This window comes from Streptomyces sp. NPDC050988, assembly GCF_044456225.1.
Classification (GTDB): Bacteria; Actinomycetota; Actinomycetes; order Streptomycetales; family Streptomycetaceae; genus Streptomyces.
The window spans coordinates 389,770-445,934 of sequence record NZ_JBITFQ010000001.1; the positions used below are offsets into that span (position 1 = coordinate 389,770).

The window sequence follows — 56,165 nt, forward strand, 5'->3', positions numbered from 1 at the left end:
TTGTGCTCTCCTCCGTCGCTGTTGCCGTTCCCGGACATCTCCCGCACATTCGCCACGCGCTCCGTCGTGCGACCCGTTCATCACGTGGCACGCCCGATCGCTCGGGCGTGCCACTCCCCTCCTGAGGTCACCCGCCGGGCGCGCGGCCGGTGACTGTCAGCAGTTCATGGCCCAGGTGTGCGAGTCGCCGCGGTCGTTGGCCACGCCGTTGTAGCCGACCTCCTGTCCCGGTGACAGGCAGATCGTCATGTCGCCGCCCCGATAGGCGTCCTCGTACACCCGGACGTGGTCCTTGATGCCGGGTCCGGAGATGCCGTGGTTGGCCCAGGAGGAGTCGGTGTCGGCGATCCAGCTCTCCCACCAGCCGTCGTCGCCCGACCAGTTGGCTCGCTGACCGCCGAAGTTCGCGTTCTCCCAGACGCAGAACTCTCCGCTCGGGCAGCTGGCGGCGCCGGCGGGCGAGGCCAGGGCCAGACCGCCGCTCAGGGCGAGGACGGCCGCGGCTGCGGAGACGGCGAAGCGCTTGATGATCACGAAGGGGTACTGCCTTTCTCTCGGTTCTTCCGAACGGTCCGCTCGGCGTACAGATCCGCCGCGCGGTGCAGTGCGCGGGTGCGCAGCTGCCGGTAGGTGGTCAACTGGTCGCGCCGCTCGGCGCGGACCTGGTCCAGCAGGGCCGGTTCCAGCCGGGCGCGCACCCCGCCGAGGCCGCTCTCGCGGTCGCAGCGCGCGGCGACCGCCGGGTCGGGCCGCTCGGGTCTGGGTCCGTGGTCCGGTGTGACGCACCGGACCCAACGGCCGTGCGCTGCCCGGTGGTCGGGGTCGTCCTTCAGTCGCAGCCCGGCCTCGGCGCGGAGGTTGTTCACGACGACCTGGGCTCGGAACCAGCGCCGCTCGTCCCCGTACAGCTCGCGCTGCGCGGCGGCGAGGCAGCCGTCGGTGTGCGCCCTGACGGTGTATCCGGTGGCGAGGGTGACGGACAGTTCGGTACGGCCACGGCCGAAGAGGGCGCCCTGCAGTCGCCGGTCCGCGGCGTCGTCCGTTCCGCCCTCCCGCCGTTCGCCGGCGGCCGGTTTCGAGGACAGCCCCCGCCCGGCCAGGCACCGTTCGACGAGAACCTGCTGAGCGGCCTTGATGAGGTCGTCCCGCTCCCGCTCGGTCCTGGGCAGCGCAGGCGCGTCCGGTCCCGCGCCGGTCGGCGTGACGCATCCGCCCAATGCCAACAACGCCAGCAGCGCCAATACGACGGAGACGGCAGCGCCGAGCGCACGCGGCAGTCGCACGGCTCAGCCGACCTCGCAGCCCATCGTGGTGTCGGACACCCCGTCGAGCCGGGCACCCCAGGGCCAGTTGTCCGCCAGGTCGTGCGCCCGGATCAGCCGGTAGTAGCAGGTGTCCCGGGCCCAGTCGATGGCGTACACGGCGGTGTTCGCGTCCGAGCGGAACGACGCCGCCTTGTCGTGCAGGGATTCCGGTACGTCCGTATAGCCCGGTGGTGTGTAGCACCAGGACGTGCCGTGCTGTCCGGCTCCGGTCCAGAAGCACACGGAACCCGCGGCGGGTGCCGTCGGCGCGGCCGTCGCGAGGGGAGCGGCGCCCAGGACGGCGACGGCGGCGAGCAGGGCCGCGGGCAGGGCGGGGCGACGGAACATGACGACTCCAGTCGTACGAGGGAGGGATACGCGCGGGGCAACCTGGCCGGATCGTGATCACGGTGACCGCCAAGATCAAAGTGCCCTCGTGGGAGCGGGCCCATGCGCGGCCGCGCCCGCCTCCCGATGCACGGAGCAGCCCAGTCCACGACGGCTCACCACGGCGCAAAAACCCAGGTCCGCGCGCCCCCAACCACATTCACCCGAACAGCGGGCGAGAACCATGACGCGCCCCCATAGGGGCGCGGGGAACTGCGCGATCAACCCCCACCGGCCCGCGGTGTACCCACTCCCCTCGGCGGAGCCCAACCGCGGAGCCCTACCGCCGAGCCCTACCGCGGAGCCCTACCGAAGATGCCAGGTGAGCTTGTCTCCACCGACCCACCGCACCACAGCCGGGTCATCGGCGTCATGCACCGGAATCCCGTACGCGGCAGCGGCCATCAGGACGTCCGTGAAGCTCCTGGCCTCGCCGATGACAGCGCCGTCGATCTCCACGATGCGGAAGGGCGGATCGCCGGGCTGGACGCCCAGGACCGTGATCCGCGGGTGCGAGATGTGGGGGCTTGCGATTTCAGTCATGATCCCACCGGTTCCACACGCGTGCCGCCGATAAGCCTGCCCGGGCGGCGCTGTCGGTCGTCGTGGCACTCGGCGGCGCCGGCGTGACCGGCGTCCGTACGAGGTCGCAGTTCATGGTGGCACAAGGCGGCCATGTCGGCTGCCGTGCGGGCGGCGGCGGGCTGCGCCACGCTGGAACCATGGACCCGGCCGAGGCCCTGGACCGGATCGCGTTCCTGCTGGAGCGGTCCCTGGCCCCCACCTACCGCGTACAGGCGTTCCGCACGGCGGAGGGCGTGGTCACGGGGCTGCCCGCCGACGAGGTGGCCCGGCGGTCCGCCGAGGGATCGCTGGAGTCGCTGAAGGGCATCGGGCCGAAGACCGCGCAGGTGGTGCGCGAGGCGCTGGCCGGACAGACGCCGGGCTACCTGGAGAAGCTGGAACAGGAACAGGAGGCCGCGGGCCCTCTCGTCCAGGGTGGTGAGGAGCTGCGGGCGCTGCTGCGCGGCGACTGCCATCTGCACTCGGACTGGTCGGACGGCGGCAGCCCCGTCGAGGAGATGGGCCGTACGGCGGCACGGCTCGGGCACGAGTGGGCGGTGCTCACCGATCACTCTCCGCGGCTCACGGTGGCGCGCGGGCTGTCCCCCGAGCGGCTGCGGGAACAGCTCGCCCTCGTCGCGGAACTCAACGAGCGCTGGGCTCCCTTCCGGCTGCTCACCGGAATCGAGTGCGACATCCTTGACGACGGGTCCCTCGACCAGGAGCCCGAGCTGCTGGACCGGCTCGATCTCGTGGTCGTGTCCGTCCACTCCAAACTGCGGATGAACGCGGCCGCGATGACGCGCCGGATGGTCGCCGCCGTACGCGATCCGCACTCCGACGTGCTGGGTCACTGCACGGGACGGCTGGTCACCGGGCGCGGGCGGCCCGAGTCGGAGTTCGACGCGGACGAGGTCTTCGCCGCCTGCGCCGAGACGGGCACGGCGGTCGAGATCAACAGCCGTCCGGAGCGGCTGGACCCACCGCGCCGGCTGCTCCGCCGGGCGGTCGAGGCGGGTGTGCTGTTCTCCGTGGACACCGACGCCCACGCGCCCGGGCAGCTCGACTGGCAGCCGTACGGGTGCGCGCGGGCCGAGGAGTGCGGGGTGCCTCCGGAGCGCGTGGTCAATACCTGGACCGCGGAGGAGCTGCTGGCGTGGACGGGACGTCGTGAAACCCCTTCGTGACACACGTCACGGGAAACGCCGTGCGGACCTGGGAACACCCGCCGGTAGTTTCCCGTTAAATCAGCTGTGGGTGCGGATGGGACAGTGTCCCCGGGCCTCACCTTCCGCCCACAGGGAAGATCGTTCGGCTGAAGCCCTGTGGAGCATCCCGCCGAGAGGCGACCGCCATCCGTGGCCACCCACAGACGGCCCCGACCGTGATTCCCCCGTCCGGTCGGGGCCTTTCCCTTGTCTCCGCTGTCTGTCTCCTCCCTTGTCTCCGCTGTCCGTCTCCGCACTTCCCTCGCGCCACGCCGGGCCGCGCTTGACTTCGAGAGCGCTTCAATTCGTAGCGTCGGCCGTATGACCACTGCACAGCACAAGATCGGTTCGGGATTCGGCCCCAGGAGCACCGCTGACGACGTGCTCGACGGCATCGACCTCACGGGGAAGCTGGCGATCGTCACCGGCGGCTACTCGGGGCTCGGCCTGGAGACGACCCGCGCGCTCACCAAGGCCGGTGCCCGGGTCGTCGTCCCGGCGCGGCGCAGGTCGGTCGCCGAGGAGGCGGTCGCCGCCCTCGACGGTGTCGAGGTGGACGAGCTCGACCTCGGCGACCTGGACAGCGTCCGCGCCTTCGCCGAGAGGTTCCTCGCCTCGGACCGCACCGTCGACATCCTCATCGACAACGCCGGGATCATGGCCTGCCCGGAGACCCGCGTCGGCCCGGGCTGGGAGGCCCAGTTCGCGACCAACCACCTGGGCCACTTCGCTCTCGTCAACCGGCTCTGGCCGGCGATCGCCCCGGGCGGTGCCCGCGTCGTCTCCGTCTCCTCGGCCGGCCACCACAACTCCGACATCCGCTGGGACGACCCGCACTGGCGGCAGGGCTACGACAAGTGGGAGGCGTACGGGCAGGCGAAGACCGCCAACGTCCTGTTCGCCGTACAGCTCGACGCCCTCGGCAAGGACTCCGGTGTACGGGCCTTCTCGCTGCACCCGGGCGGCATCCTCACCCCGCTCCAGCGGCACCTCGCCAAAGAAGAGATGGTCGAGCGCGGCTGGATCGACGAGAACGGCACTCCGCTGAACCCGGAGGGCTTCAAGACTCCCGAGCAGGGCGCGGCCACCCAGGTGTGGGCGGCGACCTCGCCCCAGCTGTCCGGCATGGGCGGCGTCTACTGCGAGGACTGCGACATCTCCGACCCCGCCCCGGCCGACGGCGAGCGCATCGGCGTACGCGCCTACGCCGTCGACCCGGCGTCGGCGGCCCGCCTGTGGGCCCTCTCCGCGAAGCTCACCGGAGTGAACGCCTTCGCCTGAGCACCTGACCGCGACCGCGCGGGCGGGCCGGTGAAATCCCGGTCGCCGCGGCCCTCGTGAGGGCGCGAGGCTGCGAACGTCGTGCGGCTCCTCCGCGCGGGCGGCACCGGCCACGAACGACCCGCGGACATCAGCGGCCGGGTCGAGGCATCGGCCCAGGCCGCAGACGTCGAACGGCCCGGCCGGAGATCGGCTCAGGCCGCCGATATCAACGGCCCGGCCGCCATGCCGGCTCAGGCCGGGGACTCCTCCGGCCCCGGGTGTTCGGGGTGCACGGTGCTGCTGGAGTGCTCGTCACCTCGCCGCCGTGTGCCCGCCTCGTCGGTGTCGGGGACGTCGGTGTCCGACTCCGGCGTGTCGTCGTCGGAGCCCTCGTGCCGCGTGGGGTCGGCGGGCGTGATGTCCCAGCGGTCCCCACCCTCCTGGGCCTGCTGGTCGGGCAGGTCCCGGGGGACGGGGCCCGCGTCCTCCCCGGCCCTCTTCGTCCGGTCGTCGCTCACGGCGCGCTCCCCTCCTCGTCGGTGTGGTTCCCGGCCGGGCGGAACTCCTTGTCGTACGGAATTCGTCGTCGTACAGAACGTCGGACAGAACTCCGTCGGACCTCCGCGTCGGCCCTGGTGCGGGTACCTGCCGACGCGACCGGTGAAACCCCCGGAAGGCGTTAATGCGGAGCGCGTTCCTCCATGGCCGCGCGCCACGCCGGGAGCTGGTTGTCGCCCGCTTCGGGGCCCGGGCGTCGTCCGCCGTGTGCGAAGAAGTCGGCGAGCGGGAGGATCGCCGCGCCGACCGTGACGGCGTCGGGGCCGAGGGCGCCGAGCTCGATGGTGACCCGCTCGGCCGGATGGCGCAGCGCGTACGAGACGGCGTGTTCGCGAACGGCGGGCAGGAAGCGGGAGCCGAGCTGGAGTCCGGCCCAGCCGCCGATGAGGATGCGCTCGGGCTGGAACAGGTTGATCAGGTCCGAGAGGCCCGCGCCCAGGTACTCGGCCGTCTCCTCCAGCACGGCGAGCGCCATCGGGTCGGCTTTCGAGTCGTCGGCCGGATAGGCGGCGGCGAGCATCGCGGTGAGGGCGGTCTCCTCGTCGACCCGCTTCGGCGGGTGTCCGCCCGCCTCCTCCCAGCGCTCCAGGAGGGCTTCGGCTCCGGCGTAGGCCTCCAGGCAGCCGAGCGCACCGCACCGGCAGCGGCGCCCCCTGACCCGTACGGTCAGATGCCCCCACTCCACGGCCCGGCCCCGCTCCACGTCGTCCGTGACGAGGCTGGCGCCGACGCCTGAGCCGAAGAGGACCACGACCGCGTTGTCCGCGCCGCGTCCGGCGCCGAACCACATCTCGGCCTGGCCGAGCGTCTTGGCGCCGTTGTCGGTGAAGTACGGGACGGAGTCCGGGAGTCCGCAGGCCGTGCGGAGCAGGGACTCCAGCGGGACGGCCGGCCAGCCGATGGTCTGGCCGTGCACCACGGCGCCCTCGGCCGGAGTGCGCTCCACTATGCCGGGCACTCCGATGCCGACGCCCAGCAGCCGCTCGGGGGCGATGCCGGCGGCGGCGAGGACCTCCGTGATGCCGTCGCGGATGTGGCCGACGATGACGTCGACGTCGTAGCCCTGATGCTCCAAGGGCCGTTCCGTGCGGGCGAGTTCGGTGAGGGTGAGATCGAAGAGCTCGACGCGTACGCGGGTCTCGCCGACGTCCACGCCGATCATGTGGCCGCTGGCGGGCGCGACCCGCAGCAGGGTGCGTGGGCGGCCGCCGTCGGAGTCGACGCTGCCCGCCTCCTCCACCAGACCGTCGGCGACGAGTTCGGCGACGACGTTGCTGATGGAACCGGAACTCAGTCCGGTGGCCGGGCCGAGTTCGAAACGGCTCATCGGTCCGTCGAAGTAGAGCCGACGCAGCACGGCCGTGCGATTGCCCCGCCGCAGGTCACGCACCGTGCGGCCGTTCCGCCCAGCCATGTGGCTCCTTCCCGCCGTCCCCCGACCTGCAAGATACCCCTGCGCTATCCCTTGACGCGACTTTCTTCCAGGTCTTAACTCACGTCCTAAATTAAGACGTGAGGGCGTTCGGGAAGTGAACGCGGCGCCCTCACGCATCTCCCTCCGGGAAGGGACGCCAGACGTCATGCGCAGAACCCGAGCCGCGGCCGCGAGCGCGGTCACCGTCTCACTGCTGGCCGCCGTGACCGCCTGCGGCGGTGGCTCGTCGACGGACGGCGGGTCGAACGACTCGCCGAAGACGCTCACCTACTGGGCCTCCAACCAGGGCCCGAGCATCGAGGCCGACAAGAAGATCCTCACGCCCGAGCTGAAGAAGTTCGAGAAGGACACCGGCATCAAGGTCAAGCTGGAGGTCATCCCCTGGTCCGACCTCCTCAACCGCATTCTCGCCGCGGCCACTTCGGGCCAGGGCCCGGACGTTCTCAACATCGGCAACACCTGGTCGGCCTCGCTCCAGGCGACGGGGGCCCTGCTGCCCTGGGACGCCAAGAACTTCGACAAGATCGGCGGCAAGGACCGGTTCGTCGAGTCGGCGCTCGGTTCGGCCGGGGCGACCGGCTCGGATCCGGCGGCGGTGCCGCTGTACTCGATGGCGTACGCGCTCTACTACAACAAGAAGATGTTCGCGGACGCGGGGATATCCGGGCCGCCCGCCACCTGGGACGACCTGGTCGCCGACGGGAAGAAGATCTCCAAGGACGGCAAGTGGGCGCTGGCCGCCGAGGGTTCGAACCCGTCGGAGAACATCCACCACGTCTTCGTCCTCGGCAAGCAGCACGGCGCCGACTTCTTCGACGCCGACGGGAAGCCCGACTTCACCTCCGACGGGGCCGTCGCGGCGGTCAAGCAGTACGTCGACCTGATGGGCAAGGACAAGGTCATCGCGCCCGGCAACGCCGAGTACGCGCAGAACCAGTCGCTGCAGGACTTCGCCAAGGACAAGACGGCGATGGTGCTGTGGCAGACCGCCGCCACCACGCTAGAGGCGCACGGCATGAGCGACGACGACTGGGGTGTCGCGCCGGTGCCGGTCCAGTCCGGCAGCCCGGGCTCGGGCACCGCCGTCAACTCGATGGTGGCGGGCATCAACCTGGCCGTCTTCAAGAACACCGACAACATCGACGGCGCCCTGAAATTCGTGAAGTTCATGACGAGCGACGCCGAACAGAAGACGCTCAACAAGACGTACGGGTCCATCCCCCCGGTCAAGGCGGCCCAGGACGATCCCGCGTTCAACACGCCCGCGCTGAAGGTGATCAGGGACACGCTCGCCAAGAGCGCGGCCCCACTGCCCCAGGTGCCCAACGAGTCGCAGTTCGAGACGGCGGTGGGCACGGCCGTGAAGGAGCTGTTCGCGGACGCGGCGGCCGGCCGGGCGGTGACGACCGCTTCGGTCAAGGAGAAGCTCTCCGAGGCTCAGCAGCAGATGCCGAAGAAGTGAGCGTTCGATGACCGTGACCGCTGAACCCGCGGTCGGGGAGGAGGCGTTGCCCGGTGCGACGGGGCCCACCCCGCGCCGCCGCACCGGGCGAGTACGCCGTATCGCCCTGCCGTATCTGCTCCTCCTGCCCGCCCTGCTGCTCGAACTCCTCGTCCATCTGGTGCCGATGGTCATCGGCATCGTGATGAGCTTCAAGGAACTCACGCAGTTCTACATCCGCGACTGGGGCGCCGCGCCCTGGGCGGGGTTCGACAACTACAGCCTGTCCGTGGACTTCGACGCGCCCGTCGGCGAAGCGCTGCTCCACTCCTTCTTCGTGACCTGCGCCTTCACCGTGCTGTCCGTCGGCCTGTGCTGGCTGCTCGGCACGGTGGCCGCGGTCTACATGCAGGAGACGTTCCGCGGCCGCGGCTTCCTCCGCGCGGTCTTCCTCATCCCGTACGCGCTTCCGGTGTACGCGGCCGTCATCACCTGGGCGTTCATGTTCCAGCGCGACAACGGCCTGGTGAACCACGTGCTGCACGACCAGCTGGGCCTCACCGACAGCCCGTCCTTCTGGCTGATCGGCGACAACAGCTTCGTCGCCCTGCTCGTCGTGTCGGTGTGGAAGGGCTGGCCGTTCGCCTTCCTCATCGTGATGGCGGGCCTGCAGAACATCCCCAAGGAGCTGTACGAGGCGGCGGCGATCGACGGGGCCGGCATGCTCCAGCAGATCCGCCGCATCACGCTGCCCTCGCTGCGCCCGGTCAACCAGGTGCTCGTCCTGGTCCTCTTCCTGTGGACGTTCAACGACTTCAACACGCCGTACGTGCTGTTCGGCCAGGCGGCACCGGAGGCGGCGGACCTGATCTCGATCCACATCTACCAGTCGTCGTTCGTGACATGGAACTTCGGGACGGGATCGGCGATGTCCGTGATGCTGTTGCTGTTCCTGCTGCTCGTGACCGGCGTCTACCTCGTCCTGACCTCACGCGGACGGAGGGCGGCCGATGTCTAGCCAGGCGCTGTCCAAGGAGTCACTGCCCAAGCAGTCACCGTCCAAGCGGTCGCCGTCGGCGTCGCGGTCCCCGATGGCCGCGCCCCGGTCCTTCCTCTGGTCGCGCCGCATCTTCCTCACCCTGCTGACGGGCTTCGTCCTGCTGCCGGTGTACGTGATGCTGTCCAGCTCGCTGAAACCGCTGCAGGACGTGTCGGGCAAGTTCCGCTGGGTGCCCAGCGGGCTGACGATCCGCCCGTACATCGACATCTGGTCGACCGTTCCGCTGGCGAAGTACTTCGTCAACTCGCTGATCGTGGCGGGCGCGGCGACGGTCTTCTCGGTGGTGATCGCGATCTTCGCCGCGTACGGGGTGAGCCGCTACCGCTTCCGCGGGAAGCGTCTGTTCACCGTGACCGTGCTGTCCACCCAGATGTTCCCCGGGATCCTCTTCCTGCTCCCGCTGTTCCTGATCTACGTGAACATCGGCAACGCCACCGGCATCGCGCTCTTCGGCTCGCGGATCGGCCTGATCCTCACGTATCTGACGTTCTCGCTGCCGTTCTCGATCTGGATGCTGATCGGCTACTTCGAGTCTGTACCACGGGACTTGGACGAGGCGGCGATGGTGGACGGCTGCGGGCCGCTCGGCGCGCTCTTCCGGGTCGTCGTGCCCGCCGCGGTCCCCGGGATCGTCGCGGTCGCGGTGTACGCGTTCATGACCGCGTGGGGCGAGGTGCTGTTCGCGTCGGTGATGACCAACGACACCACCCGTACGCTCGCCGTCGGTCTCAAGGGCTATGCCACGCAGAACGACGTGTACTGGAACCAGGTCATGGCCGCCTCGCTCGTCGTGAGCGTCCCCGTGGTCGCCGGGTTCCTGCTGCTCCAGCGCTATCTGGTCGCCGGGCTCACCGCCGGAGCCGTGAAGTGACCGACTCCTCCCCGCGCTCCAACTCCCCTTCCTCCGAAAGGACTTCTGTGACCATCGACCTCGCCGCGCTCCCCCAGGACTTCGTGTGGGGGACGGCCACGTCGGCGTACCAGATCGAGGGTGCCGTCACCGAGGACGGCCGCTCGCCCTCCATCTGGGACACCTTCTCGCACACACCGGGGAAGGTCGACGGCGACGACCACGGGGACATCGCCTGCGACCACTACCACCGGTGGCGCGAGGACATCGCCCTGATGAAGGAGCTGGGCACCAACGCGTACCGGCTGTCGGTGGCCTGGCCGCGCGTCGTGCCGGGCGGCGACGGCCCGGTGAACGCCAAGGGCCTCGACTTCTACGACTCGCTGGTCGACGGCCTGCTGGAGGCGGGGATCACGCCGTCGGTGACCCTCTACCACTGGGACCTGCCGCAGGCGCTCCAGGACCGGGGCGGCTGGCCCGAGCGCGACACGGCGTACCACCTGGCGTCGTACGCGACGGCCGTCGCCGAGCGCCTCGGTGACCGGGTCAAGCACTGGACGACCCTCAACGAGCCGCTGTGCTCGGCGTGGATCGGCCATCTGGAGGGGAAGATGGCTCCGGGCTTCACGGACCTCACGGCGGCCGTCCGAGCCTCCTACCATCTGCTTCTCGGCCACGGCCTCGCCACGCAGGCGATCCGGGCCGCGGCACCGGCCGCCGAGGTCGGCATCGTCAACAACCTCTCCAGCATCGAGCCCGCCACCGACCGCCCCGAGGACGTCGCGGCGGCCCGGCGCATGGACGGCCACACCAACCGCTGGTGGCTCGACCCGGTGCACGGCCGCGGCTTCCCGGCGGACATGCGCGAGGTGTACGGAGTCGAACTCCCCGAGCGGGCGGGCGACTTGGCGACCATCGCCCAGCCCCTGGACTGGCTGGGCCTCAACTACTACTTCCCGTCGGCCGTCACCGACGACCCCGACGGGCCGGCTCCCTTCGCCCAGTCGGTCCGCCGGCCGGGTGTGCCGCGCACGGGCATGGACTGGGAGGTCGACGCGTCCGGCATCGAGAGCCTGCTGCTGCGCCTCACCGACGACTACGGCGCCCGGCGGCTGTACGTCACCGAGAACGGCTCCGCCTACCCGGACGTCGTCCGCGCCGACGGCACGGTCGACGACCCCGAGCGCACCCTCTACCTGGAACAGCATCTGGCGGCCTGTGCGTCGGCCGTCCGCAAGGGGGCTCCCCTGGCGGGCTACTTCGCCTGGTCGCTGCTGGACAACTTCGAGTGGGCGTACGGCTACGACAAGCGTTTCGGGCTCGTGCACGTCGACTACCGGACGCAGCGGCGCACGGTGAAGGGCAGCGGGCGACGGTACGCGGAGATCATCCAGGAGCACGGCGGGAGGGCACGGAAGGCGGCCTGAGGCTCACTCCGCCGAGCCGGCCCCAACCTCGCTGACCGAGACCGAGGCCAACTGGCCGGGTTCGAGGGCTACTGGCCAAGTGCGGGGCCTACTGGCCGAGTTCGTCCAGCGCCGCGGTGAGTTCCGGGGCGACGCGTTTCCTGACCCAGGCGACCTGCTCGTCACCGGCGCCACGCGGGACGGTCTCGATGAGCATGATCAGGTAGAGATAGCTGCGGTAGAGGGCGAGGCGCGGACGGGCCGAGTGGGTGAACTCGGCCCGTCCGCCCGCTTCTTGATAACCCGTCAGGAAGGCGTGGTCCTTCCTGATGTCACCGAGGAGCTCCAGGGAGACGAAGTCCGCGAGGGGGTCTCCCCAGAACATGCGCTCGCCGTCGATCAGTCCGCCGATCCGGGGCTCGCCGCCGCCTTCCGGGCGGTCGATCAGGATGTTCCCCTGCCACAGGTCGAAGTGCACCAGGCGCGGGTCCGTGACCTCGTCCAGGGCGTCGTACGCCGACTTGGCCGCGCGGGCCACCTCGTCCACCGGGCGCGGCAGCCAGGCCTCGTACCGGCGGGCGTCGTCCAGGACGGCTTCGTAGATGGCGGTGAAGGCCGAACGCCAGTCGGTGGACAGGGGCCCGAGAGCCCCGGACGGGTACCCGAAGCCGGGGCCGGTCACCTCATGGAGGCGGGCCACATGCCGCCCCAACTCCCGGCGCAACAGCGCCTGTTCGGCGTCCGAGCAGGTGTCGTCCCAAGCGTCACCCGGGCAGGCCGTCATCAGGAGATGGCAGCCCTCGGACGCGTCCAGGCAGACGTGCACGACCCTCGGCGCGGGCACGTCGACCGTGGCGGCGGCGCGGTAGAACTCCGCCTCCGAGACGAGGAGTTCACGCTCGTGGCTCATGCCGGGCACGGTCGGCGGTGGCGGGATCTTCAGCACGTACCGGCTTCCGTCGGTGAGGCGGAGTTCCTCGACGGTGTTGTACGTCCCGCCGCTCATCGGACGGCGGCCGGCGAGGCCGCCGGGCGGAAACCCGGCCGCCTCCAGGATCCGTCCGGCCCGCTCCTCCGACATCCCGCCCACCCCGTTCCCGTCGTTGCACCGCTTGTCGTTGCACCGCTCGGTGTTGCGCCCGCCCGGTCGGCGATCCGTCGCCACGCGGCTCACCCGGCCGCGTAGACGTCCTCCACATAGCGGCCCGCCGCGACCAGCTCGTCGAGCCACCGCTCGCAGGCCGCGTCGTCGGCGTCCTGCGTACGGTCCCGGTACAGGGTACGGAAGGCGTCACGCACCCCGGGTGCCATTCGTGAACCGTCGCCGCAGACGTAGACACGGGCACCGGAGTTGAGCAGTTCCCACACCTCGTCCGCCTCGGCGGCGATCCGGTGCTGGACGAAGGTCATGCCGTCGACGGGGGCCGCGCTGAAGGCAGGGCGGAGGGAGACGGCTCCGGCTGCCTCGGCGGCGCGGAGTTCCTCGGCGTGCAGGAAGTCGGCGTCCGGGGCGTCACAGCCGAAGTAGCAGAGGGCAGGGGCCAGTTGGGTGTCCGCCGCAGTGCGGTCCGCGATGGCCCCGCGGAAAGGGGCGAGGCCCGTTCCCGCGGCCACCATGACGACCGGTGCCGAGTGGTCGATACGAAAGGCCTCCCGGCACGGCTGGACCCGGGCCAGTACGGTGTCGCCCGGCTTGACCGCGCTCAGATGGCCGGAGCCGGTCCCCGTGTAGACGCCGTTCCCCGAGCGGGCCGGGGCCTCCAGCAGCGAGACCATCAGGTCGGCGTGAGAGGGGTCGGTGGCGGGCGAGGACGAGATCGAGTAGGTACGAGGGCGCAGTGGCGTGAGGATCTCTTCGAGGAGCAGCGGCCAGCCCAGTGCGCCGCGCAGCGCGGGGTACGCCTCGACCAGCTCGATCAGAGTCCGCTGATCGGAGGCCTGGAGGTTGGCGAGGGCGGCCCGCTCGGGCGGGCACGGGTTGGCGGCGGCGAGTACCGCCAACCGGTCCGCGGTGGGACGCTCCTGCAACTCCACGTGATGCGTGAGCAGTTGACGTACTGTCAACGGCCGGTCCACGGCGATTCCGTCGCGGCGCGGGCGGCTCGCCCGGATGTCGAGCACGGCGTCGAGGTCCACGCCAAGAGCGGCCGCGGCCCTCTCGACGAGTTCCGGAGCATTGACGGGCAGCACGGTGAGGTGGTCGCCCGTGCGGTAGGTCGTACCGTCGGGCAGGGCGAGCCGCACGAAGCGCTTCGTGCGCGGGTGGCCGGGAGCGGTGAGGTCATAGGCATCGGTGACCGTCAGCGGGACGACATCGTGCCGGGCGGCGAGCGCGTCGAGGGGGCCGCCGGTCAGCGTACGGACCTCGTAGGCCGCCGCCGTGTCGTCCGGTGCGGTGGCGTCCGGGGCCTCCGGGTCGCCGTACTTCTCCAGCAGGGCCGTGCGCAGCTCGGCGGTGAAGCCACGGACGGTGCCGCCGAGATCGCCCGAGGCATCGGCGGCCGCGCGGTCCAGGAGCCGGGTACCGCCCAGCTCCGCCAGCCGGTCGTCGATGCGGGTCGGGAAGTGCTGGTAGGTGGCGGCCCAGTTGCGGTCGCCGACACCCAGGACGGCGTACGTCAGGTCGGCGGCGGCCGGGGCCTCATCCAGCCAGGCGGCGAAGGCGGTGGCGTCGTCGGTGGGCCGGCCGTTGTAGGAGGCCGCGGTGATGACGACGGGGCGGTCGGCAGGCAGCCCGTCGGCGTACGCGTCCAGCGCCGCCACCTCGGTCTGGCACCCCAATGCGGCTGCCTGGTCGGCCAGTTGGGCGGCGAACTCGCGGCAGGTCCCGTAGTTGCTGCCGTGCAGGAAGAGCGCCCGGGTGCCGGGGCGTACCCGGGCGGGCAGCGTCTTCTCGTCGGCCACGGCGGCCTGTTCCCGTGCGGTGCCCGGGAGTTGGGCGTGCTCCCGGTCGGCCGTCGTGCGCGGGGTGAGCGTGAGCGTGAAGCCGTCGGGCTTCAGCGTCAGCGTCTCCTTGACCGTGAGCCGGTAGTCGGCGTGGTCGTGCAGCCGGTAGCGGTGGACGATCATCGCCAGCAGCATGGTCGCCTCGTGGAGCGCGAACTGCCGCCCGATACAGGCGCGTTCACCGGTGCCGAACGGTTTGAACGCGTGCGGGGAGCGCGCGGCCTCCGCCTCCGGGGTGAAGCGCGAGGGGTCGAACAGCTCGGTGTTGTCGCCCCACACCGGCTGCCGGTGCAGCATCGGAGCAAGCACCATGGCGCCCTGCCCGGCACTCACCGGGATCCGCCCGCCGAGCAGCGTGTCCTCCCGTGCGTGCCGGCCGAACACGGCGGCCGTCGGCCACAGCCGCAGCGCCTCGTTGAGCACCTGCCGGGTGTACGCGAGCTGCCCGACCTCGTCGAACGTCGGCTCGGGGCCGGCCGTGTCGCCCCACAGCGCGTCCACCTCGCGCTGTACGAGCTGGAGCACGGCGGGGTGCTTGGCGAGGTAGTAGAGGGCGAACGACATGGCGCCGGACGTGGTCTCGTGGCCCGCGATCAGGAAGGTGATCACCTGGTTGCGGATATTGGCGGTGTCGAGCTTGGTGCCGTCGACGGGGTGCTCGGCCGAGAGCATGAGTCCGAGCAGGTCCTCCGCAGTGCCCTCTCCTTCGGAGACCCGGGCCTCGATCACGTCGTCGACCACCTGTGCCAGGTAGTCGGCGTCGCCCCGGAAGGCGGCGTCCGCCGCGGAGTGGTCCTGGCCGGGGAGGCGGCCCAGCCTGGTCATGCTCCACTCCAGGCATCTGACCATGGCCTCGACGAACGGATGCGGCTCGTCCCGCTCGAACGACCCGAAGTCGTAGCCGAACCCGGCAAGGCCGATGGTGTCGAGCGTCATCCGCGTCATGTCGTCGGGAACGTTCACCGGAGCCCCGTCACGGGCCCCGCGGTCCCACGAGTCGATCAGCCTGCGCGCCACCTTCAGCATCACCGGGTGATACGTCCGCATCGACCCGAGCGCGAAGGCCGGCATCAGGATGTCGTGCGCCCTGGCCCAGTTCGGCTCGTCGTTGTACGCCGTGAAGAGCCCGTCCGCGGCGAACTCCCGCACGTTCTCCAGAGCGGGCCCGACATGCTTGGCGAACCTCGTCTCGTCGGCGAGATCGGTCACCAGTTCAAGGTCGCTCACGAACAGGGTGTCCCGCCCGTGCAGCCGCCGCACGAGCACCGGCCCGTGGGCCCGGCTCAACTCCATGACCTGCTGCAGTGGGGTGCGGCCAGGCCCGACGGCGGAAATGTCAACAACAGGAACCCCATCAAGGGTCCCGACAACATGCGGATGCGACACGGTGGGGGTCATGACGCGACAACTGCCTTTCGTGGTACGGAAGTCACGGCCGTCCCAGCTTCAACCAGCCCGCGCAGCCGTTCGCGCCACGGGGCTACATGATCGTGCAGTACTTTCCCGCGGACAGGGCTTGCGGCTGCGCGGCTTTTAGGGGCGCGGGGAACTGCGCGATCAGCCACAGCCAACCCGCACCCGAATCACAACGCCCAGCACGCTTCCCCCGCCGAACAAGCGGAGCGCATAGGCTCCGCCACATGGAACAGAGCGAGATCATCCTGCGAGCCATCGGCGTCCTGACCGAGACCCAGGAGATGGTGCGCAGGCTCAACGAGGACGTCGAGGTCGACATAGACGCCGGAGAGGCACAGCTCGGCAGGCTGGTGACCGAGGTGTTCCCGGCGGTGGAGGTCCCCGGCGACGCAACCCCGGCCGAGGCGGGTCAGGCCGTCATCGACGCCCTGATGCCCGCGGCGATCTCCCTGGTCGGCGCCTTCGCCTTCCTGTTCTCGGAACTCGCCGAGGTCCACGACACGGGCCGGACCGACATCAAGAGCACCGAACTCCTGCGCACCCTCGCGCTGCGCCTGTCCAACTCGGCCACGCACACGGACGACGACGGCGACGACAGCGACGACGACGCCTGACCATGCCCGACGTACCTCCCGAGTCCGCGGTGGTCTGGCGCAACCGGGCCATGACCCTTTTCGACCGCACCCCCATGCCCATCGCGGTGTGCGACGTCTACGGGACGATCGTCCTGGCCAACCCGGCGATGGCGGCGGAATGGGGCGCGACTCCGGGCGGCCTCCGCGGCCGGGACGTACTGGATCTCTTCCAGCCCCAGCAGGCGACGCAGGTGGACCGCATCGCCGAGGCGCTGCGGCTTCGTCACCGCTCGCGCTACCAGATCGCGGTCCGCTGGCGGGCTACCGGCGGCATCGAGCGGTACGGCGAGCTGACGGCAGACCCGGTCAGTGACACCGTCGACGCGACCACCAATCTGCTCGTCCTGCTACGGGTGCTCGGCGAACACGAACCGCGGACGCCGACGCCGGCTCCCGCCGGGCCGCCGGCCACTGAGGCCGAGGCCCGCATCCTGGCCCTGCTCGCCGGCGGTGCGACCACCGCGCACGCCGCCCGCGAGACCGGCCTCACCGTGGACGGCGTCAACTACCATCTGCGCCGCCTGACCCGCCGCTGGAAGGCGGCCAACCGCACGGAACTCGTCGCCCGCGCCTACGCCCTGGGCGTACTCGCCCCCGGCACCTGGCCGCCGTCCGCCGCTCCCCCCGACTAGCGGGACGACCGGCCCGCCGACTCGCTCGTCGAGGCGGTTCGTCCGGCGGGCGCCCCGAACCTGGCCAGGCAGTGCCACACCTTCTTCAGGTCCTGCGGGTCGTGACGCCCGGTGCGGGCGGCGTCGCCGATGACCCGCGGGTCCAGGTGCCCGTCCTCGGCGATCCGCGCCCCCAGCTCGACGTACCGCGGACCGCGGAAGTCCGGGTGGCGGCGCAACTCCTCGACGGAGAGCCGGTACCCGGGGTGCCATTCGACCGGGCAGGGCAGCCGCCGGGCCGCGGCCTCGACAGGGGTGCCGCGGTAGCAGGCGTCCAGGACCAGCGTCTCCGTGTCCCGGTCCAGGGCGACCCGTCCGTGCACCTGCGCCTCGATGTAGTCGTCGAGGGCGTCCCGGTCGTCCGCCTCGGCCAGACCGATGAGGGACATCCCGTCGGCGACCCCGAACGCCGTCGGGTCGACGGAGCTGTCCGGGTAGCAGAACGTGGCGCGCCACAGCGCGTCCGGGGCCAGCCGGAAGTGCGCGGAGCCGAATCTCGGTGCGGCGCCGACCACTTGGTGCCGGAAGTTCAGCGCGCCGTACACCGGCCGCTCGTGCGGGGCCGCCGCGTCGTATGCCCCGCCGAACATCCGGCTCTCCCAGCGCCATCGGTCGCCGCCCGGATGCGCCGTCAGCCCACCGTTGCTGGTGCCCGTGACGTACTGCGAGTGGTACGTGCCGTCCTCGGCCAGCGCCTCCAGGATCGGGCGCCCTCCCACCAGGCGGTCCGGGTGCAGATTCAGGGTCAGCCGGAGCGCCGGGTCGAGGGCGGGTCCGGACGACAGCGCCGCGACATGACGCAGAGCCCGCGCCCGCGGTGAGCGAATGCCCCCGAAATTCACTGGATCTCCCTCGACACGACTACCTAATCTAGGCCAGAACCTAGGAGCCCTAGGTTTCCCCAAGTCGACCACCGACGCGCCAGGAGAACCCTTCACGATGAGACCACTCTCCGAGCAGGACATCCGCAACTCATTTGTCAACTGCTCCAAGGGCGAGGCCAAACGGCTGGCGGTACCGCGCGATCTGGCAGAACGACCGTGGGACGACCTGGACTTCCTGGGCTGGCGAGACCCCGGAGCACCCGACCGCAGCTACCTGGTGACCGAGCGGGCGGGCCGGCCCACCGGTGTGACCCTGCAACTGTCGGCCTTCCTGGACCGGCTGTACGCCTGAGGGGTCGGCGCGCTGGAGGGCCTGTACGACCTCCCTGTCCGTGGGTGGGGCCGACGCCGGTGTCGTGCCGGACGCCACGACGCCGGGGCGGACGAGCAGGGTCGAGACGGACACGAACGGCCCTGGTCAACGCGTTCCCGGCCATGTCAGACTGACCGCTCGGCCTGTGCCTCCTTGCCGTCGTCTCGGGTGAGCTGCGCCGTCTGGACGAGTTCGGTGCGGCTGTGGAACGGGAAGTGCCCAAGGATGCGAGATGTACGTGAGGCGTGGGCCGCGGGCAGCGCCCGGGTGACGAAGTGGCGCCAGGAGCCAGTGATCGTCCAGACGGTCCGCTCTGCGGCCGCCGCGACGATCGCGTACGTGGTGGCGCTGCGGTTCAGTCCCGAGGCCGCCCCTCTCACCGCTCCCCTGACCGCGCTCCTCGTCGTCCAGGTGACGCTCTACGCCACCCTCACGACCGGCATACGGCGGGTCAACTCCGTGGTGGCGGGCGTTCTCGTCGCCATCGCCTTCAGCGCGCTCGTGGGGCTGACCTGGTGGAGTCTGGGGCTGCTCATCCTCGCCTCGCTGGCCGTCGGGCACCTGGTGCGGGTCAGCGAGTTCGTGCCCGAGGTGGCGATCAGCGCCATGCTGGTCCTCGGCGTCACCCGGGTCGGCGACACGGCCTGGGCACGGATCCTGGAGACGCTGATCGGCGCTCTGGTGGGATTCGGCTGCAATCTGCTGTTCGCTCCCCCGGTATGGGTCGGCGCGGCCGGCCAGTCCATCGAGGATCTGGCCCGCCGGATGCGGCAGTTGCTGCTGCGCGTCGGCGAGGAGGCCGCCGGCCGCACTCCCGTGGCGGTCGCGGCGGCGCGGCTCCACGAGGCACGGGAGCTCGACCACGACATCGTCGAGGTGGACGCGGCCCTCAAACAGGCCGAGGACAGCCTGCGGCTCAATCCGCGTGTACGGGAGGGACTGCTGCACCGGGTCGTGCTGCGCACCGGCCTCGACACGCTGGAGATCTGCACGGTGGTGCTGCGGGTCCTCGCGCGCACCCTGACGGACCTCGCCAAGGAGCGGGCGCCCGAGCCGTTGTTCGAGGCGGAGATCGGGGCGACCCTGGAGCAGTTGCTGGCGGAGGTCGGTGACGCCGTGGTCAGTTTCGCCGTTCTGGTCACCACCGATGTCAGTCACAGCGCGGAGTCGGCGGAGTCCCGGCTCGCCTCCGAGCTCGTCGCCGCGACCGCCACCCGCGACAAGCTGAGCCAGCTCCTCCTGGAGGAGGTCCAGCGGGACGCCCGGCAGTGGCAGTTGCACGGGGCCGCCCTCACCGAGGTCACCCGGATACTCGACGAACTCGACATGGAGCACCGCTCGCGCCGGCTCCTGGAGGAGCTGGACCGCTGCACGCGGGAACAGCGCGAGCGCATGCCCCGCCTGGACCGCCTCCGCCGACGGCTGCGCTCCGCCCGGCGGAACCGTACCGCCCCCTCACGTCGTACTACGTGACGTGCCGATCGCCGTACGACATCCCCACCATGGACGTACACACACGGCGATCGCAGAACGACATGTCCACATGACGACAAAGGGAGTTACGGATGGCCGACGGCACCGTGCGGATCGACGGGAACTCACTGCGACTGGCGGGCGGTGTGCAGGTCCGGTTCATCCGCACCCTGCGTCTGCCCGAGACGGGCACGCATCCCCTGCCCCCGGGGCTCGGCGAGTTCCCGCTGCGGCGCGTGGAGGACTACCCGGAGACGGTGCCCGCCGAGTGGCTGGCGCGCGGCGGGGTGATGCTGCCGGTGTATCTGCGCGAGGCGATGTGGCTGAGCTTCGGCGGAACGTCCGAACCGGCCGCTCTCCAGGTGGGCGTCGGCAAGGTGTGCGCGGTCTCCGGCAAGCCCTGGAGCCCCCGGCCGGCACGGAAGCCGCAGAACTACGTGGTCCTGCCCCGTCAGCCGTGGCTCGACGGGATCAACTCCGGGAAAGGCACGGTCCGTCAGTTCGTGGCGGTCCCGCTGGGTCTCGGTGCCACGGTCGAGGGCCAGGTCACCGGCGAGGAGGTGTGGGGCGGCGTACAACTGCAGTCGTTCCCGCTGAACGACACCGCGCTGCACGCCTGGCGTGAGGAGCAGCGCCGGCTGGCGGAGGCGGCGGAGAGCCGCCGCAGGAGCGCCGCGGCGGGTGGCTACGGCGGTGCGATGCCCATGGCGCCCGGTTCCGCGCCCCAGTGGGGTGCTCCGGCGCCGGCGCCTGCCGCCGCGCCGCGTGCCGCGGCGGCGATGGGTCTCGGTGTCGGCGGTTCGATGCGCCAGGAGGTCTACAAGGACGACCGTCCGTTGTCGGACTGGTCGACCACGGCGGCCGGCCGTGTCTTCGTCCACCTCGTGACGCCGCCCGAGTGGCGCCGCATCACGGGTGAGGCTCCCCCGCCGTCGCCCGTCGACCGCGCGGCCTACACCCGGGCCGGACTGCCCTGGTTCGACTACTACGACCAGGACGCCGCGGACCTCGATCCCACGGACACGCTCGGCGAGGTCAAGCCGGTCGGCGACTGGCTCGGCGACGACCACACGCCGTGGCAACCGCCGTCGCCCCAGCAGGTCAAGCCGCTGGGAGACGCGCCGGGCAAGCCCGTCGTGGACGGCGAGTGGTGAAGCCGGCTCCGGCCCGCGGCCGGAGTGTTCACCTCACCCGTCGCCCTCCGTCACCTCACCCGTCGCCCTCCGTGCGCTGCCGCTGCAGCGCGCGCGGGCAGCTCGCGCTGCTCGCCTGTGTGAGCAGGACGTGCATGCGCTCGGTGAGCTGCCCGACGTCGTCGGCAGGCCGGTGGAAGGGCAGCCGTACGTCGCCGTGGCCGCGCGCACGCTCGATGCGCAGCGTCAGTCCGTGCCGGTCGACGGCGAGCGGCTGTACGCGCACGGCGCCGTGCAGGCTGTCCGGTTCGACGAGGCGGGTCAGCCGCTCGACCGCGTCCGGGTGGGCGTCGGCGAGGTGCGTCAGCAGCTGCGCCTCCGCGAGGGCCAGAGGGTCGGGTTCGGCGACGGCGAACTCATCGAGGTCGACGACGACCGCCCCGCCGGGCTCGCGGAGCACGGCGCGCGTGGTGTGGAACGCCAAGTGCCCTTCCTCGGGCGCGAACCAGCCGGCCATCCAGAGCCTGGCGCGGATCCGGTTCCGTACGGGGACGGGCGCCACATCGGCGAACTCGAGGACGGCGGACGGCTCTCCGCGCGGCGCACAGATCGCGGCCGCGGCGAGCGTACTGTCGTCCGGCAGGTGCAGCAGTACCCGGCCGTCCTCGGCGACGGTGTGCACGCCGATGAACTCCTCCCGACCGCCTTCCGCGGTCACCGCGCAGGACCATGCCGCGGCGAGCACCGAGCGGGCACGCTGTGCCGTGGCCGGCGCGGCCGTCCAGCTGTGACGGTCACCCATCCCAAACCTCCCTTAGGTAAGCCTTGCCTAACCTATCGAAGATCGGGGTGTACGCCAACCACGCGGCACCGGTCGTCACACCTTGGTGACGGGGAATTCACGGAGTGATGGCACCCAACAGCGCCCGTGCGCACAGGTCGCGCACCTGATCCCGGGACAGTCCGGGCTCCTTGAGCCACTCCAGACAGGCCGCCGCCATGAAGGCGAGCCAGCCCCGCACGGCGATCCGCAGCGCCGGCAGGTCCTCCTCGGTCCAGGCGGTCTCCGGGTCCGCCGCGAGCGCCTCCAGGATCTGCCGCTGCTGCGCGGCGAGCGTCTCGCGGTACACCCTGCGCACCGCCTGATCCCCCGCCGCCTCGGCACGATGGAAGGCGCGGAAGCCGTGGGCGTGCTCCTGGACGTACTCCAGGAAGGTGTCGAGTCCGGCGTCGATCTGCTCACGGACCGGCACACCGGGCACGGCGGCGGTGACCCGCAACATCCGCCTGCTCTCGCGCTCCACCACGGCCGCGAAGAAGTCCCGCTTGGTCGGGAAGTAGTGGTACAGCAAACCCCGTGAGACGCCCGCGAGTTCGGCGACCTGCTCGATCCAGACGTCCTCGTACGGGCTCTCCGAGAACAGCCGCGCCCCGACGGAGAGCAACTGCTCACGGCGCTCCTCGGTGCTGAGCCGACGGCGTGTGCGCTCCCCCTCGTTGGCGGCCATGTCCGCACCTTACTTGACGTCGGTTCAACAGCGGGATCACACTGACGGTCGCTGTTGAATCCGTGTACAACAAGCCCAACCGGTAGTCGGCACAAGGGAGATGGCGTGATGGCGGGGACGACGAGGGGCACGCTGCCGAAGGGGTTCCGCAGTGCCGAGCTGGGCTGGCCCGAGCTGCACCGCATCCCGCGTCCGCCGCACCGCGTGCCGTTGGCCGGTGACGTCGTCGGCGTCAACCTCCGCACCCCGTTGCAGGATTCGCTTCGCGTGGGACGGCAGCTCGGGCCGATCTTCCGGCGCAAGGGGTTCGGCAAGGAGATCGTCTTCGTGTGGGGCGCGAAGCTCTCGGGCGAGCTGGCGGACGAATCGCGGTTCGCCAAGCACGTGGGGCTGGGGGTCGCCAACCTGCGGCCGGTCGCCGGGGACGGCCTGTTCACCGCGTACAACCACGAGCCCAACTGGCAGTTGGCGCACGACGTGCTGGCACCCGGCTTCAGCCGCGAGGCGATGGAGAGCTACCACGCGATGATGCTGGAGGTGACAGGCCGGCTGACGGACCGCTGGGACGGCGATCAGGCGGCGGGCCGGGCCGTCGACGTGCCCGGCGACATGACCAAGCTGACGCTGGAGACGATCGCCCGCACCGGCTTCGGCCACGACTTCGGCTCGTTCGAGCGCACCAGGCCGCACCCCTTCGTCACGGCCATGGTGGGCGCCCTGACGTACGCGCAGCGGCTCAACGTCGTGCCCGTACCGCTGGCCCCGGTGCTGATGCGCTCCGCCACCCGCCGCAACGACGCCGACGTGGCGTACCTCAACCGCACGGTCGACGACGTGGTCGAGGCCCGCATCAACGGGCCCGCCGGGGAAGGCGACCTGCTGGACCGGATGCTGGACACGGCCCATCCGGAGACAGGCGAACGCCTCACGCCGGAGAACATCCGCCGCCAGGTCATCACCTTCCTGATCGCGGGCCACGAGACGACGTCCGGCGCGCTCTCCTTCGCCCTGCACTACCTCGCGCAGCACCCCGACATCGCCGCCCGCGCCCGCGCGGAGGTCGACCGCGTGTGGGGCGACACACCCCTGCCCGCCTACGAGCAGGTCGCCAGGCTCCGGTACGTACGGCGGGTGCTCGACGAGTCGCTGCGCCTGTGGCCGACGGCGCCGGCGTACGCCCGCGAGGCCAAGGAGGACACGGTTCTCGGCGGTGTCCATCCGATGCGCCGGGGCGCGTGGGCCCTGGTCCTGATCCCGCTGCTGCACCGCGACCCCGAGGTGTGGGGCGCGGACGCGGAGGGGTTCGATCCCGACCGCTTCGAGCCGGGTGCCGTACGGGCCCGGCCCGCGCACACGTTCAAGCCGTTCGGCACCGGTGCGCGGGCGTGCATCGGGCGGCAGTTCGCGCTGCACGAGGCGACGCTGGTGCTGGGGCTGCTGCTGCGCCGCTACGAGCTGCGGCCGGATCCGGCGTACCGGCTGCGGGTGGCCGAGCGGCTCACGCTGATGCCGGAGGGGCTGACGCTGCACCTCGACCGCCGCTCCTCCGCGGCTCCCGCGCGGCCGGAGGTCCCGGCGGTGTCGGAGACGTCCTCGGCCTCACGGTGTCCAGTGACCGGGGCGGGTGACTGACGCCGGAAGCCTGGTGCCGGGGCTGCCCTTCGCGGCGTTGACCTGCGGCTGGGTGAGGAAGAGCGCGCCGGTCAGGTCGGCGTCCGTGAGATCCGTGTCGCGCAGGTCGGCGCCGATCAGGTCCGCGCTCCGCAGATCGGCGCCCGTCAGGTCGGCGGCGATGAGGAAGGCGCCGCGGAGATTGGCGCCCCTCAGGTCGGCGCCCTTGAGCCGGGCGCCCATGAGGTCGGCGCCCCGGCGCTCCTTCTTCCTGCCCCGGCCGAGACCGGCACGTGCCAGCTCACTGGCGCGCAGCAACAGGACGTTGACGTCCTGGCGGACCGACGACACGTCCAGCACGGCGAGCTCTTCCGGGGCCCGGCGGGTGAGCGCCTCGGTCCTGTCGCACTCACGGCGCAGTTCGGGGTGGATCGGGCGGGCCGCGGACAGTTCCAACGCCTCGGTGAGGTACCGGAGAAGCTCGTGGAGCTGTCGTACGACCGGGAACACGTCGAACATGAGCCGGGCCCGCTCCCCGGAGCCCGAGCGCCAGTCCGCGCCTTGGAAGGTGACCTGCGAGACCTTCTGGCCCGCGCCGAAGCAGTCGTAGACCGTGCAGCCGTTGAAGCCGCGCTGCCGCAACTCCGTGTGGATGCCGCAGCGGTTGTCCGTCCGGAGGTTCCGGCAGGGGCTTCCGGCGGCCTTGTCGATCGCGAAGTCCGCCGAGGCGGAGAAGGGCAGCGCCACACAGCACAGCCCGAAGCACTGGGCGCAGTCCGCCTTCAGTTCGGTGGGGGCAGGTACCGCGGTGCCGGTTTCGTCTTGCATGTCCCCCACCCTACGCAGCGCGCGCCCGTACCGATCACCGGTGTGCGAGACGCCGTTGGACCTCCCGGACATCCAACTCCCTTGCTGGCGACGAACTCACCGATGAGTTTTCGGCGCCGGAGGTGTCTCTAATACAGCTGAAAACAAACTCCGCTACCACGGAGGAAAGAGCCCCTTCACAGACCCCGGAGAGACGTCATGTGCACCCACTGGCCCACGTGCCCCACCGCCGACAGCCCCGACCACCACGACGCGGTCATCGTGTCCGCCCACCCGGAACAGGGCTGGAACCTGCTGTGCAACGGCACCATCGTCTTCGACGACACCGGCGAACTCCTGCCGGACGGACGCGTCGTGAGCCCGCTGCGCACGATGCGCGAGCCGGTGGCCGCCTGAGCCGGCAAGGGACCTCAGCGGCTGAAGAGCTCGAAGGCGACCGCGGGCTTCCCGCCGAAGCGTTCGCCGGTGGTCTGCGCGTAGCCGGTGAGGAACGAGCGCACGTACGTCTCGGGGTCCTCGTCCGTCAACACCTCGATGTAGGTGCGGTGTTCGAGGAGGGAGAGCACCGCGCGCTCCATGCCCGGGGTCGCGTCCACGGCGTGCGTGGGGGCGTTGGAGCCCGCCACCGCGACCCAGCGCACCCCGTTCCAGGGCTCCACGCCCACCTCCGGGAAGATCCAGCGGTTGCCCGCGTCCCCGGCCGCGTCCAGGGTGGCCCGGCCCACGGCGACATGGTCGGGCGTGTTCCAGGCGACCCCGCCCCAGGTGTCTCGGTGGTTGAGGGTGATCACCAGCTCGGGGCGGTGCCGGCGGATCGCCGCGGCGATGTCCCGCCTGAGGGCGGTGCCGTATTCGACGACGCCGTCCTTGTGGTCGAGGAACTCCACCTCGGTGACGCCCACGACCGCCGCGCTGGCCCGCTGCTCCTGTTCGCGCAGCGGGCCGCAATTCTCCGGCTCCAGGGTGTCGATCCCCGCCTCGCCCCGCGTTGCGAGGACGTAGGTGACCTCGCGACCGCCGTCCGTCCACGACGCGATCGCCGCGGAGCAGCCGTACTCCAGGTCGTCCGGGTGCGCGACCACGGCAAGCGCGCGCTTCCAGTCCTCGGGCATGGGCTTGAGTTGGTCGTTCGTCGAGACGGTCATGGTCGCAGAATAGGCGTTTCGTCGGCATTGTCATCTGAATTCTGCGGGCCGCATGTGGCTGGGCGCGCAGTTCCCCGCGCCCCTGAAAGCGCGTGCCCGTGCCCGTCTCACAAAGGGCCGCCACCCATTCACAAGGGAAGCGCCCTGACATCAGGCCTCGTCGCGTGTGAGTGCGATCAGGCGGTCCAGTACCCGTGGGCCGCCCGCCCGTACCCCGTCGTGCTCGAACTCGTCCGTCACGTACGTGCGCAGGCCGCGGATCGTGCGGGCCGTGCTCAGGGCGTGGCCGGTGTCGACGTACATGTCGTCGTGGTAGACGGCCGCGGCGACGGGGACCTCGTTGGCGGCGAGGCGGTCGGGGTCGTACAGCGTGGGCCAGTCGGTGCGTTCGGCGAGGAGGTCGGCCGTTTCGCGGAGGGGGCGCAGGGCCGGGTCGCAGTCGAAGGTCCAGGGGTGGACGGATTCGCCGGTGAAGAGGACCGGGCCGTCGCCCGCGAGGGTCTTGGCGGCGTCGAACTGCGGGAAGTCTGCACGGACCCGCTCTGCGGACCAGGCGGTGGGGCGGTCGCCCTGGGCGTAGCAGGCCTCGTGGACCAGCGCGTACAGCGGGTGGCCCGCGTACGAGAGGAGGGACTGGACGTCCTCCTGGAAGGCGTCGGAGAGTGCCGGGCCCTGGGCCGTGCGGACGAAGGCGTTCTCCAGGAGGTAGTGCAGGCGGTGGCTGCCCTCGCCGCCGCCGAGGAGGATGCCGAGGGACTGGAAGGCCTCGACGGTGAGGCGGTAGCCGCCGTTCAGCACGGGTTCGTGCCGCAGCAGGTGCTCGGCGATGCGCCGGGCGCGCTCGACGTCCTGGGGGTAACGGGCGTAATGGGCGGCGACCTTGCGCTCGATGCGCGGGTAGGCGGCCCGGTAGACGTCGTCGGCGTGGCCGTCGAGGGTGGGCAGGCCGCCGGTGATCAGGGCGGCACTGAGGCCCTCGGGCGCGGTGGAGAGGTAGTGGACCGTGCAGAAACCGCCGAAGCTCTGGCCGAGGACGGCCCAGGGGGCGCCGCCGGTGACGGCCGGGCGGATCGCCTCGCAGTCGCGGACGATGGAGTCGGCGCGGAACAGTGCGAGGTAGTCGGCCTGTTCACGGGGGCCGCCGCGCAGCGGGAGGGTCTGCCGGTTGGCGGGCGTGGAGCTGCCGGTGCCGCGCTGGTCGAGCAGCAGGACGCGGTAGTCCTCCAGGGCGCGGCCGAGCCAGGCCTGCCTACCGACGAAACGATTCGCCCCGAAGCCCGGGCCACCCTGGAGATACACCAGCCAGGGCAGGTCCTTGTCCGCCTTGTCGCTGCCGACCACTTCACGCGCGTACAGCTCGATCGTCTCCCCGGAGGGTTTGTCGTGATCGAGGGGCACGGTGAAGCGGCGGTCACTGAGGACGACACCGGGCTGACGGTAGCTGACACTCAAAAGGGGCTCCCGAGACGGACGGATTCCTGACCGCGAACCAGTTCAGCACAAGTTCTCCGGTGAGCCGAGCCCGGGGATCAAGAAAATCGTACTGACCGGCCGATCAGGCCGGGAACCGCCTACATACTGAACGACCGCTCAGCGCGGCGGGAGGCTGGAGCGCCGCACCACCAGCTCCGGCTGGAGCACCACGCGCTGGTGCTCGTGCGGGGTGGGTGCGGTCTCGGCCTCGGTCTCCTCCAGGAGGAGCGAGGCGGCGAGCGCGCCCATCGTCACGGCGGGCTGCCGTACGGAGGTCAGCGGGACGGCCGCGGCGGCCGCGAACTCGATGTCGTCGTAGCCGACGATCGCGAGGTCGTCCGGGACGCTCACCCCGGCCGCGAACATGGCTTGCAGGACGCCGAGGGCGAGTAGGTCGTTGGCGCAGAACACGGCGGTCGGGCGGTCGCCGAGGCCGAGGAGGCGGGCGCCGGCGTCGCGGCCCGCGGCCACGTCGAGCCGCTCGGTGGGCAGCTCGCGCAGGCACTCCGGGCCGAGCCCCGCCTCGCCCAGTGCGTTCAGGGCGCCCGTCCGGCGGTCCCTGACCTGGTTCAGTCCGGGCGGCCCGCTCACGTACGCGATGGAGCGGTGGCCCGCGTCGATCAGATGCCGTACGGCCAGGGCGCCGCCCGCCACGTCGTCGACCGACACCGAGCACTCGGTGGTGCCCTCGGCCACGCGGTCGACGAGCACGAAGGGGATGCCGTGGCGGCGGAACGCCTCTATGTTGCGCCCGGTCGCGTCGGCGGGGGTCAGCAGGACGCCCCGGACGCGCTGCTCGGCGAAGAGCGACAGGTAGTCGGCCTCCTCGCCGGGGCTCTGCGCGCTGTTGCAGACCATCACGCCGAGCCCGGCCTCACGGGCGGCGCGCTCGGCGCCTCGTGCCACGTCCACGAAGAAGGGGTTGCCCATGTCGAGGACGAGCAGGCCCATGATCCGGCTGCGTCCGGCGCGCAGCTGCCGGGCCGACTCGCTGCGGACGTAGCCGAGCCGGTCGATGGCGGAGAGCACGCGGGCGCGGGTCTCGGAGGCGACGGTGTCCGGGCGGTTGATGACGTTCGAGACCGTGCCGACGGAGACTCCGGCGACTCGTGCGACGTCCTTGATACCCACCGACTGGGCCATCAGGCGGTTACCTCCGGGGAACGGGGAGTGGTGGGCACGCAGTCACATTACCCGCGTGCCCACGTGGAACGGACTCCGTCATGCGGGCAGCTTGAAGTCCACGACATGGAGCGCCGAGGGCGTCGTACCGCTGGACTTCACCTGGTAGAGGATCGACAGCACGCCGTCCTGGGCGATCCGGGTCTCGTCGACCACGACCTCACCGAAGGCGTTGAGGCCGCTGCCGTCGAACAGTGTCGTCCAGTCCGTGTGCCCGGAGGCGGCCGACGCTGCGACGATCCGTCCGAAGGGCAGGATCGCGTACGCGTTGTCGTACTTGTCCAGGACCAGTTTGGTGCGCTGGCTGGAGTTCAGAGGGACCGGGATCTCGGTCTTGCGCCAGGTGCCTGTGGACGTCTTGCGGACGTGGAAGGCGCGGCCGTTGGCCGTCCGGTCGGCGACGTAGTTGGTGGTGCACTGACCGAAGCGGCCCGGTACGTAGCTGATGATCGCGTGCGGACGGCCCGCCGAGTCGGTGAACTGGCTCTCCTGGTTCATCAGGGAGTGGTCCGGGTTGATCGCGTCGATCACCAGCCCGCTGTCGGTGACGGCGACCTTGTCGGAGCCGCCCGTGGTGCCGACCACCGTGCCCGCGTTGTTGCGCCAGGTGCGGCCGCGGTCGTCCGAGTAGACGTAGCCGGTGTCGTGGTTGGTGATGCCGCCGCCGTTGCACATCACGGCGGCGTTCTGCTCGCGCCAGGTGAAGAAGGAGTGCAGCCGGCCGTTCCTGTCGTAGTCGATGCCGTGCAGGTACATGTTCCGGACGGTGCTGGAGCCGTGCTCGCTGGTGTACGTGCCGGTGGAACTGGTCCACTCCCCGAGACTGGTCCAGGAGGTGCCGTTGTACTCGGCGAGGGCGTTGCGGCCGTTGCCGGAGACCGCGACCCGGTAGCTGAGCTGGAGCTTTCCGTCGGGCGTGGAGATGAACTGCGGGTACGTGAACTGCGAGGTGAGCGCGAGCCCGTCGAGGGTGGACTGCGGCGCTCCGAAGCGGCTCGCGGACCAGCTCAGCCCGGCGGGGTTGTCCATCAGCCCGGCCACCGACTTCACGTAGGTGAAGCCGTCGCTGTGGGAGTCCATGTTGAGGTGGAGGCGGCCGTCGACCTTGGAGACGCCCATCGAGATGACGTTGTGGGAGTCGTTGTACCGCAGGGTGTGGCCGACCTTGACGGTGGACCAGGTGCTCCCGCCGAGGACACGGCGGCCGACGACGGCGTTGCGGTCGGCGGTGTACCAGACGGCGTACTGGTAGCCCTTGTAGGTCAGCAGGCCGTTCTTCTGGAACGAGTTGTTGTTGACGAGGCCGTCGTAGGAGACGAAGAAGATGGCCTGGCCGTCGAGCGTGGTGGTGCCGGTCCGGGTGACCGAGGGACCGGGGTCGGCGGCCCGGGCGGTGCCGGCGATGCCGGGGGCCGCCACGCTGCCGAGCAGGGCGGTCGCCAGCAGGGTGCGTCTCTTCATGTCGGGGCTCCTGGGCTGCGGGGACGAGGAGAACGAGCGAGGGGAAGAGCAGGGGGGAGGGGCGAGCGGGGAGGAGCACTGCGGGTCAGGCGAGGTGGAACACCTCGGTGAGGGGTTTCATGGCCTCGTCGGGCCTGGCGCCGTCCAGCGATTCGAAGAACGGCGCCATCTCGGCCTGCCAACGGGCGTTGACCTCGGCGGCCTCCATGCCTGCCTGCGCGGCTGCGAAGTCCTCGGTCTCCAAGTAGCCGACCAGCAGGCCGTCCTCGCGAAGGAAGAGCGAGTAGTTGTGCCAGCCGGTGGCCGAGAGCGCTTCGAGCATCTCGGGCCACACGGCGGCATGTCTCTCGCGGTACTCGTCGAGCCGGTCCTCGCGGACCTTGAGCAGGAAACAGACGCGCTGCATGAAGGGCAACTCCCGGGTGAGGGGGATCAGAAGTCGTACTGGTCGATGTTCTTCTTGTCGAAGACGGTCGGCTTGCCGAGGTCGATCACACCGTCCTTGCCGATGGTGAAGGTGCCCATGGCACCGGCCTTGAAGGTCTCGCCCTCCTTGCCCGTGATCTGACCGGACGACAGCGCGACGGCGGTACGCGCGGCCAGCTCGCCGAGCTTCGCCGGGTCCCACAGTTCGAAGGCCTCGACGGTGCCGTTCTTCACGTACTTGCGCATGTCGTTCGGGGTGCCGAGGCCGGTGAGCTTGACCTTGCCCTTGTACTTCGAGCCCGACAGGTACTGGGCGGCCGCCTTGATACCGACGGTGGTCGGGGAGATGATCCCGGCCAGCTTCGGGTTCTCCTGGAGCAGGCCCTGCGTCTGCTGGAAGGACTGCTGGGCGTCGTCGTTGCCGTACGCGACCTTGACCAGCTTCATGTCCTTGTACTTGGGGTCCTTGAGCTCGTCCTTCATGAAGTCGATCCAGGTGTTCTGGTTCGTCGCGGTCTGCGCGGCGGACAGGATCGCGATCTCGCCCTTGTAGCCGATCTGCTCGGCGAGGAGCTGGACCTCGGTACGGCCGAGGGCCTCGGCGCTGGCCTGCGAGACGAAGGCGTTGCGGCAGTCGGCCTTGGTGTCGGAGTCGTACGTGACGACCTTGACGCCGTTCTTCATGGCCTGCTTGAGCGCGGTGCACAGCGCGCCCGGGTCCTGCGCGGAGACGGCCATCGCGTCGACCTGCTGCTGGGTGAGCGTGTTGACGTAGCTCACCTGGCCCGAGGTGTCCGTGGCGCTGCTGGTGCCGACCTCCTTGTACTTCGAGCCCAGCTCGGTGAGGGCCTTCTCGCCGCCCTTGTCGGCGGTGGTGAAGTACGGGTTGTTGACCGCCTTGGGCAGGAAGCCGACGGTCAGCCCCTTCTTGGTGGCCGCGTTCGGGTCGGCCTTGCCGGCCGCGGCGTTCGACGCGCCCTCTTCCTTGACGTCGTCCTTGGAGGTACCGCCACCGCAGGCGGTCGCCGCCAGGGCGAGTGAGGTGACGGCGGCCAGGGCGGCACAGGCCCGGCGGAGGGATGACTTGCGCATGGCTGGATCCTTTACTGGGATGAGTACGGTGCACCCCTTCAGGGGCGCGGGGAACTGCGCGACCAGCCACATGCGGCCCGCAGCTTTGGAACGGCGCTACAACGTCAGCCTCTGCGCCCTCGCGATGGAGATCTGCCGAGCCACCCGCGGCCCGAGCACGGACAGCACCAACAGCACACCGGTGACGACGATCTGCGACTGCGCCGAGACGTCCTGCAGACTCATCACGTTCTGCAACGCCCCGAGCAGAAACACCCCGGCGATCGCGCCCCCCAACGTGCCCTTGCCGCCGTCGAAGTCGATGCCGCCGAGCAACACGGCCGCCACGACGGACAGTTCGAGCCCGGTGGCGTTGTCGTAGCGGGCGCTGGCGTAGTGCAGCGCCCAGAAGATGCCGGTCAGCGAGGCCATCAGACCGGTCAGCGTGAACAGGATCAGCTTCTGCCGCTTGACGCGGATGCCTGCGAACCGCGCGGCCTCCTCATTGGCACCGATCGCGAACAGCGAGCGTCCGAACGGCGTCGCGTGCAGCGCGACCACCGCGATCGCGAGCAGCACGAGGAAGGGCAGGAAGGCGTACGGGACGAAGGTGTCGCCGATGCGTCCGGACGCGAAGTCCAGGTACTGGGTGGGGAAGTCGGTCACCGCGTCCGAGCCGAGGACGATCTGCGCGATGCCCCGGTAGGCGGCGAGGGTACCGATGGTGACGGCGAGGGACGGCAGTCCGAGCCGTGTCACCAGCAGACCGTTGATCAGCCCGCACACCACGCCGAGGAGCAGACAGACCGGAATGATCGTCTCGATGGTCATGCCCTGGTTCCACAGGGCGCCCATCACCGCGCCGGACAGACCGGCCGTGGAGGCGACCGAGAGGTCGATCTCGCCGGACACCACGAGCAGGGTCATCGGCAGGGCGATCAGCGCGATGGGCAGCGTGTTGCCCAGCAGGAACGACAGGTTGAGGGCGTTGCCGAAGCCGTCCACGGTTCCGAAGGACAGCAGCAGGACGACGATGAGGAGGGCGCCGACGACCGTGTCCCAGCGGACGGCGCGCGCGAGAGCGGAGTCAGCCATGGCGGGCGTTCCTCTTCTTCAGGGCGGTCGCCACGCGCAGGGCGACGATCCGGTCGACCGCGATGGCGAGGATGAGCAGGATGCCGTTGATGGCGAGCACCCAGACCGAGCTGACACCGAGGGCGGGCAGCACGCTGTTGATGGAGGTCAGGAGCAGAGCGCCGAGGGCCGCCCCGTAGACGCTGCCGGAGCCGCCGGTGAAGACGACGCCGCCGACCACCACCGCGCTGACAACGGTGAGTTCGTAGCCGTTGCCGGTGCCGGAGTCGACGTTGCCGAAGCGGGCGAGGTACAGCGCGCCCGCGAGTCCCGCGAGGGCTCCGCAGAAGGTGTAGGCGGCGAGGATCCGCTTGCGTACGGGGATGCCGGCGAGGCGGGCGGCCTCCGGGTTGGAGCCGAGCGCGTACAACTCGCGGCCGCTGCCGAAGTGTTTGAGGTAGTACGCCGTCGCGATCAGCACCGCCAGTGCGATCATCGCGAGCCACGGCACGGCGGAGAGGCCGCCGGAGCCGAAGTCGATGAATCCGTCGGGCAGGCCCGCGGCGGTGATCTGCCGTGAGCCGACCCAGATGGAGTCGATGCCGCGGATGATGTAGAGCGTGCCGAGGGTGACGACCAGCGCCGGTACCTGACCGAGGCTGACGAGCAGTCCGTTGACCAGTCCGCAGCCGATGCCGAGCAGGACCGCGAGGGCCACGGCGACGACGGAGTTGCCGCCTCCCTGGAGGTAGGTGCCCGCGGCGAAGGCGCTGATGCCGAGCGTCGAGCCGACCGACAGGTCGACGTTGCGGGTGATGACGACCAGCGACTGTCCCGTGGCGACCAGTACGAGGATGGTCGCGTTCAGCAGGAGGTCCTTGATGCCCTGCTCGGACAGGAAGTCGCTGTTGCCGATCTGGGTGATGACGATCATCACCAGGAAGACGACCAGGATGGCGAGTTCACGCATCTTGAAGACGCGGTCCACCAGCCGGGTGCCGCTGGACTTGGGCACTTCGGCGGCGGGGGCGGGATTAGGAGCGGTGACCGTCACGCGGCTGCCCTCCCGGTGGCTGCGGCCATCACGGTTTCCTCGGTGGCGTCGGTGCGTGGGATCTCGGCGGTGAGCCGGCCCTCGTGCATCACGAGGACCCGGTCGGCCATGCCGAGAATCTCGGGCAGGTCGGAGGAGATCATCAGGACGGCGACCCCGTCGGCGGCCAACTGGCTGAGCAGCCGGTGCACTTCGGCCTTCGTACCGACGTCGATCCCACGGGTCGGCTCGTCGACGATCAGCACCTTCGGGCCGGTGGCGAGCCACTTGGCGAGCACGACCTTCTGCTGGTTGCCGCCCGACAGGGTGTTGACGGTGTCGGCGATCCGCGCGTACTTGACCTGGAGCTTGACGGCCCAGTCGAGGGAGCGGCTGCGCTCGGCGCGCGGGTCCATCAGGCCTGCCCTGACGGTCGTACGCAGGCCGGTGAGGCCGATGTTGCGCTCGATGGACATGTCCATCACCAGGCCCTGGGCGCGACGGTCCTCGGGGACGAGGGCGAGCCCGGCGGCCATGGCCGTGGAGGGCGCCCCGTTCGTCAGCTTCCTGCCGTCGATCTCGACCTCTCCGGCGTCCCAGCGGTCGACGCCGAAGACGGCCCGGGCGACCTCCGTACGCCCGGCGCCGACGAGTCCGGCGAGGCCGACGATCTCGCCGCGGCGGACGTCGAAGGAGACATCGGTGAAGACGCCCTCCCGGGTCAGCCGCCGTACGCTCAGGGCGACTTCGCCGGCCCGGACGTCCTGCTTGGGGTACAGCTCGTCGAGGTCGCGGCCGACCATGCGGCGTACGAGGTCGTCCTCGGTCATGCCGTCGATCGGCTCGCTGGAGATCAGGGCGCCGTCGCGCAGGGTCGTGACCTGCTGGCAGATCTGGAAGATCTCCTCCAGGCGGTGCGAGATGAACAGCACGGCCGAGCCCTGCTCGCGAAGCGTGCGCACGACACCGAACAGACGGGCCACCTCGCTGCCGGTGAGGGCGGCGGTCGGCTCGTCCATGATCAGGACGCGGGCGTCGAAGGAGAGCGCCTTGGCTATCTCGACGATCTGCTGGTCGGCGATGGACAGGCCGCGGGCCGGACGGTCGGGGTCGAGCTCGACGCCGAGGCGCTTCATCAGGGCCAGGGTCGACGCGTGCGTGGCCCTGTGGTCGATCCGGCCGAGCGCGCGCCGCGGCTGGCGGCCCATGAAGATGTTCTCGGCGATCGACAGGTCGGGGAAGAGCGTGGGCTCCTGGTAGATCACCGCGATTCCCGCGTCCCGGGCGTCGGCGGGACCGTGGAAGACGGTGGGCTCGCCGTCCAGGAGCACCTGACCGGCGTCCGGTCGGTGCACGCCGGCGAGCGTCTTGATGAGGGTCGACTTGCCCGCGCCGTTCTCTCCGGCGAGTGCGTGCACTTCTCCGGGGAAGAGTTCGAGGGACACGTCCCGCAGGGCGCGTACGGCGCCGAAGGACTTCGAGATGTCCTTCAGTGCCAGCACGGGGGCCGGACCCGCGTCGGACCGGTGGGTCATGAGGGCTCCTCAACGACGCGGGCGATGCGGCCTCACGACGTCGTGAAAGGTTTCAACTAGGTTGCCGGGACGTTAGGCATGTAGCCCAGGTCACGTCAATGGGTACAGGCCGAAATTTTCGATAGCCAAAGGTCACAACCGAGTCACGGAGAGACGTATTCGTCGGAGGGGTTGACAGCCTTTCGGGCTGCTCATAGCTTCAGCCTTCTGAATCGTTTCAGACTGGACCTCACGCTGCACGTCGTGCGGAAGCCGCGCTGAAGCCCTTCGGACCCGAAGCCACAACCGAAGTCACAGGAGCCCTGAAGTGACCGAGCTTGCCGCGGTGAAGGCCGCCCTCAAGACCCAGGCAGTAGAGACGCCGTCATGGGCGTACGGGAACTCGGGAACCCGCTTCAAGGTGTTCGCGCAGCCAGGAGTCCCGCGCGATCCTTTCGAAAAGCTGGACGACGCCGCGAAGGTGCACGAGTTCACGGGCGCAGCGCCGACCGTGGCGCTGCACATTCCGTGGGACAGGGTCGAGGACTACGCCGCGCTCGCGAAGCACGCCGAGGAGCGCGGCCTGAAACTCGGCGCGATCAACTCCAACACCTTCCAGGACGACGACTACAAGCTGGGCAGCATCTGCCACCCGGACGCGGCGGTCCGCCGCAAGGCGCTCGACCACCTGCTGGAGTGCGTCGACATCATGGACGCCACGGGTTCGAAGGACCTGAAGCTGTGGTTCGCGGACGGCACGAACTATCCCGGCCAGGACGACATCCGCGAGCGCCAGGACCGGCTCGCCGAGGGGCTCGCCCGGGTGTACGAGCGGCTCGGCGACGACCAGCGGATGCTGCTGGAGTACAAGTTCTTCGAGCCCGCCTTCTATACGACGGACGTGCCGGACTGGGGCACCGCCTACGCCCACTGTCTGAAGCTCGGGCCCAAGGCGCAGGTCGTCGTCGACACCGGGCACCACGCTCCCGGGACCAATATCGAGTTCATCGTCGCGACGCTGCTGCGCGAGGGGAAGCTCGGGGCGTTCGACTTCAACTCGCGGTTCTACGCCGATGACGACCTGATGGTCGGGGCCGCCGATCCCTTCCAGCTGTTCCGGATCATGTACGAGGTGATTCGCGGGGGCGGGTTCAGTCCGGATGTGGCGTTCATGCTCGACCAGTGCCACAACATCGAGGCGAAGATCCCGGCGATCATTCGTTCCGTGATGAACGTGCAGGAGGCGACGGCCAAGGCCCTGCTCGTCGACCGTGAGGCTCTGGTCGTCGCTCAGCGGGCCGGTGACGTGCTCGGTGCGAACGCTGTCGTCATGGACGCGTACAACACGGATGTGCGGCCGTTGGTGGGTGAGGTTCGTGAGGAGCTGGGGTTGGACGCGGACCCGATCGCGGCGTATCGCCGCTCCGGGTGGGCGGAGAAGATCGCTGCCGAGCGGGTTGGTGGGCAGCAGGCGGGGTGGGGGGCGTGATCCCTGGGTTCCGTCTGCCTGGTGCGGTTCGTTGCAGGCTGCGGGTCGTATGTCGCTGGTCGCGCAGTTCCCCGCGCCCCTGAAAGACGGGGCGCTTCCCCGGCCCCGAGTCTGAACGGGCGCCCGCACTTCCCATCAATATGTGTACGCACTCTTCTAAGGACTAGGAACATGGCACCCCATCCCGAAGCCGTTGCTCTGCTGGGTCGGTCGAATCGGCTTGGCTCTGATCCGCGGAACACGAACTATGCGGGCGGGAACACGTCCGCGAAGGGCACCGACACCGATCCCGTGACCGGTGGGGACGTCGAGTTGATGTGGGTCAAGGGGTCGGGGGGCGACCTGGGGACCCTCACCGAATCCGGGCTCGCGGTGCTGCGGATCGACCGGCTGCTGGCGCTCAAGGACGTCTACCCGGGGGTCGAGCGCGAGGACGAGATGGTGGCCGCGTTCGACTACTGCCTGCACGGGAAGGGCGGGGCGGCCCCCTCGATCGACACGGCCATGCACGGACTGGTGGACGCGGCCCATGTGGACCATCTGCATCCCGACTCCGGGATCGCGCTCGCCTGTGCCGTCGACGGGGAGAAGCTCACCGCCGAGTGTTTCGGGGACAGCGTGGTGTGGGTGCCGTGGCGGCGGCCCGGGTTCCAGCTCGGTCTCGACATAGCCGCCGTGAAGGAAGCGAATCCGCAGGCCATCGGGTGCATCCTCGGCGGGCACGGCATCACCGCCTGGGGCGACACGGCCGAGGAGTGCGAGCGGAACTCGCTGCACATCATCCGTACCGCCGAGACGTTCCTCGCCGAGCGCGGGAAGGACGAGCCCTTCGGGCTGGTCGTCGAGGGGTACGCGGCTCTCGGCGGCGTCGAGCGGCGGGAGCGGGCCGCCGCCCTCGCACCCGTGATCCGGTCGCTGGCCTCGCAGGACCGTCCGCAGGTCGGCCATTTCACCGACTCCGAGGTCGTGCTCGACTTCCTCGCGAGCGCCGAGCACCCGCGGCTCGCCGCGCTCGGCACGTCCTGCCCGGACCACTTCCTCCGTACGAAGGTCAGGCCGCTCGTCCTCGATCTGCCGCCGACCGTCGATCTGGACGAGGCGATCGCGCGGCTGAAGGAGCTGCACGCCGAGTACCGCGAGGAGTACGCCGCCTACTACCAGCGGCATGCCCTGCCGGACTCCCCCGCGATGCGCGGCGCCGACCCGGCGATCGTCCTCATCCCCGGGGTCGGCATGTTCAGTTTCGGCAAGGACAAGCAGACCGCGCGCGTGGCCGGCGAGTTCTACGTCAACGCGATCAATGTGATGCGCGGGGCCGAGGCCGTCTCCACGTACGCGCCGATCGAGGAGTCGGAGAAGTTCCGCATCGAGTACTGGGCCCTTGAGGAGGCCAAGCTCCAGCGGATGCCGAAGCCCAAGCCGCTCGCCACGCGGGTGGCGCTGGTGACCGGTGCGGGCAGCGGTATCGGCAAGGCGATCGCCGAGCGGCTGGTCGCCGAGGGTGCCTGTGTCGTGATCGCGGACCTGAACGCGGAGAACGCCGCCGACGTCGCCACCGCGCTGGGCGGGCCCGACAAGGCCGTCGCCGTCACCGTCGACGTGACCTCCGAGGAGCAGATCGCCGAGGCTTTCAAGGCGGCGGTGCTCGCCTTCGGCGGCGTCGACCTGGTCGTGAACAACGCCGGCATCTCCATCTCCAAGCCGCTCCTGGAGACCACGGCGAAGGACTGGGACCTCCAGCACGGCATCATGGCCCGCGGCTCCTTCCTCGTCTCGCGCGAGGCGGCCCGGGTGATGATCGCTCAGGGGCTCGGCGGGGATGTCATCTACATCGCGTCCAAGAACGCCGTCTTCGCAGGTCCGAACAACATCGCGTACTCGGCCACCAAGGCCGACCAGGCCCATCAAGTGCGGCTGCTGGCCGCCGAGTTGGGTGAACACGGGATCCGGGTCAACGGCATCAACCCCGACGGGGTCGTGCGCGGCTCCGGGATCTTCGCGGGCGGCTGGGGCGCTCAGCGCGCGGCCACGTACGGCATCGAGGAGGAGAAGCTCGGCGAGTTCTACGCCCAGCGGACCATCCTCAAGCGCGAGGTGCTGCCCGAGCACGTGGCGAACGCCGTCTTCGCCCTGACGGGCGGCGACCTCACGCACACCACCGGTCTGCACGTCCCGGTCGACGCCGGTGTCGCCGCCGCGTTCCTCCGATGACGCATCGGGTGATGCATCCGGTGACGCACGTGACTCAGGGAACGACATTGAACCTCAGGAGGCGGCTGTGAAGTCGTACGCCGCGGTCGACCTCGGCGCGTCCAGCGGGCGCGTCATGGTCGGCCGCGTGGGCCCCGGCACGCTGGAGCTGACGGAGGCGCACCGCTTCCCGAACCGGCCGGTGCGGACGCCCGAAGGGCTGCGCTGGGACATCCTCGCGCTGTACGCGGGCGTCCTCGACGGGCTGCGCGCGGCAGGGCAGGTCGACTCCGTCGGCATCGACAGCTGGGCCGTGGACCACGGCCTGCTCGACGCCGACGGGGCCCTCCTCGGCAACCCGGTGCACTACCGCGACACCCGCACCCAGGGCGTCGCGGAAAAGGTGTGGGCCACCGTGCCCGCCGCCGAGCTGTACGCGGCGACCGGGCTCCAGTACGCGCCCTTCAACACGCTGTACCAGCTGGTGGCGGCCCGCTCGTCGTCCCAACTGGCGTATGCGAGCCGTCTGTTGCTCATTCCCGACCTGCTGGCGTACTGGCTCACGGGCGTGCTGGGCACCGAGCTGACCAACGCCTCCACCACCCAGCTGATCGACCCGCGCACCCGCGACTGGTCGTACGACCTCGCGGAGCGCCTCGGCATCGACCTGACGCTGTTCGCGCCGCTGCGGCAACCCGGGGATCCGGCGGGGCTGCTCCGCCAGAGTGTGCTGGACGAGACCGGGCTGACCGGTCCGGTGCCGGTGACGACGGTCGGCTCGCACGACACCGCCTCCGCGGTGGCCGCCGTCCCGGCGGTGGGCGGCGAGCGCTTCGCGTACATCTGCACCGGCACCTGGTCGCTGGCGGGCCTGGAGCTGGAGGCGCCGGTCCTCACCGAGGCGAGCCGCGCGGCCAACTTCACCAACGAACTGGGCCTGGACGGCACGGTCCGCTATCTCCGGAACATCATGGGGCTCTGGCTGCTCCAGGAGTGCGTACGGGAATGGGGGGACCCCGACCTGGGAGACCTCCTGTCGGCCGCCGCCGAGGTACCGGCGCTGCGGTCCGTCGTGGACGCGGGGGACGCCGCCTTCCTGGCTCCGGGGCGGATGCCGGCCCGGATCGCGGACGCGTGCCGCGAGTCGGGGCAGCCCGTGCCCGAGTCGCCCGCCGAGATCACGCGCTGCATCCTCGACTCGCTCGCCCTGGCCCACCGCCGGGCGATCACCCAGGCCCAGGAACTGGCCGACCACCCCGTCGACGTCGTACACATCGTCGGCGGCGGCACGCGCAACGCCCTGCTGTGCCAACTGACTGCGGACGCCTGCGGCCTCCCGGTGGTGGCGGGCCCGACGGAGGCCGCGGCCCTGGGCAACGTACTCGTACAGGCCCGAGCCCACGGCCTGGTCGGCGACCGCACCTCGATGCGCGAACTACTGGCCCGCACGCAGCAGTTGACCCGCTACGAACCGCGGGACTCCACAGCGGCATGGCAAACAGCCGAGGCCAGGCTCGCGGACCGATGACGCCGATGCCACCGATGCCGCCGATGACAAGAAATCTCGCCCCAGCAGAGGCGCCCCAAAGGGGCGCGGGGAACTGCGCGCCCAGCCACGAACAACCTGCGGCCCCGAACGACGCTTCCAGGAATCGGCGGCCCGGAAACGGCACCCCACGCGGAGGGCAACCTCATTCCCAGCCAAGCCAGCGCCGCGTACTGTGCACTCATCCGATGATCGACCCCAAGGAGCCGCGATGCGTGTCGCTCTGTTCCTGACCTGTGTCAACGACACGCTCTATCCGGACACCGGCCGTGCCGTGGTGAAACTGCTGACCAGGCTGGGCGTGGACGTCGACTTCCCGATGGCGCAGACGTGCTGCGGGCAGGCGCACTACAACACCGGCTACCGCCACCAGGCCGAGCCGATGGCCCGGCATTTCTCCGATGTCTTCGGTGGGTACGAAGCGATCGTGACCCCGTCGGGATCGTGCGGCGCGATGGTGCGGGAGCTGTATCCGCGGATGGGCGAGCGGGCGCGTGCCGAGGGCCGCGGGGACACCCTCGCGGCGACGCTCGCGCCGGTCGTGCCGAAGACGTACGAGCTCACCGAGTTCCTGGTGGACGTGCTCGGGGTGACGGACGTGGGCGCGTACTACCCGCACACCGTCACGTACCACCCCACCTGTCACGGGCTGCGGAGCCTCGGGCTCGACGACCGGCCGCGCCGACTGCTCCGGTCTGTCAAGGGACTTGAGCTGAAAGAGCTGCCCGGCGCGGACGAATGCTGTGGCTTCGGCGGCACGTTCGCCGTCAAGAACTCCGATGTTTCGGCGGCGATGGGTGCCGACAAGGTGCGCAACGCCGAGTCGACGGGTGCCGATGTGTTGTGCGCCGCCGACAACTCCTGCCTCATGCACATCGGCGGCACCATGACCCGGCTCAGGACGGACATGCGTCCTGTGCACATCGCGGAGATCCTGGCGAGCACGGAGGAGGAGCCCCACGCATGAGCGGGACGTTCGCCGGCACGAACAGCCACAGCGGAGAGGAGCCGGGCGCATGAGCGGTGGGACTTTCGTCGGAATGCCGTCCTTCCCGAAGGCCGCACACGAGGCCGTCCACAACCAGACCCTGCGCGGCAATCTGCGCCACGCCACCCACACCATCCGCGCCAAGCGCGCGAACGCGGTCGCGGAGGTCTCCGACTGGGCCGAGCTGCGCGAGGCCGGCAAGCAGATCAAGGACCACACGCTCCGTCATCTCGACCGGTACCTGGTCCAGTTGGAGGAGTCGGTCACGGCGGCCGGCGGCACCGTGCACTGGGCCGCCGACGCGGAAGAGGCCAACCGGATCGTGACATACCTCGTCAAGGCGACGGGCGAGAGCGAGGTCGTCAAGGTCAAGTCGATGGCCACGCAGGAGATCGGTCTCAACGAGGCGCTCGAAGCCGAGGGCATCCACGCCTACGAGACCGATCTCGCCGAGCTGATCGTGCAGTTGGGCAAGGACCGGCCCTCCCACATCCTCGTCCCGGCCATCCACCGCAACCGCGGCGAGATCCGTGACATCTTCGCGCGCGAGATGAGCGAGTGGGGCCGCCCGGCGCCGGAGGGCCTGACCGACACCCCCGCCGAACTGGCGGAGGCCGCGCGCGTGCACCTGCGCGAGAAGTTCCTGCGCGCCAAGGTCGGCATCTCCGGCGCCAACTTCATGGTCGCCGAGACCGGCACACTGGTCGTCGTGGAGTCCGAGGGCAACGGCCGGATGTGCCTGACCCTCCCCGAGACGCTGATCTCGGTCGTCGGCATCGAGAAGATCGTGCCGACCTGGCAGGACCTGGAGGTCTTCCTCCAGACGCTCCCCCGCTCCTCCACGGCCGAGCGCATGAACCCGTACACCTCCACCTGGACGGGCACGACAGACTCCGAGACGGCTGACGGTCCCCAGACCTTCCACCTGGTCCTCATCGACAACGGCCGCACCGACACGCTCGCCGACGAGGTCGGCCGCCAGGCCCTGCGCTGCATCCGCTGCTCGGCGTGCCTCAACGTCTGCCCGGTGTACGAGCGGGCGGGCGGTCACGCGTACGGCTCGGTCTACCCGGGCCCGATCGGCGCGATCCTCAGCCCCCAACTCCGGGGCACACAGAGCGAGATCGACGCCTCGCTCCCGTACGCGTCCTCGCTGTGCGGTGCCTGCTACGACGTGTGCCCGGTGGCCATCGACATCCCGGAGGTGCTGGTGCATCTGCGGGAGCGGGTCGTCGAGGGCGGTGTCGTGACCCGGGGCGGCGCCAAGGTCGTGCTCAAGCCCGCGAAGGGGCATGCCGCCGAGCGGGCGGCGATGCGCGCGGCGCGGTGGGCCTTCGGTCACCCGGGCGCGCTGCGCACCGGCCAGCGGCTCGCGTCCCGGACCCGCCGCTTCCATCCGCGGACGCTGCCCGGGCCCGGCAAGGCGTGGAGCGAGACCCGGGCGCTGCCGACGGTTCCGGCGGAGCCGTTCCGCGACTGGTGGCAGCGGACGCATGGCGGAAAGGACACGTCGAAGTGAGCAGCAGGGATCTGATCCTGGCCCGGGTGCGGCGCGCGCTGGCGGACGTGCCACGGGACGACACGCCGTACGACCAGGCCTTCGAGCGCGGGTATCTGCGCGAGCACGGGGACCGGAGTGTCGCGGAAACGGTGGATCTGCTCGCGGAGAACCTGGCGGACTACCGGGCGCAGGTGCACCGCTGTGCGGCCGATGGGCTGGCGGCGACGATCGCGGGGCTGCTGGCCGAGCGGGGTTCGACGTCGGTCGTCGTACCGACGGGCCTCGACCCGGAGTGGCTCGCGGCCACCGACGTGATGCGGGTTCCGGACCGGCTCGACAGCACCCCGGCCGAACTGGACCGCGTGGACAGTGTCGTCACCGCGTGCGCGGTCGCGATCGCCGAGACCGGCACCATCGTCCTGGACGGCGGCCCGGACCAGGGCCGCCGCCGGATCACCCTGGTGCCGGACCACCACATCTGTGTCGTACGCGTCCCCGACCAGGTCGTGTCCTCCGTGCCCCCGGGTCTGGAGCGCCTCGACCCGGCCCGTCCGCTGACCTGGATCTCCGGGCCGTCCGCCACCAGTGACATCGAACTCGACCGGGTCGAGGGGGTGCACGGGCCGCGCACCCTTGAGGTGGTGCTGGTGAGCGGAGAGTGACGGACGCGGTTAGCGTGAGGCCATGATCCGGTTCGAGCAGGTCACCAAGCGCTATCCGGACGGCACGACGGCCGTGGACGGCCTCTCGTTCGAGGTGTCCGAGGGCGAACTCGTCACGCTCGTGGGCCCGTCCGGCTGCGGCAAGACGACGACCATGATGATGGTGAACCGCCTCATCGAGCCGACGTCCGGCCGGATCCTCGTGGACGGCGAGGACATCGCGGCGGTGGACCCCGTGAAGCTCAGGCGCCGGATCGGGTACGTCATCCAGCAGGTGGGCCTCTTCCCGCACCGCACGGTCCTCGACAACACGGCGACCGTGCCGACACTCGTGGGCTGGAAGAAGGCGAAGGCCAGGGCGCGGGCGGCCGAGCTGCTCGACCTGGTCGGTCTGGACCCGAAGACGTTCGGCTCGCGCTATCCGGACCAGCTGTCGGGCGGTCAGCGCCAGCGTGTCGGCGTGGCGCGGGCCCTCGCCGCCGACCCGCCCGTGCTGCTCATGGACGAACCGTTCGGCGCGGTCGACCCCGTGGTGCGCGAGCAGTTGCAGGACGAGTTCCTGCGGATGCAGGCCACCGTGCGCAAGACGGTCCTGCTGGTCACGCACGACATCGAGGAGGCCGTCCGGCTCGGCGACCGCATCGCGGTGTACGGGCAGGGGCGCATCGAGCAGTTCGACACGCCCGGGGCGGTGCTGGGCACCCCGGCGACTCCGTACGTGGCCGAGTTCGTGGGCGCCGACCGGGGCCTGAAGCGGCTGTCGGTGACCGAGATCGAGCCCGCCGACCTGGAGCAGCCGCCGGTCGCGCGCCTCGACGAGCCGGCCGAGCGGGCCGCCGCCCGGCTGAACACGGAGGGCGCCCGCTGGGCCGTCGTCCTGGACTCCGACGACGAGTTGCACGGCTGGGTCGGCGTCGACGAGCTCGCCGCGGGCGGCACGGTCGGCGACCTCGCCCACCGCATGAACTCCTGGGTACCGGTGGGCGCCCCGCTGAAACAGGCCTTCGGTGTGATGCTCCAGCACGACGCCGGGTGGGTCGCCGTGCTGGAGGGCGCGCGATTCCTCGGCGTACTGACTCCCGCGAAGCTGCACGAGGCGCTGCGACGGTCGGTGGACGCGGACGCCCTGGGCGTGGCGCGGGGCCAGGTGGAGTTCGACTCGGTGGCGGACGCCTAGGGAGCTTTCCCCGGGCTCGTCCCGGTGCTCACTTCAGCAGGCCCTTGTCCTCCAAGTACGTGCGCGCCACGTCCTCCGGCAGGCGGCGCCAGCTGTCGACCTGCTCGTTCATGGACGCCAGATCGGCGGTGGTGAGTACGTCGTTGAGCCTGTCCAGTGCCCCGGTCGCGCCCTCGCTGCCCGCCCGGGAGCGGTTCACGACCGGCACGATGTAGTCGGCGTTCTGCAGATCCTTGTCGTCCGCGAGCAGGACGAGTCCGAACTCGTCGAGCGTCGCGTCCGTCGTGGTGGTGAGCACCATCTGGTCCTGACCGTTCTGCACGGCCCGTTTCGCCTGCGTGGTACCGACGCCCTTTGGGTCCACACCGGTGACGTCGATGCCGTACGTCTTCCTCAACCCCGGTTCGCAATAGGGGCGTTGTACGCACTCGTCGCCCGCCGCGAGCCGCACTTCGAGGTCGGACCTGCCGAGGTCGCTCAGGGTCTTGAGGTCGTGCTGCCGTGCGTACGCGGCGGTCACCGCGAAGGCGTTCTGGTCGACCGCCAGACCGGGGTCGAGGACGGTGAGCCCTCGCGGGGTGGCCAGCTTTCGCAGCGCCGTCATCGTGGCCTTCAGGTCGGGCGAGCCGACGGCCGGCGCGTCCGCCCCGTTGGTCTTGGCGTTGAGCCAGTCGGCGAAGGTCGCCGCGTACTCGGCGACGACGTCGATCTGCCCCGACTCCAGGGCGGGTTCGTACAGTTCGCGGTTGGCGACGGTGAGCGTCGACGTCTTGTAGCCGGACTCGTTCAGCAGCAGCCCGTACATGGTGGCGAGCAGATCGCTCTCGGTGAAGCCTGCCGAGCCGATGGTCAGATGCTTGCTGTCGCCGGGCGGCTCCGTGACCTCGCCCTGGGTCTCCAGGGACGGGCCGGAGGCGCAGCCGGTCAACAGGAGCAGGCCCGCCAGTGCGGCGCGCCGCCTCATCGCGCGCCCCTCTTGGGTGCCAGTCGCTCGGCCACCTCGAAGACCCCTTCGACGAACAGCGCGAAGACGGCCACGAGGACGGCTCCGGCGACGACCTGGGGCGTACTCGCGAGGTTGAACCCGGCCGTGATGATGCGTCCGAGCCCGCCACCGCCCGCGAGCGCGGCGATCGTGGCGGTGGCGACGAGCTGGACGGCCGCGATGCGCACCCCGTTGAGGATCATCGGCATCGCGAGCGGCACCTCGATCTGCCACAGCATCTGTCGCCCGGTCATGCCCATCCCTCGCGAGGCCCGCACGACATCACGGTCGACCTCGCGCATCCCGACGTACGCGTTGGTGAGCAGCGGTGGCACGGCGAACAGGACGAGCGCGACGACCGTCGGGCCCTCGCCCCACTTGCCGATGGGGGTGAGGAGCAGCAGGACCAGGACGGCGAAGGTGGGGATCGCGCGGCCGACGTTCGAGATGTTGACGGCGAGTGCGCCGCCCTTGCCGAGGTGGCCGAGGACGAGGGCGACCGGCAGCGCGATCAGACAGCTGATGACGAGGCAGACCACGGTCAGCACGAGGTGCTGGGTGAGCCGGTGCCAGACGCCGTCGCCGCCCGCCCAGTTCGCGGAGTCGGTGAGCCAGTCCCAGGCGTCGGCCAGTGTGTTCACCCCCGGGCCGCCCGGGTCCACGGGGTGATCAGCCACTGCACACCGAGCAGCAGCAGATCGGCGACGACCGCGATGACGACACAGAGCACGGACGCGGTGAGGACCTGCGCCTTGAAGAAGGTGTTCATGCCCGAGTAGATGAGGTTGCCGAGCCCTCCGAAGCCGACGATCGCGCCGACCGTGGCCAGCGACACCGCCGAGACGGTGGCGATCCGCAGCCCGGCCATGGCGGCGGGCAGGGCGAGCGGCAGCTCCACGGTGAGCAGCAGACGGATGGGCCCGTATCCCATGCCGCGGGCCGCCTGCCGGGTCTCCTCGGGCACGGCCCGCAGTCCGGCCAGGATGTTCCGTACGAGCAGGGTCAGCGAATACAGGACGAGACCGGCCACCACGAGGGCCTCCGACAGCCCGTAGACCGGCAGGAGCAGCGAGAACATGGCGAGCGAGGGGATCGTGTAGAGGATCGTCGTCACGGCGAGCACCGGGCCCGCCGCCCAGCCCCAGCGGCGCGCCAGCACGGCCAGTGGCACGGCGAAAGCCAGCCCGATGAGGACGGAGAGCGCCGTCAGCTGGAGGTGCTGGCCGACCGCGTCGAGGAGGATGTCGCGGCGGGTGCTGAGGTATTCACCGCAGATCCACTCGTTGCGCGCAAGGCAGTCGTCCGGGGGCGCGGTCACGGCTCCATTCCAGCCGCGCGGGCGCCGGGTGGCGCGTATTGATCGCCCGTACGGGGGCGTTGAACGGGTTTCGCGTGATCCCCGTACTTCAGGGGCAGCGGGCCCGACCCGTCTGCCGTGCTAGGAGGACCCGACCCATGACCGCACACCGCACCGCCGCCCTCCTCGGGACGGCCCCGCTCCTGCTCGCGGTGTGGGCCGCCGGGCCCGCCGCCGCGCACGGCGCGCCGACGGACCCCGTGAGCCGGGTGGTGGCCTGCTCCCCCGGCGGTCAGCAGTCGCAGTCGGCGGCGTGCCGGGCGGCCACCTCCTCCGGGATCGCGGCCTTCGACAATCTGCGCCTCGCGGGCGTCAACGGCCGGGACCGCCAGGTCGTCCCCGACGGCAAGCTGTGCAGCGGGGGCATCGCCGCCTACCGGGGCCTCGATCTGGCCCGCGCCGACTGGCCGTCGACCAGACTGACCGGCGGGTCGAACATGACGCTCACCTACCGGTCGACGATTCCGCACACGGGCTCGTTCAAGCTCTTCCTGACCAAGGAGGGCTACGACCCGACGAAGCCCCTGACCTGGTCCGACCTGCCGACGCAGCCCTTCGCCACGGCGACCGACCCGGCGCTCGTGAACGGCGCCTACCGGATCAGGGCCAAGCTGCCGTCCGACCGCACCGGACGCCATCTGCTCTACACGATCTGGCAGAACACGAGCACGCCGGACACGTACTACTCGTGCTCGGACGTGGTCTTCCCGGCGGCGAAGGAGAAGGAGACGGAGGGGGCCGGCGGGTCCGCGTCGAACGAGCCCGCGGCGACACCGACGAAGGCCGCCCCCACCAAGACCGCGGCGACTCCCACGCCGGCGGAGTCCCCGGCCGAGGCCACCAGCGCCCCCGTGGAACCGTCGGTCACCGTGACCGACGCGCCCGGCGAGGCGGTCTCCTCGCCCGACTCCGACGACGACAGCCAGGCCCTGGCCCTGCCTCTCGTCGCGGGCGGCGCGGCCGGACTGCTGATCACGGCGGGCGCGGCGTTCACCCTGCGCCGCCGCCGGTGAGCAGCGCGAAAAGCGTGACTGATAGCCTGCGCGTTCTTTAGTTATAAAAAGGAACCATCGCGTGGGAGACGTACGTGCGGACCTGGCGGAGTTGTCTGGAATCGGCAGGAGCGCACCAGGGCGCTCTGCGTGACGACTACATGAAGGTCGCGCGTTTCATGCAGCGCCGTGAGCCGGCCGGCTATCTGGCGGTGCGGCTGCTGGTCCCCGCCTCCCATCAGCCCCATGTGCTGGCCGGGTACGCGTTCGCGGCGTTCACCGACGACGTCTGCGACCGGGGGACGGTCCAGGAACGCACGCGGCACTACGACACGTGGGCGGAGCAGGTGCGTACGGCGCTGAGTACGGGAAGCGCCGGGCATCCCCTCCTGCGGGCGTTCCTGCACACCGCGGCGGAGCGTGAACTGCCGCGCCGCTGGGTCGACTCGTACCTGGAGGGTGCGCGGATCGACCTCGACTTCTCCGGGTTCGAGACCGAGGCCGACTACCAGCGCTATGTGGAACAGCTCACCTGGCCGTTCCTGATGATCACGTCGGGGCTGGCCCATCTCGGGGGCGGAAGCGCCGAGTTCGCCGCTTCCTGCCGGCTGTTCGCCGACGCCGCCCAGCGCACGGACATCCTCACCGACCTGTCGGAGGACCTGCGCGGCGGACGGCTGTATCTGCCCCTCAGCGATCTCGACCGGCACGGCATCACGCGCGCCGACCTCGAAAAAGGGCGCGACCTGCCCGGAGTCCGCGCGCTGGTCGCGGCCACCGTCGAGGCGGCGCGCGCCACGCTCCACGAGGCCACCGTGCTCCTGGAGCACTGCTCCGAGGAGCACCGGCGGCTGATGCGTTTCATCCTGGACCTGCACCACCAGCGACTGGCGTCGGTGACGGCCCGCGGCGCCTCGGTCGCCCGCCGTCCGGTACGCGACCGTCCGGTGGCGTGCCTTCGGCTGCTGGCCGGGCGCCCGGCACGGCATCCGGTCCACGCCGCGGGATGAGGCGGCCGGGGTGAGCGGGCGCGAGCGAGTGAAGCGTCAACTGGCCGTCGGGCGGGGCACATTGCCGTTGCCGCCCGACCAGCCGCTGATGCCCGTGTACGTGGTCCTGCCCCACGGGACGGTGCTGGTGACCGACGGCCCGTACGGCGTCAGGCGCTCGCCCAGCCGGAGCATGCGCGTCTGAAGGGCCCGCCGGTTGATCGGGCCCGGGCCGCACCCGGTCAACCCGGGCCCGGCGCTTCGAGCGGCGGCCCGTCCCGCTGGTCCGGCGTGACGTCCCGACCGACGGGCACCATCGGCTCTCCGCTCAGTTCATGACTCCACAGCACATCACTGACGCGCTTCACCGCGGCCGTCAGATGCCGCCGGTAGGTGCTGAAGGACATCCCCAGGCGTCTGGCCACCGCCTCCTGGGTGGGCGCGGCCTTGCTGTACGTGGTCATGACGACGCGGTGTCGTTTCTCCCCTCCGCGCTCGGCCAGCACGGTGTCGATGGCGCACAGCAGGACGTCGTGAAGGCTCTGGCCGTGCGCCGCGACCAGGCGGCTGCGGCTGAGGGGGTTGGCCGCGAGTTCGTTGGGCCACCACAGCGCGCGCAGGGCGTCCCGCACCGCGGTGTCGAACTCCCGCCGGGACAGCACGACGTAGTCCGTCCCTTCCCGCGGAGTTCCGCCCGGGGCCGAAGGCGCCAACTCACAGGTGGCGTCGACCGGATGGGTGCCGGTGCCGACATCGATGCCGGCGCCGGCCAGCAGGGCCTTGTTCTTCTCCACCATCCAGGCCAGGGCGGGCCGGGTACGCCAGTCGTGGGCGAACAGACGGTATCCGTGGTCGCCGACCACGGGTCTGGCGTCGGTCGGCAGCATGTCGCTGCGTTCGAGAAAATCGTTCCAGAAGCCGTCGTCCCGCATCACGGCAAACGACCACGCGAGATCGTCGGACCGGACGATCTCCCCGATCACCCGCCACTGGATCAGGTTCATGGAGGCCGAAGGCCGCTGGTACGCCTGCGGGTCGACATGGAATCGCGCGACGGCAATGCGCTCCCCCGCTCGCAACGGCCCGGCCGTACGCACATGGGCCCAGGCGGCGGCCACCACCGGATCGACGTCCTCCCCCTCCGGCTCGGCGAGTTGCAGCCAGGCGGAGAGAGCAACGATGTCGTCGGTGCCGGTCGACCGGTACACGACGAACGCCTCGGGCTGCCGGTCCAGCCAGAACCGGGCGAGCGCGGCGGACTCGGGGCCCTCCGCCTCGTGGACCAGTTCCACCACGCGTCTCTCGTCGGCGGGAGTGCACGGGAGTTCCCGCACCAGGCCGTGGGAGTGCCACTCGAAGGCCTGCGCGAGGTGGCCGAGGGTTCGGTGCAGGTACACGAGTGCCTGCATCGCCGGGAGGATCTGCGCGGCGGACGCCTCCCGGACCCGGCCGAGCAGGTACTCGTACATCCGTCGGCGCAGGGCGGCGAACCCGTCCGGGTCGCGCCAGCGCAGGTCGGCTGCCAGTACCTCGCGCACCACGTCGTGCGGAAAGAGCCCCGCCGGGGTGGATTCGATGAAGGGCTGGGTGCGCAGCCAGGCGAACAGCTCGGGGGCGCGCTCGCCCATCATCGCCCTCAGAAGGGCCTCGGAGGTGACGTCGGCCTGGGCGCAGACCTCCAGGGCTGTGCGGTGTGCGGGGCTCGGCGGATCGCCGACGAGTCGTGGCAGCAGCGTCGCGATCACGTCCCGGCCGGGTGCCCAGTCTGCCGCCCGGGCCGTACCGTCCGCGTCCTGCCGCACGACGAGAGCGGCGGCCAGGGACAGGGCCAGCGGATTGCCGCCGGTGAAGGACAGCAGCGCGTGGTGTGCCCCGTCCGGGACGCCGCGTACCCGCAGGAAGGTGGCGGCGTCGCCCCGGGCCAGGTTCCGCAGCGGTACGACGTGCATCAGGTCCGCCCATCCCGGGTCGGCGACCCAGCGCGGATCGGGGGCCGAGCGCCCGGCGACCACCGCGACCGTGCCCAGCGGCAGCCGCGGCAGGAAGTGCTCCCACAACCAGTGCTCCAGGCCCTGGCAGTGCTCGAACGCGTCGACCAGGAGCACCGATCCGGGCTCGCCGATCGCCTTTCCCACGGCCTGCTCGAAGTCGTCGGGCGTCGCCGGAACCGTACGGCCGTCGACCTCGACGACCAGCCGTCCCGCCTCCCGCGCCTCCAGCGCGAACCGCCTCAGCAGCGTGGACTTGCCGATCCCGCCGGGCCCGTGCAGATACAGCACCGGAGAACCGTGGGGGTCCCCCGCCAACGCGGACCGGAACATCGCCCGTTCCGCCGCCCGCCCGACGAACGCCCGGTCCCGCGCCGCGACCACGAGGTCACCTAACGAGCCGCCGTCCCCCATACCCCTGAGCCCCTCATGAACCGAACCGAACCTTTCATGACCGGTCACATTACGGCGTTCGCCGCAAGGCAGTTGAAGGGTTGGGGCACGCGTCGCCGTGAGTTTGGTTCACGGCCGGAGAGGGATCGGTTCAGTCATGTCCTGGGTGCCGATGACGGACAGGAGCCGCAGTTGCTCGGCGGCGCGGCTGCCGGGCGGGGCCGTGAACCAGAGGAGGCGCTGGCGGCCGTCCTCGCTGAAGAGGGTGAGGCACTCGACCTCGATGACGCCGAGGCCGGGGTGGACGATGCGTTTGTGGTCGTTCCTGCGCAGGCCGACGTCGTGGGTGTCCCACAGCTCCGTGAACTCCGTACTGCGTCGGCGTAGTTCGCGAATCATCCGGGTCACCTCGGCGTCGCGGCCCCGTCGGGCGGCGACCACCTGAAGGTCCGCCACGAAGGCGCGGGACTGGCGGGGGTGGTCCGGGGCCGGATAGATGGAGCGGGCCGCGGGGTCGGTGAACCAGCGGAAGACGAAGCCGGCCGCCGGTCCGCGGACGGCCGGAGGGCGGCCGATCAGGGCAGCGGCCGCCTCGTTCTGGACGAGCGTCTCGTGGAGGTCGGTGATGACCTGCGCGGGCGTACCGGTGAGCTGGTCGAGGAGGCGGAGGAGCGCCGGCTGGACATGGGCGGCGGGACCGTGCGCGGCCGGGGGGACTCGCCGGTCCGCGAGGTGGTAGAGGTGGTCGCGCTCGTCGCCGGCCAGCCGCAGAGCGCGGGCGAGAGCTGCCAGGGTCTGCTCCGAGGGCTGGGCGCCGCGCCCCTGCTCCAGTTCGGTGTAGTAGTCCGCCGACAGGCCCGCCAGCTGGGCGACCTCCTCCCGGCGCAGCCCCGGTACGCGCCTGCGGGGGCCGACCGGCAGCCCCACATCACCCGGCTTCACACGATCGCGCCGGGACTTCAGGAATGCCGCCAGTTCGGGAAACGTCACCCCGCCATCCTCACTCGCGCGCGGATCCGGAGCCAGGGGATGCCGACCCCAGGGTGGAGACAGCCCTGGTTGACGCGGGAAGGGCCGTCGATGGTGGACCTCGGGCGCCCGCGGAGAAAGCCGCGGAACAGCGCTCGCCGATACCGCAGACACCTCAGCAAGGAGCCATCGCCATCATGTCCATTCCGAATGCCCACCCCCGCGTCGCCGTCGTCACCGGCGGCTCACGCGGCATCGGCCGCCGGGCCGTGGCGCGCCTGGCGTCCGACGGGTTCGCGGTCGTGGCCGGCTACTCGGGCAACGCGGACCTCGCCGAAGCCGCGGTCAACGAGGTCACCGCCGCCGGCGGCCGGGCCGTCGCCGTACGCGGGGACGTCGCCGACGAGGACGACATGTCCGCGCTGTTCGACTTGGCCGAGTCCACGTACGGCGGTGTCGACGTGGTCGTCCACGCGGCGGGCCGGGCCCACACGGCGGCCGTCGTCGACCTGGACCTGGCGGATCTGGACGCGCTGCACCGCACCAACATCCGCGGCACGTTCGTCGTCGCCCAGCAGGCCGCCCGGCGGCTCCGGCCTGGCGGCACCATCATCACCTTCTCCACGTCCGTCGTCGGTCTCGCGTTTCCCACGTACGGGGCCTACAGCGCGAGCAAGGGAGCGGTGGAGGCGCTGACGATGATCCTCGCCCGCGAACTGCGCGGCCGGGACGTGACGGTGAACGCCGTCGCCCCCGGTCCCACCGCGACCGACCTGTTCCTCGACGGCAAGGACGAGGAGACCGTCGCCCGGCTGGCCGCGCAGCCTCCGCTGGAACGCCTCGGCACGCCTGCCGACATCGCCGAGGCCGTCGCGTTCCTCGCCTCCCCGGCCGGCCACTGGATCAACGGACAGGTCGTCCGGGCCAACGGCGGCATCGTCTGACGGCCGCCCCTCCGGCGCCACCAATACCGATAACAGTCAGCAACCATCAGCAATCGCAGGAATGAGATCGAACATGCCGTTCGCGAACTTCAAGGTGCCCGCCGACACCCTCACCGAGAAGCAGAAGGAGCAGATCATCACCCGCACCACCGAGCTCTATGTCGAGATCTACGGCGAACGCGCCCGCGCCACCACCCTCGTACTGGTCGAGGAGGTCACCGACGGCGGGTGGGGAATCGGCGGCGACGTACTGACGCTCGCCAAGCTCCAGGCACCGGCGCGGGACTGATCTCCGCGCCGGCACCACATCGGCTCCGCGTCGGCGTCGGCGTCAGGTCGCGGTCGCCGCTGCCGCAGCCCGTCCCGCCGCACGGCCGGAGAACAGGCAGCCGCCGAGGAACGTGCCCTCCAAGGAGCGGTATCCGTGGACGCCGCCTCCGCCGAATCCCGACACCTCACCGGCCGCGTACAGACCGGGTACGGCTTCGCCGGCCGCGTTCAAGACGCGGCCGGAGAGGTCGGTCTGGAGGCCGCCGAGGGTCTTGCGGGTGAGGATGTTGAGGCGTACGGCGATCAGCGGGCCGGCACTGCTGTCCATGATCTTGTGGGCGGCGGCCGTGCGGCTGAGGGTGTCCCCCGGGTAGGAGAGGGCGTTGCGGATGCCCATGACCTGGGCGTCCTTGGAGTAGGGGTTGTCCATCTCCCGGTCGCGCGCGTCGATCTGCCGCTGGAGGTCGTTCAGGTCGATCAGGCCGTCCCCGGTCAGCTTGTTCATGCCGCGGACGAGTTCGGACAGGGTCGTGGCGACGACGAAGTCCACGCCGTTCTTCTTGAACTTCTCGATCGGCTCAGGGGTCTGCCAGATGCGTGAGAGGAGCATCCAGATGTTCTTCTCGGTGAGGTCCGGGTTCTGCTCGGAGCCGGAGAGCGCGAACTCCTTGGCGATGATCTTCTGGGTGGTCACGAACCAGGAGTAGTCGTACCCGGTGTCGGTGATCGACTTGAGCGTGTGGAGGGTGTCGTAGCCCGGCATGTCGGGTGCGCTGAAGCGCTTACCGGTGGCGTCGAACCACATGGACGACGGGCCGGGCAGGATGCGGATGCCGTGGCCCGGCCAGATCGGGTCGTAGTTCCGGAGGCCCTCGGTGTAGTGCCACATGCGATCCGGGTTGACGATCCGGCCGCCCGCCTTCTCGGTGATCGCGAGCATGCGGCCGTCCACGTGGGCCGGCACTCCGGTGATCATGGTCTTGGGTGGGGTGCCGAGACGGGCCGGCCAGTTCTGCCGTACGAGATCGTGGTTGGCGCCGATGCCGCCGGAGGTGACGATCACGACCGGGGCGCGCAGCTCGAACTCTCCGACGACCGTGCGGGAGCTGGGCTTGCCGCGGGCGGCGCTGCTCGGCTCCAGGATCGCGCCGCGTACGCCGGTGACGGCACCGCCCGTGGTCACCAGCCCGTCGACGCGGTGGCGGAACTTGAAGGTCACCTTCCCGCTCTCGACCGCGGCCCGCACCTTCTTCTCGAACGGCTCGACGACCGCCGGTCCCGTGCCCCACGTGACGTGGAAGCGGGGCACGGAGTTGCCGTGCCCGTCCGCGAGACCGCCGCCCCGCTCGGCCCAGCCGACGATCGGGAACCACTGCATCCCGAGACCGGCGAGCCAGGAGCGCTTCTCACCGGACGCGAAGTCCACGTACGCCTCGGCCCACTTGTGGGCCCAGTGGTCCTGGCCCTTCGGGTCGGTGATCCCACGGTCGAAGCCTGCCGTGCCCAGCCAGTCCTGCCAGGCCAGCTCCTGGGTGTCCTTGATGCCCATGAGTCTCTGCTCGTCGGAGTTGACGAGGAACAGACCGCCGAACGACCAGAACGCCTGGCCGCCGAGGTTCGACTCCGGTTCCTGGTCCAGGAGCAGTACCTTGCGGCCCGCCGCGGCAAGCTCCGCCGTGGCGACAAGACCGGCGAGCCCGCCACCGACGACGATCGCGTCCGCGTCCGACGACGAGGCGGCGAAGGCGGATCCGGCCGACTGGGCCAGCGCGGCGCCGGCGAGCGTGCCGCCCGCCACCGTCAGGGCACGGCGGCGCGTTATGGCAGCCGTGGCTGCTGAATTCTCCATGGGGTGCCTTCCGGAGGAGGTGCGGAGGGGGGTGCGGAGGGGGCGGGAGACGCCAAAGATGCCGCTGCGACGGCAAGGTGTTACCGACGGTAGCCCAAGTGATCGCACGCGCGCCAGAGTGGTGCAGCGTGAACTCCCCCTGGAGTCATGGGCGTTGACCGCACCCGACCGACTCCCTCCACCCGCGGGCGCCCGCCCCGCTCGACGACCAGGGCGACCAGCGCCTCACTCGCGGGATCACCCTCGGCATCCGCGACGCCCGCCGCCACGCGGCCACGCCGTCACGCCGTCACGCCGTCACGCCGTCACGCCGTCAGCCCATTGAGCGCCGTGCTGTTGCCGGTGCCGGTCACGGCGGAGAGTCTGGTTCCGAAGGCGGCACACCGGTGGCGACAAGGAGATCCGTCGATGACGACTTGGCCGAATGACGAACTCGCCCGGATCGAGCACGCCGAGGAACTGCGCGTCGTCTCCCTGCGTCGCGACGGATCGCCGGGCAGCTGGCGGACCATCTGGGTCGTCCGCGTCGGCGACGACATCTGCGTACGGTCCGTCAACGGGCCGACGGCCGCCTGGTACCGGGGCACCCGTGCCCGGCTGCAG

General features: G+C 70.6%; 52 protein-coding genes and 1 pseudogene (1 of these 53 running past the window's edge). 26 read left to right on the top strand and 27 right to left on the bottom strand.

Annotated features, from left to right (window positions below; genetic code table 11):
• Nucleotides 1-156: 156 nt before the first annotated feature.
• The 4 genes from ACIBEI_RS01690 to ACIBEI_RS01705 all read right to left on the bottom strand — a co-directional run bounded on the left by ACIBEI_RS01690 (nt 157) and on the right by ACIBEI_RS01705 (nt 2,234).
• Nucleotides 157-528, bottom strand: a complete 372-nt coding sequence (locus tag ACIBEI_RS01690) for a peptidase inhibitor family I36 protein (protein ID WP_398885057.1) — start codon at nt 526-528, stop codon at nt 157-159.
• Nucleotides 529-530: 2 nt separating this feature from the next.
• Nucleotides 531-1,283 carry a hypothetical protein gene (locus tag ACIBEI_RS01695; protein WP_398883978.1) on the bottom strand — a complete coding sequence of 251 codons (753 nt, stop codon included), beginning with the start codon at nt 1,281-1,283 and terminating at the stop codon, nt 531-533.
• Nucleotides 1,284-1,286: 3 nt separating this feature from the next.
• Nucleotides 1,287-1,652: a hypothetical protein gene (locus ACIBEI_RS01700; protein WP_398883980.1), complete on the bottom strand. Its 366-nt coding sequence runs from the start codon at nt 1,650-1,652 to the stop codon at nt 1,287-1,289.
• Nucleotides 1,653-1,997: 345 nt separating this feature from the next.
• Nucleotides 1,998-2,234, bottom strand: a complete 237-nt coding sequence (locus ACIBEI_RS01705; protein WP_266758148.1) for a hypothetical protein — start codon at nt 2,232-2,234, stop codon at nt 1,998-2,000.
• 179 nt (nt 2,235-2,413) lie between these two features.
• On the opposite strand from ACIBEI_RS01705, the gene ACIBEI_RS01710 reads away from it, so the two are divergent.
• Both ACIBEI_RS01710 and ACIBEI_RS01715 read left to right on the top strand, forming a co-directional pair.
• Nucleotides 2,414-3,442, top strand: coding sequence for a PHP domain-containing protein (locus tag ACIBEI_RS01710; RefSeq protein WP_398885059.1), 1,029 nt, complete (start codon nt 2,414-2,416; stop codon nt 3,440-3,442).
• A gap of 342 nt (nt 3,443-3,784) precedes the next feature.
• A complete protein-coding gene (locus tag ACIBEI_RS01715) occupies nt 3,785-4,744 on the top strand; it encodes an SDR family NAD(P)-dependent oxidoreductase (protein WP_398883982.1) in 960 nt (319 codons plus the stop codon).
• 233 nt (nt 4,745-4,977) lie between these two features.
• Here ACIBEI_RS01715 and ACIBEI_RS01720 read toward each other — a convergent pair whose 3' ends face one another.
• Nucleotides 4,978-5,244 carry a hypothetical protein gene (locus ACIBEI_RS01720; protein ID WP_398883984.1) on the bottom strand — a complete coding sequence of 89 codons (267 nt, stop codon included), beginning with the start codon at nt 5,242-5,244 and terminating at the stop codon, nt 4,978-4,980.
• Between the two features lie 161 nt (nt 5,245-5,405).
• Nucleotides 5,406-6,698, bottom strand: coding sequence for an ROK family protein (locus ACIBEI_RS01725; RefSeq protein ID WP_398883986.1), 1,293 nt, complete (start codon nt 6,696-6,698; stop codon nt 5,406-5,408).
• A gap of 166 nt (nt 6,699-6,864) precedes the next feature.
• On the opposite strand from ACIBEI_RS01725, the gene ACIBEI_RS01730 reads away from it, so the two are divergent.
• The 4 genes from ACIBEI_RS01730 to ACIBEI_RS01745 are packed head-to-tail and all read left to right on the top strand — an operon-like array spanning nt 6,865 to nt 11,497.
• A complete protein-coding gene (locus tag ACIBEI_RS01730; protein ID WP_398883988.1) occupies nt 6,865-8,181 on the top strand; it encodes an ABC transporter substrate-binding protein in 1,317 nt (438 codons plus the stop codon).
• A 7-nt stretch (nt 8,182-8,188) separates the two neighbouring features.
• Nucleotides 8,189-9,178, top strand: coding sequence for a carbohydrate ABC transporter permease (locus ACIBEI_RS01735; RefSeq protein ID WP_398883991.1), 990 nt, complete (start codon nt 8,189-8,191; stop codon nt 9,176-9,178).
• Complete coding sequence (locus ACIBEI_RS01740; RefSeq protein ID WP_398883993.1) at nt 9,171-10,091, top strand: carbohydrate ABC transporter permease; 921 nt, start codon at nt 9,171-9,173, stop codon at nt 10,089-10,091. Before ACIBEI_RS01735 ends, ACIBEI_RS01740 begins: the two co-directional genes overlap by 8 nt.
• Before the next feature lie 47 nt (nt 10,092-10,138).
• Nucleotides 10,139-11,497 carry a GH1 family beta-glucosidase gene (locus tag ACIBEI_RS01745; protein ID WP_398883995.1) on the top strand — a complete coding sequence of 453 codons (1,359 nt, stop codon included), beginning with the start codon at nt 10,139-10,141 and terminating at the stop codon, nt 11,495-11,497.
• An 88-nt stretch (nt 11,498-11,585) separates the two neighbouring features.
• Here ACIBEI_RS01745 and ACIBEI_RS01750 read toward each other — a convergent pair whose 3' ends face one another.
• On the bottom strand, nt 11,586-12,557 hold the full coding sequence (locus ACIBEI_RS01750; RefSeq protein WP_398885061.1) for a phosphotransferase family protein: 972 nt from the start codon (nt 12,555-12,557) through the stop codon (nt 11,586-11,588).
• Nucleotides 12,558-12,646: 89 nt separating this feature from the next.
• The gene (locus ACIBEI_RS01755) at nt 12,647-15,820 is read right to left on the bottom strand and encodes a cytochrome P450 (protein WP_398883997.1); all 3,174 of its coding nucleotides are present in this window, start codon (nt 15,818-15,820) and stop codon (nt 12,647-12,649) included.
• Between the two features lie 242 nt (nt 15,821-16,062).
• Here ACIBEI_RS01755 and ACIBEI_RS01760 point away from each other — a divergent pair, with 242 nt between their 5' ends.
• On the top strand, nt 16,063-16,452 hold the full coding sequence (locus ACIBEI_RS01760; RefSeq protein WP_398883999.1) for a hypothetical protein: 390 nt from the start codon (nt 16,063-16,065) through the stop codon (nt 16,450-16,452).
• Nucleotides 16,453-16,454: 2 nt separating this feature from the next.
• Complete coding sequence (locus ACIBEI_RS01765) at nt 16,455-17,105, top strand: PAS domain S-box protein (RefSeq protein ID WP_398884001.1); 651 nt, start codon at nt 16,455-16,457, stop codon at nt 17,103-17,105.
• Here the strand turns inward: ACIBEI_RS01765 and ACIBEI_RS01770 are convergent.
• On the bottom strand, nt 17,102-17,986 hold the full coding sequence (locus ACIBEI_RS01770; RefSeq protein WP_398884002.1) for a DUF3626 domain-containing protein: 885 nt from the start codon (nt 17,984-17,986) through the stop codon (nt 17,102-17,104). The two genes, ACIBEI_RS01765 and ACIBEI_RS01770, sit on opposite strands and share 4 nt — an antisense overlap.
• 97 nt (nt 17,987-18,083) lie before the next feature.
• Between ACIBEI_RS01770 and ACIBEI_RS01775 the strand changes: the two are divergent.
• The 3 genes and pseudogenes from ACIBEI_RS01775 to ACIBEI_RS01785 all read left to right on the top strand — a co-directional run.
• A pseudogene (locus ACIBEI_RS01775) lies at nt 18,084-18,296 on the top strand (FBP domain-containing protein); the annotation flags it as partial.
• A gap of 270 nt (nt 18,297-18,566) precedes the next feature.
• Nucleotides 18,567-19,814 (top strand): aromatic acid exporter family protein, encoded by a 1,248-nt coding sequence (locus tag ACIBEI_RS01780; RefSeq protein WP_398884004.1) that lies wholly within the window; start codon nt 18,567-18,569, stop codon nt 19,812-19,814.
• Nucleotides 19,815-19,906: 92 nt separating this feature from the next.
• Nucleotides 19,907-20,968 carry a hypothetical protein gene (locus ACIBEI_RS01785; RefSeq protein WP_398884006.1) on the top strand — a complete coding sequence of 354 codons (1,062 nt, stop codon included), beginning with the start codon at nt 19,907-19,909 and terminating at the stop codon, nt 20,966-20,968.
• 55 nt (nt 20,969-21,023) lie between these two features.
• On the opposite strand, the gene ACIBEI_RS01790 is transcribed toward ACIBEI_RS01785, so the two are convergent.
• On the bottom strand, nt 21,024-21,749 hold the full coding sequence (locus ACIBEI_RS01790) for a DUF2470 domain-containing protein (protein ID WP_398884008.1): 726 nt from the start codon (nt 21,747-21,749) through the stop codon (nt 21,024-21,026).
• A 97-nt stretch (nt 21,750-21,846) separates the two neighbouring features.
• Nucleotides 21,847-22,455, bottom strand: a complete 609-nt coding sequence (locus tag ACIBEI_RS01795; RefSeq protein ID WP_398884010.1) for a TetR/AcrR family transcriptional regulator — start codon at nt 22,453-22,455, stop codon at nt 21,847-21,849.
• Nucleotides 22,456-22,563: 108 nt separating this feature from the next.
• On the opposite strand from ACIBEI_RS01795, the gene ACIBEI_RS01800 reads away from it, so the two are divergent.
• Nucleotides 22,564-24,087: a cytochrome P450 gene (locus ACIBEI_RS01800; RefSeq protein ID WP_398884012.1), complete on the top strand. Its 1,524-nt coding sequence runs from the start codon at nt 22,564-22,566 to the stop codon at nt 24,085-24,087.
• On the opposite strand, the gene ACIBEI_RS01805 is transcribed toward ACIBEI_RS01800, so the two are convergent.
• Nucleotides 24,055-24,894, bottom strand: coding sequence for a pentapeptide repeat-containing protein (locus tag ACIBEI_RS01805; protein WP_398884014.1), 840 nt, complete (start codon nt 24,892-24,894; stop codon nt 24,055-24,057). The two genes, ACIBEI_RS01800 and ACIBEI_RS01805, sit on opposite strands and share 33 nt — an antisense overlap.
• Nucleotides 24,895-25,092: 198 nt before the next feature.
• On the opposite strand from ACIBEI_RS01805, the gene ACIBEI_RS01810 reads away from it, so the two are divergent.
• Nucleotides 25,093-25,290, top strand: coding sequence for a DUF5999 family protein (locus tag ACIBEI_RS01810; RefSeq protein WP_398884016.1), 198 nt, complete (start codon nt 25,093-25,095; stop codon nt 25,288-25,290).
• 14 nt (nt 25,291-25,304) lie between these two features.
• On the opposite strand, the gene ACIBEI_RS01815 is transcribed toward ACIBEI_RS01810, so the two are convergent.
• The 9 genes from ACIBEI_RS01815 to ACIBEI_RS01855 all read right to left on the bottom strand — a co-directional run bounded on the left by ACIBEI_RS01815 (nt 25,305) and on the right by ACIBEI_RS01855 (nt 35,294).
• Complete coding sequence (locus ACIBEI_RS01815; protein WP_398884018.1) at nt 25,305-26,039, bottom strand: PIG-L deacetylase family protein; 735 nt, start codon at nt 26,037-26,039, stop codon at nt 25,305-25,307.
• A gap of 150 nt (nt 26,040-26,189) precedes the next feature.
• Nucleotides 26,190-27,491: an alpha/beta fold hydrolase gene (locus tag ACIBEI_RS01820; protein WP_398884019.1), complete on the bottom strand. Its 1,302-nt coding sequence runs from the start codon at nt 27,489-27,491 to the stop codon at nt 26,190-26,192.
• 138 nt (nt 27,492-27,629) lie between these two features.
• Nucleotides 27,630-28,655 (bottom strand): LacI family DNA-binding transcriptional regulator, encoded by a 1,026-nt coding sequence (locus tag ACIBEI_RS01825; RefSeq protein ID WP_398884021.1) that lies wholly within the window; start codon nt 28,653-28,655, stop codon nt 27,630-27,632.
• A 78-nt stretch (nt 28,656-28,733) separates the two neighbouring features.
• Nucleotides 28,734-30,155, bottom strand: a complete 1,422-nt coding sequence (locus tag ACIBEI_RS01830) for a BNR repeat-containing protein (protein WP_398884023.1) — start codon at nt 30,153-30,155, stop codon at nt 28,734-28,736.
• Nucleotides 30,156-30,240: 85 nt separating this feature from the next.
• Complete coding sequence (locus ACIBEI_RS01835) at nt 30,241-30,561, bottom strand: L-rhamnose mutarotase (protein WP_189844217.1); 321 nt, start codon at nt 30,559-30,561, stop codon at nt 30,241-30,243.
• A 26-nt stretch (nt 30,562-30,587) separates the two neighbouring features.
• Nucleotides 30,588-31,673 carry a rhamnose ABC transporter substrate-binding protein gene (gene rhaS, locus ACIBEI_RS01840; RefSeq protein WP_398884025.1) on the bottom strand — a complete coding sequence of 362 codons (1,086 nt, stop codon included), beginning with the start codon at nt 31,671-31,673 and terminating at the stop codon, nt 30,588-30,590.
• Nucleotides 31,674-31,769: 96 nt separating this feature from the next.
• Nucleotides 31,770-32,747, bottom strand: a complete 978-nt coding sequence (locus ACIBEI_RS01845; protein WP_398884027.1) for an ABC transporter permease — start codon at nt 32,745-32,747, stop codon at nt 31,770-31,772.
• A complete protein-coding gene (locus ACIBEI_RS01850; protein ID WP_266491551.1) occupies nt 32,740-33,780 on the bottom strand; it encodes an ABC transporter permease in 1,041 nt (346 codons plus the stop codon). The genes ACIBEI_RS01845 and ACIBEI_RS01850 overlap by 8 nt, the downstream gene beginning before the upstream one ends.
• Nucleotides 33,777-35,294: a sugar ABC transporter ATP-binding protein gene (locus tag ACIBEI_RS01855; protein WP_398884030.1), complete on the bottom strand. Its 1,518-nt coding sequence runs from the start codon at nt 35,292-35,294 to the stop codon at nt 33,777-33,779. The genes ACIBEI_RS01850 and ACIBEI_RS01855 overlap by 4 nt, the downstream gene beginning before the upstream one ends.
• Before the next feature lie 307 nt (nt 35,295-35,601).
• Here ACIBEI_RS01855 and rhaI point away from each other — a divergent pair, with 307 nt between their 5' ends.
• From rhaI to ACIBEI_RS01890, 7 genes are all read left to right on the top strand, one after another.
• Nucleotides 35,602-36,762 carry an L-rhamnose isomerase gene (rhaI, locus tag ACIBEI_RS01860; RefSeq protein ID WP_398884031.1) on the top strand — a complete coding sequence of 387 codons (1,161 nt, stop codon included), beginning with the start codon at nt 35,602-35,604 and terminating at the stop codon, nt 36,760-36,762.
• Nucleotides 36,763-36,933: 171 nt separating this feature from the next.
• A complete protein-coding gene (locus ACIBEI_RS01865; protein WP_398884033.1) occupies nt 36,934-38,973 on the top strand; it encodes a bifunctional aldolase/short-chain dehydrogenase in 2,040 nt (679 codons plus the stop codon).
• A gap of 67 nt (nt 38,974-39,040) precedes the next feature.
• Nucleotides 39,041-40,480: a rhamnulokinase family protein gene (locus ACIBEI_RS01870; protein WP_398884035.1), complete on the top strand. Its 1,440-nt coding sequence runs from the start codon at nt 39,041-39,043 to the stop codon at nt 40,478-40,480.
• 229 nt (nt 40,481-40,709) lie between these two features.
• A complete protein-coding gene (locus ACIBEI_RS01875; protein ID WP_398884036.1) occupies nt 40,710-41,465 on the top strand; it encodes a (Fe-S)-binding protein in 756 nt (251 codons plus the stop codon).
• 49 nt (nt 41,466-41,514) lie between these two features.
• Nucleotides 41,515-43,005 (top strand): LutB/LldF family L-lactate oxidation iron-sulfur protein, encoded by a 1,491-nt coding sequence (locus tag ACIBEI_RS01880; RefSeq protein WP_398884038.1) that lies wholly within the window; start codon nt 41,515-41,517, stop codon nt 43,003-43,005.
• Nucleotides 43,002-43,649 (top strand): lactate utilization protein C, encoded by a 648-nt coding sequence (locus ACIBEI_RS01885; RefSeq protein ID WP_398884040.1) that lies wholly within the window; start codon nt 43,002-43,004, stop codon nt 43,647-43,649. Before ACIBEI_RS01880 ends, ACIBEI_RS01885 begins: the two co-directional genes overlap by 4 nt.
• A 22-nt stretch (nt 43,650-43,671) precedes the next feature.
• A complete protein-coding gene (locus ACIBEI_RS01890) occupies nt 43,672-44,826 on the top strand; it encodes a betaine/proline/choline family ABC transporter ATP-binding protein (protein ID WP_398884042.1) in 1,155 nt (384 codons plus the stop codon).
• Between the two features lie 28 nt (nt 44,827-44,854).
• Here ACIBEI_RS01890 and ACIBEI_RS01895 read toward each other — a convergent pair whose 3' ends face one another.
• From ACIBEI_RS01895 to ACIBEI_RS01905, 3 genes are read right to left on the bottom strand one after another with little or no spacing between them, the layout of a single operon-like run.
• Entirely contained in the window at nt 44,855-45,790 is a 936-nt protein-coding gene (locus ACIBEI_RS01895; protein ID WP_398884043.1) for an ABC transporter substrate-binding protein, read from the bottom strand.
• Nucleotides 45,787-46,452, bottom strand: a complete 666-nt coding sequence (locus ACIBEI_RS01900; protein ID WP_398884045.1) for an ABC transporter permease — start codon at nt 46,450-46,452, stop codon at nt 45,787-45,789. The genes ACIBEI_RS01895 and ACIBEI_RS01900 overlap by 4 nt, the downstream gene beginning before the upstream one ends.
• Nucleotides 46,449-47,129, bottom strand: a complete 681-nt coding sequence (locus ACIBEI_RS01905) for an ABC transporter permease (protein ID WP_398884047.1) — start codon at nt 47,127-47,129, stop codon at nt 46,449-46,451. Before ACIBEI_RS01905 ends, ACIBEI_RS01900 begins: the two co-directional genes overlap by 4 nt.
• 137 nt (nt 47,130-47,266) lie before the next feature.
• Here ACIBEI_RS01905 and ACIBEI_RS01910 point away from each other — a divergent pair, with 137 nt between their 5' ends.
• The 3 genes from ACIBEI_RS01910 (at nt 47,267) to ACIBEI_RS01920 (ending at nt 49,354) form a co-directional block, all read left to right on the top strand.
• On the top strand, nt 47,267-48,181 hold the full coding sequence (locus ACIBEI_RS01910) for a lytic polysaccharide monooxygenase (RefSeq protein ID WP_398884049.1): 915 nt from the start codon (nt 47,267-47,269) through the stop codon (nt 48,179-48,181).
• A gap of 74 nt (nt 48,182-48,255) precedes the next feature.
• Entirely contained in the window at nt 48,256-49,170 is a 915-nt protein-coding gene (locus ACIBEI_RS01915) for a squalene/phytoene synthase family protein (RefSeq protein WP_398884051.1), read from the top strand.
• A 10-nt stretch (nt 49,171-49,180) separates the two neighbouring features.
• Nucleotides 49,181-49,354 (top strand): hypothetical protein, encoded by a 174-nt coding sequence (locus ACIBEI_RS01920; protein ID WP_398884053.1) that lies wholly within the window; start codon nt 49,181-49,183, stop codon nt 49,352-49,354.
• A 37-nt stretch (nt 49,355-49,391) separates the two neighbouring features.
• Here ACIBEI_RS01920 and ACIBEI_RS01925 read toward each other — a convergent pair whose 3' ends face one another.
• Entirely contained in the window at nt 49,392-51,521 is a 2,130-nt protein-coding gene (locus ACIBEI_RS01925) for an ATP-binding protein (RefSeq protein WP_398884055.1), read from the bottom strand.
• A gap of 138 nt (nt 51,522-51,659) precedes the next feature.
• Nucleotides 51,660-52,520, bottom strand: a complete 861-nt coding sequence (locus ACIBEI_RS01930; protein WP_398884057.1) for a helix-turn-helix transcriptional regulator — start codon at nt 52,518-52,520, stop codon at nt 51,660-51,662.
• Between the two features lie 176 nt (nt 52,521-52,696).
• Here ACIBEI_RS01930 and ACIBEI_RS01935 point away from each other — a divergent pair, with 176 nt between their 5' ends.
• Together ACIBEI_RS01935 and ACIBEI_RS01940 are read left to right on the top strand one after the other, a co-directional pair.
• A complete protein-coding gene (locus ACIBEI_RS01935; protein ID WP_398884059.1) occupies nt 52,697-53,443 on the top strand; it encodes an SDR family oxidoreductase in 747 nt (248 codons plus the stop codon).
• Nucleotides 53,444-53,516: 73 nt separating this feature from the next.
• Nucleotides 53,517-53,732, top strand: a complete 216-nt coding sequence (locus tag ACIBEI_RS01940) for a tautomerase family protein (protein ID WP_398884061.1) — start codon at nt 53,517-53,519, stop codon at nt 53,730-53,732.
• A gap of 42 nt (nt 53,733-53,774) precedes the next feature.
• Here the strand turns inward: ACIBEI_RS01940 and ACIBEI_RS01945 are convergent, their stop codons facing one another.
• Nucleotides 53,775-55,562, bottom strand: coding sequence for an FAD-binding dehydrogenase (locus tag ACIBEI_RS01945; protein WP_398884063.1), 1,788 nt, complete (start codon nt 55,560-55,562; stop codon nt 53,775-53,777).
• 408 nt (nt 55,563-55,970) lie between these two features.
• Between ACIBEI_RS01945 and ACIBEI_RS01950 the strand changes: the two genes are divergently transcribed.
• Nucleotides 55,971-56,165: the beginning of a DUF2255 family protein gene (locus ACIBEI_RS01950; RefSeq protein ID WP_398884065.1), read on the top strand. 198 nt of this gene lie beyond the right edge of the window; 195 of the gene's 393 nt are visible here — the first part of the coding sequence; it begins with the start codon at nt 55,971-55,973; its stop codon lies off the right edge, out of view.

Bases quoted from the DNA above. Each gene is read 5' to 3' on its own strand.
- ACIBEI_RS01710 (WP_398885059.1), top strand. From the start codon at position 2,414: ATGGACCCGGCCGAGGCCCTGGACCGGATCGCGTTCCTGCTGGAGCGG.
- ACIBEI_RS01725 (WP_398883986.1), bottom strand. From the start codon at position 6,698: ATGGCTGGGCGGAACGGCCGCACGGTGCGTGACCTGCGGCGGGGCAAT.
- ACIBEI_RS01880 (WP_398884038.1), top strand. From the start codon at position 41,515: ATGAGCGGTGGGACTTTCGTCGGAATGCCGTCCTTCCCGAAGGCCGCA.
- ACIBEI_RS01895 (WP_398884043.1), bottom strand. From the start codon at position 45,790: ATGAGGCGGCGCGCCGCACTGGCGGGCCTGCTCCTGTTGACCGGCTGC.
- rhaS (WP_398884025.1), bottom strand. From the start codon at position 31,673: ATGCGCAAGTCATCCCTCCGCCGGGCCTGTGCCGCCCTGGCCGCCGTC.
- ACIBEI_RS01890 (WP_398884042.1), top strand. From the start codon at position 43,672: ATGATCCGGTTCGAGCAGGTCACCAAGCGCTATCCGGACGGCACGACG.
- ACIBEI_RS01740 (WP_398883993.1), top strand. From the start codon at position 9,171: ATGTCTAGCCAGGCGCTGTCCAAGGAGTCACTGCCCAAGCAGTCACCG.
- ACIBEI_RS01790 (WP_398884008.1), bottom strand. From the start codon at position 21,749: ATGGGTGACCGTCACAGCTGGACGGCCGCGCCGGCCACGGCACAGCGT.
- ACIBEI_RS01865 (WP_398884033.1), top strand. From the start codon at position 36,934: ATGGCACCCCATCCCGAAGCCGTTGCTCTGCTGGGTCGGTCGAATCGG.
- ACIBEI_RS01945 (WP_398884063.1), bottom strand. From the start codon at position 55,562: ATGGAGAATTCAGCAGCCACGGCTGCCATAACGCGCCGCCGTGCCCTG.
- ACIBEI_RS01910 (WP_398884049.1), top strand. From the start codon at position 47,267: ATGACCGCACACCGCACCGCCGCCCTCCTCGGGACGGCCCCGCTCCTG.
- ACIBEI_RS01855 (WP_398884030.1), bottom strand. From the start codon at position 35,294: ATGACCCACCGGTCCGACGCGGGTCCGGCCCCCGTGCTGGCACTGAAG.
- ACIBEI_RS01780 (WP_398884004.1), top strand. From the start codon at position 18,567: ATGCGAGATGTACGTGAGGCGTGGGCCGCGGGCAGCGCCCGGGTGACG.
- ACIBEI_RS01785 (WP_398884006.1), top strand. From the start codon at position 19,907: ATGGCCGACGGCACCGTGCGGATCGACGGGAACTCACTGCGACTGGCG.
- ACIBEI_RS01800 (WP_398884012.1), top strand. From the start codon at position 22,564: ATGGCGGGGACGACGAGGGGCACGCTGCCGAAGGGGTTCCGCAGTGCC.
- ACIBEI_RS01765 (WP_398884001.1), top strand. From the start codon at position 16,455: ATGCCCGACGTACCTCCCGAGTCCGCGGTGGTCTGGCGCAACCGGGCC.
- ACIBEI_RS01700 (WP_398883980.1), bottom strand. From the start codon at position 1,652: ATGTTCCGTCGCCCCGCCCTGCCCGCGGCCCTGCTCGCCGCCGTCGCC.
- ACIBEI_RS01845 (WP_398884027.1), bottom strand. From the start codon at position 32,747: ATGGCTGACTCCGCTCTCGCGCGCGCCGTCCGCTGGGACACGGTCGTC.
- ACIBEI_RS01755 (WP_398883997.1), bottom strand. From the start codon at position 15,820: ATGACCCCCACCGTGTCGCATCCGCATGTTGTCGGGACCCTTGATGGG.
- ACIBEI_RS01760 (WP_398883999.1), top strand. From the start codon at position 16,063: ATGGAACAGAGCGAGATCATCCTGCGAGCCATCGGCGTCCTGACCGAG.
- ACIBEI_RS01815 (WP_398884018.1), bottom strand. From the start codon at position 26,039: ATGACCGTCTCGACGAACGACCAACTCAAGCCCATGCCCGAGGACTGG.
- ACIBEI_RS01875 (WP_398884036.1), top strand. From the start codon at position 40,710: ATGCGTGTCGCTCTGTTCCTGACCTGTGTCAACGACACGCTCTATCCG.
- ACIBEI_RS01705 (WP_266758148.1), bottom strand. From the start codon at position 2,234: ATGACTGAAATCGCAAGCCCCCACATCTCGCACCCGCGGATCACGGTC.
- ACIBEI_RS01730 (WP_398883988.1), top strand. From the start codon at position 6,865: ATGCGCAGAACCCGAGCCGCGGCCGCGAGCGCGGTCACCGTCTCACTG.
- ACIBEI_RS01715 (WP_398883982.1), top strand. From the start codon at position 3,785: ATGACCACTGCACAGCACAAGATCGGTTCGGGATTCGGCCCCAGGAGC.
- ACIBEI_RS01750 (WP_398885061.1), bottom strand. From the start codon at position 12,557: ATGTCGGAGGAGCGGGCCGGACGGATCCTGGAGGCGGCCGGGTTTCCG.
- ACIBEI_RS01835 (WP_189844217.1), bottom strand. From the start codon at position 30,561: ATGCAGCGCGTCTGTTTCCTGCTCAAGGTCCGCGAGGACCGGCTCGAC.
- ACIBEI_RS01940 (WP_398884061.1), top strand. From the start codon at position 53,517: ATGCCGTTCGCGAACTTCAAGGTGCCCGCCGACACCCTCACCGAGAAG.
- ACIBEI_RS01935 (WP_398884059.1), top strand. From the start codon at position 52,697: ATGTCCATTCCGAATGCCCACCCCCGCGTCGCCGTCGTCACCGGCGGC.
- ACIBEI_RS01825 (WP_398884021.1), bottom strand. From the start codon at position 28,655: ATGGCCCAGTCGGTGGGTATCAAGGACGTCGCACGAGTCGCCGGAGTC.
- ACIBEI_RS01830 (WP_398884023.1), bottom strand. From the start codon at position 30,155: ATGAAGAGACGCACCCTGCTGGCGACCGCCCTGCTCGGCAGCGTGGCG.
- ACIBEI_RS01795 (WP_398884010.1), bottom strand. From the start codon at position 22,455: ATGGCCGCCAACGAGGGGGAGCGCACACGCCGTCGGCTCAGCACCGAG.
- ACIBEI_RS01805 (WP_398884014.1), bottom strand. From the start codon at position 24,894: ATGCAAGACGAAACCGGCACCGCGGTACCTGCCCCCACCGAACTGAAG.
- ACIBEI_RS01810 (WP_398884016.1), top strand. From the start codon at position 25,093: ATGTGCACCCACTGGCCCACGTGCCCCACCGCCGACAGCCCCGACCAC.
- ACIBEI_RS01735 (WP_398883991.1), top strand. From the start codon at position 8,189: ATGACCGTGACCGCTGAACCCGCGGTCGGGGAGGAGGCGTTGCCCGGT.